Origin of the sequence: Streptomyces sp. SUK 48 (genome assembly GCF_009650765.1) — a bacterium.
Lineage (GTDB): Bacteria > Actinomycetota > Actinomycetes > Streptomycetales > Streptomycetaceae > Streptomyces.
This window is the reverse complement of sequence record NZ_CP045740.1, coordinates 5357686-5415356: the sequence shown is the minus strand read 5'-3', so window position 1 is coordinate 5415356 and position 57671 is coordinate 5357686. Positions and strand designations below refer to the sequence as shown.

The 57671-nt window shown below is 71.8% G+C and carries 48 protein-coding genes, 1 tRNA gene and 7 pseudogenes (1 of these 56 running past the window's edge); 28 read left to right on the top strand and 28 right to left on the bottom strand.

What is annotated here, in order from left to right:
- Positions 1-828, bottom strand: the 5' portion of a protein-coding gene (locus GHR20_RS23825) for an FAD-dependent monooxygenase (RefSeq protein ID WP_153814330.1). Its footprint begins 717 nt before the window's first position; 828 of the gene's 1545 nt are visible here — the first part of the coding sequence; its start codon is at positions 826-828; its stop codon lies beyond the left edge, outside the window.
- A 236-nt stretch (positions 829-1064) separates the two neighbouring features.
- Between GHR20_RS23825 and GHR20_RS23820 the strand changes: the two genes are divergently transcribed.
- On the top strand, positions 1065-1586 hold the full coding sequence (locus GHR20_RS23820) for a TetR family transcriptional regulator (RefSeq protein ID WP_241670589.1): 522 nt from the start codon (positions 1065-1067) through the stop codon (positions 1584-1586).
- 5 nt (positions 1587-1591) lie between these two features.
- A complete protein-coding gene (locus GHR20_RS23815) occupies positions 1592-1996 on the top strand; it encodes a cytidine deaminase (protein ID WP_153814329.1) in 405 nt (134 codons plus the stop codon).
- Positions 1997-2147: 151 nt separating this feature from the next.
- Here the strand turns inward: GHR20_RS23815 and GHR20_RS23810 are convergent, their stop codons facing one another.
- The 3 genes from GHR20_RS23810 to GHR20_RS23800 are packed head-to-tail and all read right to left on the bottom strand — an operon-like array spanning position 2148 to position 4887.
- Positions 2148-2429, bottom strand: a complete 282-nt coding sequence (locus GHR20_RS23810) for a hypothetical protein (protein ID WP_148023763.1) — start codon at positions 2427-2429, stop codon at positions 2148-2150.
- A 58-nt stretch (positions 2430-2487) separates the two neighbouring features.
- Entirely contained in the window at positions 2488-4581 is a 2094-nt protein-coding gene (malQ, locus tag GHR20_RS23805) for a 4-alpha-glucanotransferase (RefSeq protein WP_153814328.1), read from the bottom strand.
- On the bottom strand, positions 4582-4887 hold the full coding sequence (locus GHR20_RS23800; protein WP_153814327.1) for a hypothetical protein: 306 nt from the start codon (positions 4885-4887) through the stop codon (positions 4582-4584).
- A 109-nt stretch (positions 4888-4996) separates the two neighbouring features.
- On the opposite strand from GHR20_RS23800, the gene GHR20_RS23795 reads away from it, so the two are divergent.
- The 3 genes and pseudogenes from GHR20_RS23795 (at position 4997) to GHR20_RS23785 (ending at position 7574) form a co-directional block, all read left to right on the top strand.
- Positions 4997-5530 (top strand): PadR family transcriptional regulator, encoded by a 534-nt coding sequence (locus GHR20_RS23795; RefSeq protein WP_153814326.1) that lies wholly within the window; start codon positions 4997-4999, stop codon positions 5528-5530.
- A 25-nt stretch (positions 5531-5555) separates the two neighbouring features.
- Complete coding sequence (locus GHR20_RS23790; protein WP_153814325.1) at positions 5556-6263, top strand: ABC transporter ATP-binding protein; 708 nt, start codon at positions 5556-5558, stop codon at positions 6261-6263.
- A 2-nt stretch (positions 6264-6265) separates the two neighbouring features.
- A pseudogene (locus tag GHR20_RS23785) lies at positions 6266-7574 on the top strand (ABC transporter permease).
- 46 nt (positions 7575-7620) lie between these two features.
- Here the strand turns inward: GHR20_RS23785 and GHR20_RS23780 are convergent.
- Both GHR20_RS23780 and GHR20_RS23775 read right to left on the bottom strand, forming a co-directional pair.
- Positions 7621-7794 carry a DUF397 domain-containing protein gene (locus tag GHR20_RS23780; RefSeq protein ID WP_086806028.1) on the bottom strand — a complete coding sequence of 58 codons (174 nt, stop codon included), beginning with the start codon at positions 7792-7794 and terminating at the stop codon, positions 7621-7623.
- Positions 7795-7798: 4 nt separating this feature from the next.
- Positions 7799-8683, bottom strand: coding sequence for a helix-turn-helix transcriptional regulator (locus GHR20_RS23775; RefSeq protein ID WP_233534468.1), 885 nt, complete (start codon positions 8681-8683; stop codon positions 7799-7801).
- A 135-nt stretch (positions 8684-8818) separates the two neighbouring features.
- Here GHR20_RS23775 and GHR20_RS23770 point away from each other — a divergent pair, with 135 nt between their 5' ends.
- Entirely contained in the window at positions 8819-9292 is a 474-nt protein-coding gene (locus GHR20_RS23770; RefSeq protein WP_148023758.1) for an ATP-binding protein, read from the top strand.
- Here GHR20_RS23770 and GHR20_RS23765 read toward each other — a convergent pair.
- Complete coding sequence (locus tag GHR20_RS23765; protein WP_148023757.1) at positions 9246-9848, bottom strand: hypothetical protein; 603 nt, start codon at positions 9846-9848, stop codon at positions 9246-9248. The genes GHR20_RS23770 and GHR20_RS23765 overlap by 47 nt on opposite strands.
- A gap of 274 nt (positions 9849-10122) precedes the next feature.
- Positions 10123-10659 (bottom strand): HNH endonuclease, encoded by a 537-nt coding sequence (locus tag GHR20_RS23760; protein ID WP_046425202.1) that lies wholly within the window; start codon positions 10657-10659, stop codon positions 10123-10125.
- 349 nt (positions 10660-11008) lie between these two features.
- On the opposite strand from GHR20_RS23760, the gene GHR20_RS23755 reads away from it, so the two are divergent.
- The 14 genes and pseudogenes from GHR20_RS23755 (at position 11009) to GHR20_RS37685 (ending at position 30347) form a co-directional block, all read left to right on the top strand.
- Complete coding sequence (locus tag GHR20_RS23755; RefSeq protein ID WP_111586260.1) at positions 11009-12088, top strand: mechanosensitive ion channel family protein; 1080 nt, start codon at positions 11009-11011, stop codon at positions 12086-12088.
- Positions 12089-12245: 157 nt separating this feature from the next.
- Positions 12246-13460, top strand: a complete 1215-nt coding sequence (locus GHR20_RS23750; protein ID WP_153814324.1) for an ROK family transcriptional regulator — start codon at positions 12246-12248, stop codon at positions 13458-13460.
- Positions 13461-13607: 147 nt separating this feature from the next.
- The gene (locus tag GHR20_RS23745; protein ID WP_194858972.1) at positions 13608-14960 is read left to right on the top strand and encodes an ABC transporter substrate-binding protein; all 1353 of its coding nucleotides are present in this window, start codon (positions 13608-13610) and stop codon (positions 14958-14960) included.
- Positions 14961-14963: 3 nt separating this feature from the next.
- Positions 14964-15911, top strand: coding sequence for a sugar ABC transporter permease (locus tag GHR20_RS23740; RefSeq protein ID WP_153814323.1), 948 nt, complete (start codon positions 14964-14966; stop codon positions 15909-15911).
- Positions 15908-16801, top strand: coding sequence for a carbohydrate ABC transporter permease (locus GHR20_RS23735; RefSeq protein WP_153814322.1), 894 nt, complete (start codon positions 15908-15910; stop codon positions 16799-16801). Before GHR20_RS23740 ends, GHR20_RS23735 begins: the two co-directional genes overlap by 4 nt.
- Positions 16802-16808: 7 nt before the next feature.
- Positions 16809-18074, top strand: coding sequence for a 6-phospho-beta-glucosidase (locus GHR20_RS23730; RefSeq protein WP_153814321.1), 1266 nt, complete (start codon positions 16809-16811; stop codon positions 18072-18074).
- Entirely contained in the window at positions 18065-19051 is a 987-nt protein-coding gene (locus tag GHR20_RS23725; RefSeq protein WP_153814320.1) for a BadF/BadG/BcrA/BcrD ATPase family protein, read from the top strand. The genes GHR20_RS23730 and GHR20_RS23725 overlap by 10 nt, the downstream gene beginning before the upstream one ends.
- Positions 19052-19252: 201 nt before the next feature.
- Positions 19253-20722 carry a hypothetical protein gene (locus GHR20_RS23720; RefSeq protein ID WP_194858971.1) on the top strand — a complete coding sequence of 490 codons (1470 nt, stop codon included), beginning with the start codon at positions 19253-19255 and terminating at the stop codon, positions 20720-20722.
- A 14-nt stretch (positions 20723-20736) separates the two neighbouring features.
- On the top strand, positions 20737-21765 hold the full coding sequence (locus GHR20_RS23715) for a glutamate ABC transporter substrate-binding protein (RefSeq protein WP_153814319.1): 1029 nt from the start codon (positions 20737-20739) through the stop codon (positions 21763-21765).
- 41 nt (positions 21766-21806) lie between these two features.
- A complete protein-coding gene (locus GHR20_RS23710; protein ID WP_153814318.1) occupies positions 21807-23078 on the top strand; it encodes a hypothetical protein in 1272 nt (423 codons plus the stop codon).
- Positions 23078-25564 (top strand): serine/threonine-protein kinase, encoded by a 2487-nt coding sequence (locus GHR20_RS23705; RefSeq protein ID WP_148023750.1) that lies wholly within the window; start codon positions 23078-23080, stop codon positions 25562-25564. Before GHR20_RS23710 ends, GHR20_RS23705 begins: the two co-directional genes overlap by 1 nt.
- 3 nt (positions 25565-25567) lie before the next feature.
- A pseudogene (locus tag GHR20_RS23700) lies at positions 25568-26930 on the top strand (protein phosphatase 2C domain-containing protein); the annotation flags it as partial.
- A 102-nt stretch (positions 26931-27032) separates the two neighbouring features.
- Positions 27033-28370 carry a VWA domain-containing protein gene (locus tag GHR20_RS23695; RefSeq protein ID WP_148023748.1) on the top strand — a complete coding sequence of 446 codons (1338 nt, stop codon included), beginning with the start codon at positions 27033-27035 and terminating at the stop codon, positions 28368-28370.
- Between the two features lie 59 nt (positions 28371-28429).
- A pseudogene (locus GHR20_RS37685) lies at positions 28430-30347 on the top strand (FHA domain-containing protein).
- An 18-nt stretch (positions 30348-30365) separates the two neighbouring features.
- Here GHR20_RS37685 and GHR20_RS23685 read toward each other — a convergent pair.
- The gene (locus GHR20_RS23685) at positions 30366-31337 is read right to left on the bottom strand and encodes a methyltransferase domain-containing protein (protein WP_153814317.1); all 972 of its coding nucleotides are present in this window, start codon (positions 31335-31337) and stop codon (positions 30366-30368) included.
- A 79-nt stretch (positions 31338-31416) separates the two neighbouring features.
- Here GHR20_RS23685 and GHR20_RS23680 point away from each other — a divergent pair, with 79 nt between their 5' ends.
- Complete coding sequence (locus GHR20_RS23680; protein WP_111586217.1) at positions 31417-31821, top strand: globin; 405 nt, start codon at positions 31417-31419, stop codon at positions 31819-31821.
- 24 nt (positions 31822-31845) lie between these two features.
- On the opposite strand, the gene GHR20_RS23675 is transcribed toward GHR20_RS23680, so the two are convergent.
- Genes GHR20_RS23675 through ettA form a run of 3 tightly spaced genes read right to left on the bottom strand, consistent with a single transcriptional unit; the run spans position 31846 to position 34628 of the window.
- A complete protein-coding gene (locus GHR20_RS23675; RefSeq protein WP_153814316.1) occupies positions 31846-32538 on the bottom strand; it encodes a hypothetical protein in 693 nt (230 codons plus the stop codon).
- Positions 32535-32957, bottom strand: a complete 423-nt coding sequence (locus tag GHR20_RS23670; protein WP_111586219.1) for a thioesterase family protein — start codon at positions 32955-32957, stop codon at positions 32535-32537. Before GHR20_RS23670 ends, GHR20_RS23675 begins: the two co-directional genes overlap by 4 nt.
- A 6-nt stretch (positions 32958-32963) precedes the next feature.
- Entirely contained in the window at positions 32964-34628 is a 1665-nt protein-coding gene (ettA, locus tag GHR20_RS23665; protein WP_148023744.1) for an energy-dependent translational throttle protein EttA, read from the bottom strand.
- Between the two features lie 195 nt (positions 34629-34823).
- Here ettA and GHR20_RS23660 point away from each other — a divergent pair, with 195 nt between their 5' ends.
- On the top strand, positions 34824-35234 hold the full coding sequence (locus GHR20_RS23660) for a hypothetical protein (protein WP_241670575.1): 411 nt from the start codon (positions 34824-34826) through the stop codon (positions 35232-35234).
- Between the two features lie 21 nt (positions 35235-35255).
- Here GHR20_RS23660 and GHR20_RS23655 read toward each other — a convergent pair whose 3' ends face one another.
- From GHR20_RS23655 to GHR20_RS23640, 4 genes are all read right to left on the bottom strand, one after another.
- Positions 35256-36605, bottom strand: coding sequence for a TQXA domain-containing protein (locus tag GHR20_RS23655; RefSeq protein WP_153816108.1), 1350 nt, complete (start codon positions 36603-36605; stop codon positions 35256-35258).
- A gap of 263 nt (positions 36606-36868) precedes the next feature.
- A complete protein-coding gene (locus GHR20_RS23650) occupies positions 36869-37354 on the bottom strand; it encodes a single-stranded DNA-binding protein (RefSeq protein WP_148023718.1) in 486 nt (161 codons plus the stop codon).
- Between the two features lie 298 nt (positions 37355-37652).
- Positions 37653-39995 (bottom strand): GTPase, encoded by a 2343-nt coding sequence (locus GHR20_RS23645; RefSeq protein WP_153814315.1) that lies wholly within the window; start codon positions 39993-39995, stop codon positions 37653-37655.
- A gap of 3 nt (positions 39996-39998) precedes the next feature.
- Positions 39999-41621 carry a dynamin family protein gene (locus tag GHR20_RS23640; RefSeq protein ID WP_148023716.1) on the bottom strand — a complete coding sequence of 541 codons (1623 nt, stop codon included), beginning with the start codon at positions 41619-41621 and terminating at the stop codon, positions 39999-40001.
- Positions 41622-41895: 274 nt separating this feature from the next.
- On the opposite strand from GHR20_RS23640, the gene GHR20_RS23635 reads away from it, so the two are divergent.
- Positions 41896-41971: transfer RNA gene (locus tag GHR20_RS23635), tRNA-Arg, on the top strand.
- 396 nt (positions 41972-42367) lie between these two features.
- Here the strand turns inward: GHR20_RS23635 and GHR20_RS36875 are convergent.
- Positions 42368-42835: a hypothetical protein gene (locus tag GHR20_RS36875; protein WP_194858970.1), complete on the bottom strand. Its 468-nt coding sequence runs from the start codon at positions 42833-42835 to the stop codon at positions 42368-42370.
- Here GHR20_RS36875 and GHR20_RS37680 point away from each other — a divergent pair.
- A pseudogene (locus tag GHR20_RS37680) lies at positions 42818-43206 on the top strand (NUDIX domain-containing protein). The gene GHR20_RS36875 and the pseudogene GHR20_RS37680 overlap by 18 nt on opposite strands.
- Before the next feature lie 423 nt (positions 43207-43629).
- A complete protein-coding gene (locus GHR20_RS23625; RefSeq protein ID WP_148023715.1) occupies positions 43630-44706 on the top strand; it encodes a pentapeptide repeat-containing protein in 1077 nt (358 codons plus the stop codon).
- A 435-nt stretch (positions 44707-45141) separates the two neighbouring features.
- On the opposite strand, the gene GHR20_RS23620 is transcribed toward GHR20_RS23625, so the two are convergent.
- Positions 45142-45984: a hypothetical protein gene (locus tag GHR20_RS23620; RefSeq protein ID WP_148023714.1), complete on the bottom strand. Its 843-nt coding sequence runs from the start codon at positions 45982-45984 to the stop codon at positions 45142-45144.
- 434 nt (positions 45985-46418) lie between these two features.
- Here GHR20_RS23620 and GHR20_RS23615 point away from each other — a divergent pair, with 434 nt between their 5' ends.
- Positions 46419-47168 (top strand): hypothetical protein, encoded by a 750-nt coding sequence (locus GHR20_RS23615; protein ID WP_148023713.1) that lies wholly within the window; start codon positions 46419-46421, stop codon positions 47166-47168.
- Positions 47169-47376: 208 nt separating this feature from the next.
- Here GHR20_RS23615 and GHR20_RS23610 read toward each other — a convergent pair whose 3' ends face one another.
- The 5 genes and pseudogenes from GHR20_RS23610 to GHR20_RS37675 form a co-directional block, all read right to left on the bottom strand.
- The gene (locus GHR20_RS23610; RefSeq protein WP_153814314.1) at positions 47377-47724 is read right to left on the bottom strand and encodes a hypothetical protein; all 348 of its coding nucleotides are present in this window, start codon (positions 47722-47724) and stop codon (positions 47377-47379) included.
- A 261-nt stretch (positions 47725-47985) separates the two neighbouring features.
- Entirely contained in the window at positions 47986-48456 is a 471-nt protein-coding gene (locus tag GHR20_RS23605; protein WP_148023711.1) for an SMI1/KNR4 family protein, read from the bottom strand.
- 308 nt (positions 48457-48764) lie between these two features.
- A pseudogene (locus GHR20_RS23600) lies at positions 48765-49066 on the bottom strand (hypothetical protein).
- Positions 49063-49806, bottom strand: a pseudogene (locus tag GHR20_RS23595) (GntR family transcriptional regulator). The pseudogenes GHR20_RS23600 and GHR20_RS23595 overlap by 4 nt, the downstream one beginning before the upstream one ends.
- Positions 49803-50000 carry a hypothetical protein gene (locus GHR20_RS37675; RefSeq protein ID WP_243878398.1) on the bottom strand — a complete coding sequence of 66 codons (198 nt, stop codon included), beginning with the start codon at positions 49998-50000 and terminating at the stop codon, positions 49803-49805. The pseudogene GHR20_RS23595 and the gene GHR20_RS37675 overlap by 4 nt, the downstream one beginning before the upstream one ends.
- An 831-nt stretch (positions 50001-50831) precedes the next feature.
- On the opposite strand from GHR20_RS37675, the gene GHR20_RS23585 reads away from it, so the two are divergent.
- On the top strand, positions 50832-51842 hold the full coding sequence (locus GHR20_RS23585; RefSeq protein WP_153814313.1) for an aldo/keto reductase: 1011 nt from the start codon (positions 50832-50834) through the stop codon (positions 51840-51842).
- Between the two features lie 624 nt (positions 51843-52466).
- Here GHR20_RS23585 and GHR20_RS23580 read toward each other — a convergent pair.
- Positions 52467-52844: an STAS domain-containing protein gene (locus GHR20_RS23580; protein ID WP_241670573.1), complete on the bottom strand. Its 378-nt coding sequence runs from the start codon at positions 52842-52844 to the stop codon at positions 52467-52469.
- Between the two features lie 148 nt (positions 52845-52992).
- Between GHR20_RS23580 and GHR20_RS23575 the strand changes: the two genes are divergently transcribed.
- Positions 52993-53457, top strand: a complete 465-nt coding sequence (locus GHR20_RS23575; protein ID WP_148023707.1) for an ATP-binding protein — start codon at positions 52993-52995, stop codon at positions 53455-53457.
- An 885-nt stretch (positions 53458-54342) separates the two neighbouring features.
- On the opposite strand, the gene GHR20_RS23570 is transcribed toward GHR20_RS23575, so the two are convergent.
- The 4 genes and pseudogenes from GHR20_RS23570 to GHR20_RS23560 form a co-directional block, all read right to left on the bottom strand.
- A complete protein-coding gene (locus GHR20_RS23570; protein ID WP_243878396.1) occupies positions 54343-54987 on the bottom strand; it encodes an HAD family phosphatase in 645 nt (214 codons plus the stop codon).
- Positions 54988-55080: 93 nt separating this feature from the next.
- Positions 55081-55506, bottom strand: a pseudogene (locus GHR20_RS37670) (CYTH domain-containing protein); the annotation flags it as partial.
- Positions 55506-56822, bottom strand: coding sequence for an aminotransferase class III-fold pyridoxal phosphate-dependent enzyme (locus GHR20_RS23565; RefSeq protein ID WP_153814311.1), 1317 nt, complete (start codon positions 56820-56822; stop codon positions 55506-55508). The gene GHR20_RS23565 and the pseudogene GHR20_RS37670, both read right to left, overlap by 1 nt.
- On the bottom strand, positions 56819-57661 hold the full coding sequence (locus GHR20_RS23560) for a formyltransferase family protein (protein WP_208446854.1): 843 nt from the start codon (positions 57659-57661) through the stop codon (positions 56819-56821). The genes GHR20_RS23565 and GHR20_RS23560 overlap by 4 nt, the downstream gene beginning before the upstream one ends.
- Positions 57662-57671: the final 10 nt, after the last annotated feature.

The following is a 57671-nucleotide window of genomic DNA, read 5'->3' as shown; positions in this document are numbered from 1 at the left end:
GTCGCTGTGGAAGCGGGACATCCAGCGGGCGTCGTGCATCCCGTAGTCATGGCCGAGCGCGAGCCGGGTGATCTCCTTGATCTCGGCCAGGTCCAGCGGCTCGCTGTCGGGCACGTCATGGCCGCGGTGCCAGCCGATCACCCGGTGGTACCCGTCCCCGAACGGCGCGAGGAACGCGAACGCGTCGCCCACCGCGTTGACCGTGAGCAGCCCCTCGGGCTGCTCGGCGAGCCGCACATCGGCCAGTACGACGGACCGGATCACCGACTTCCCGGGGAACGGCAGCCCGATCGCCTCGCGCACCGCGCTGCGCATGCCGTCCGCGCCGACCACGTACGCGGCGCGCAGCGTCCGGGTACGGCCTTCCGGGCCCCGGGTCTCGACGGTCACCCCGTCGGCGTCCTGGACGAGCCCGGTCATCTCGGTGTCGTACCGGAACTCGGCCCCCGCCTCTTCGGCGCGGCGCGCCAGCACCTTCTCGACCTCGTACTGCGGGAGGACGAGGACGTGGTTGAAGCGGGAGGGGAGTTCGGTGAGGTCGACGGAGAGGCGGTCGAAGAAGCGCAGCCGGCCGAGGGGGCGGCCGAGGGCTTCCAGTTCGTCGGCGAGGCCGCGGGCGTCGAGCTGTTCGAGGCTGCGGGCGTGCAGGGCGAAGGCGCGGGAGAGGTTGCTGATCTTCCGGGGGCGCTTCTCCAGCACGGTGACCGGGACGCCGGCGGCGGCGAGATCACCGGCGAGGAGGAGGCCGGTGGGGCCGGAGCCGACGACGATGACGCGCGCGAGGGCGAGGGCGAGGGGGGCGGCGGGGGTGTCCGTGGTGCCGGTCATGGTGGCCTCCTGTGGGTGCCAACGCTCGTTGGTCAACGTTTGTTGGCCAACGTCCGTTGACCACGGTAGTGCGGGGCCCGGAGGCAGGTCAACACTTGTTGGCCTACGCGTGTTGGCCTACGCTCGTCGGCGTGACCGAAAACCACCCGCCCCCACCCGCGTCCCCCACACCCGCGTCCCCTCCCCCACCCGCGTCCGCCCCCGCGCCCCGCCGCTCCGACACCACCCGCTCCGCCATCCTCACCGCCGCCCGCGAACGCTTCGCCGCCGACGGCTACGACCGCGCCACCATCCGCGCCATCGCCAAGGACGCCGGGATCGACCCGTCGATGGTGATGCGCTATTTCGGCAGCAAGGAGGGGCTGTTCGCCTCGGCCATCGACGTCGATCTGCGGCTGCCCGACCTGACGTCGGTGCCGCGGGAGGAGGCCGGCCGCGCCCTGGTGGGCCACTTCCTCGATCTGTGGGAGGGGAACGAGCGGCTGCGGGCCATGATGCGGGTCGGCGCCACCAGCCAGGCCGGTGCCGAGCGGATGCAGGGAGTCTTCCGCGATCAGCTGCTCCCGGTGGCCCGGCAGGTGTGCCCCGACCCCGAGCAGGTCCCCGCCCGCGCCGCCCTGTGCGCCGCCCAGCTCCTCGGCCTCGCGCTCACCCGCTTCGTCCTGCGCATGCCCGCGTCGCAGGCGCTGACCAGGGAGGAACTGGTGGCCTGGATGGGCCCGACGGTGCAGCGGTACCTGACCGCGCCGAACCCGTGACGGCCGTGGGCGCGACCCCTGACGACCTCGCCCTCGTCGCCGCCGCCCGCCACGTCGCCGAGGAGTACGCGCGCCCCGACCTGCACACCGTCGCCGCGGCCGCGCGCACCGGCGACGGCGGGATCGTCACGGGCGTGAACGTCTACCACTTCACCGGCGGCCCGTGCGCCGAGCTGGTCGTGATCGGCGCCGCCGCGGGGCAGGGGGCGTACGAGCTGACCGCGATGGTCGCCGTCCGCTCGCGCGACATGGCGGTGGTCCCGCCCTGCGGCCGCTGCCGGCAGGTGCTGATCGACTACTTCCCCGGCATCGGCGTCCTGGTCCGGCCGGACGGGGAGCGGCTGACCCGGCTGCCCGTCGCCGAGCTGCTCCCGGGCGCCTTCAGCCGGTCGGCACCGCGACGGCCGTAGAAAGGCCGCAGCGGTCGCGGAACGGCCGCAGCCGTCGCGGCAGAGCCGGGCACGCGGAAACGCCGACGGCGCCGACCTCACCCGGGTACGCGACAGGCGCGTACCGACGGGAGGACAGGCGCCCCCGGCGTAGGAACCGATGAACCGGCGATCAGACCTCGGCCTGGGCGTCGGGCTTGACGGTGATGTTGGACGAGGGGGTCTTGCCCTTGCCGCGGGACTTGTCCAGCACCATCACCAGACCGGCGATGATCCCGAAGAGGACCAGCGGGAGCAGCACGTACAGACCCAGCGTCTGGACGACGCTCAGGCCCGGACCGGGGTCGTCGCCGTCGTCGCGGATCAGCGCGAGCGCAGGGGACGACATGAGCAGCATCATCAGCGTCGTACCGGCGCCCAGGGTGCCGGCGCGCAGGGCGTTCTTCTTGTCCACGATCTCAAGTTAGCGAATCACCCGGAAGGACGCGCGCCCGGGGTCCCATAGCGGCTCCTCACCCCTCCCTGAGCTGGGCGAACACCGCCAGGAGCGCGCGCAGCCGCGGAGCGGCCGTCAGTTCCTCCAGCGGCACCGTCCAGCCCGTGCGATCCGCGATCGGCAGCCGCCAGTTGGGGTAGTCGGCCCAGGTGCCCGGCAGATTCTGCGGGCGGCGGTCGCCCACGCCGTCCGGCAGCCAGACCCCGATCAGCCGGGCCGGGGTGCGCAGCAGGAACCGGTGGACGGCGCGGACCTCCGCCTCCTCGTCGGTGCCGGGCGGCCCGGTCGCCGCGCTGTCCACCAGGTCGAGGCTGCCCAGCAGGGCGAGCCACTCGGCGGCGTCCGCGACGGCCTCGGCGCGTTCCTCGGCGGCGGGGCGGGTGAGCAGGCCGAGCCGGTCGCGCAGGGCGACGTGGTCGCCGGTGAGGCGGGCGGCGGTGGGCGGCAGGTCGTGGGTGGTGGCGGTGGCGAGGCAGTCGGCGCGCCAGCGTTCGGGGGGCAGCGGGCGGCCGTCGCCGGTCCAGTCGCGTTCGAACCAGAGCACGGAGGTGCCGAGGACACCGCGCCGTTGCAGGGTCTCGCGGACGCCGGGCGCCACCGTGCCGAGGTCCTCGCCGATGACGACGGACCCGGCGCGCCCGGCCTCCAGGGCGAGGACGGCGAGCATGGCCTCGGCGTCGTAATGGACGTACGTGCCCTCGGTGGGCGGGCTGCCCTGGGGGATCCACCAGAGCCGGAACAGGCCCATGACGTGGTCGATGCGCAGGGCGCCCGCGTAGCGGAACAGGGCGCGCAGGAGGTCGCGGTAGGGGGCGTAGCCGCAGGCGGCGAGGCGGTCGGGGCGCCAGGGCGGCAGGCCCCAGTCCTGGCCGCGCGCGTTGAAGGCGTCCGGGGGCGCGCCGACGGACATGCCGGCGGCGAAGACGTCCTGCTGGGCCCAGGCGTCGGCGCCCGCGGGGTGCACGCCGACGGCGAGGTCGTGCACGATCCCGACCGGCATCCCGGCCTCCCGGGCGGTGCGCTGCGCGGCCCGCAGCTGGCCGTCGGTGAGCCAGGCGAGGCGGGTGTGGAAGGCGACGCGGTCGGCGAGTCCGGCGCGCGCGCGGGCGGTCTCCGCGGAGCGGGGGTCGCGCAGGCCGTCGGGCCAGGCGGTCCAGTCGGGGCCGTGGGCCTCGGCGAGGGCGTAGTACGTGGCGTGGTCGTCGAGGGCCTGGCCGTGGGCGGCGCGGAAGGCGTCGTAGGCGGCGCGGCGGCCGGGGCCGAGGGGTACGGCGAGGACCGTCTCCAGCGCCTCGCGCTTGAGCTCCCACACCGCGTCCCGGTCGATGAGGGCGCCCTGGTCGAGGACGGCGGCCCGTAGCCGCGCGGCCCGTTCCAGGAGCCCGGCGAGCCGCTCGCGGTCCTCGGCGTACGCGTACTCGGGGACGTCCTCGACCCGCAGGTGCACGGGGTCGGGGAAGCGCCGGGAGGAGGGCCGGTACGGCGAGGGGTCGGTGGGCGTGCCGGGCACGGCCGAATGCAGCGGGTTGACCTGCACGAACCCGGCTCCGGCGACGTGACCGGCCCAGCCGGCCAGCTCGGCGAGGTCGCCGAGGTCGCCCATTCCCCAGGAGCGGCGGGAGAGCAGCGAGTACAGCTGGACGAGGAGTCCGTAGGAGCGTCCGGGCGGTGCGGGCAGCCGGTCGGGGGCGACGACGAGGTGGGCGTGTCCGGTGCGGCCGTCGGGGGCGGTGGCGGTGATCCGGTGGACGCCGAGGGGCAGCCCGGCGACGAGGTGCGCGCTCGCGCGGTACGACTCCTCGCCCTCCTCCGTCTCGACGCGCACCCGGGTGCCGGGCGGCAGGGCGGTGAGGGCGGCGGGGTCGTGGGTGTCGCCGGCCCAGTGCACGACGGTCGGCGGCAGCAGGCGTTCGCCCAGCGCGCGTTCCCGGTCGGCGAGCGCGGCGCGGACCGCTTCGGGGGTGGTGGCGTCGACGCCGAGGGCATGCAGCGCGGCGACGACGGCGGTGGTGGGGACGGTGACCGTGAGGTCCGGGGCGGGGCTGTAGGAGACGGCGACCCCGTGCAGCTCGGCGAGCCGTGACAGCTCGTCCGTGCGCGTCCCCGTCATCTACGACCTCGCCGCGTAGGCGTCCGACTCGCTGGTGAGGGTGCTGGTGTCCGCGAGCGGCGGCTCACTGGTCAGGGGCTCGGCGGCGGGCAGCGGCGGTTCGCTGGTGAGCGGCGCCGTGGTGGCGGCGGCCTCCGCGTTGAACGCGTACAGCCTGATCTCTCCGGTCTCGGTCGACTCGATCGACTCGATGGTCTCGGCGGACGTCTCCGCCAGGGGTTTGCGCGCGCTGTGGGCGCGGCCGTGTTTCCACTGGGCCGGGATCGGGGTGCGGGACTGGCTCGGGGTGCGGGTCGGTGCGGGCACGGGGGCCTCCTCGTCGTGGGGTCTTCGGGGGTCATCGCAGCCCTACCCCGTGAACGCCGCCCCACTCACTATTCACTCAGTACATGTATCTGGTGCATACTGATCCGCCATGAGCACCCGGCACATCCTCCTGGGCCTGCTGGAGGCGGGGCCGAGCCATGGCTACGACCTCAAACGGCGCCACGACGAACGCTTCCCGCAGGCGCGCCCCCTGGCCTACGGGCAGGTCTACACGACGCTGCAACGCCTGGTCAGGGACGGTCTCGCGGAGATCGAGGGGACGGACGCGGACGGCGGTCCCGAGCGCACGCTGTACCGCTCGACGGCCGCCGGCGCGCGCGAGCTGGCCCACTGGGCCGGCGACATCGCCCCGCCCGCGCCGTTCGTGACGAACGAGATCTTCGCCAAGGTCGTCGTCTCCATCCTGGCCGGCGGCGATCCGGCCGCCTATCTGCGCGCCCAGCAGGCCGCGCACAAGGCGCGGATGCGGGAGCTGACGGCGGTGAAGACGGGCCCGGGCGCCGATCTGGCGTCCGTGCTCTCGGCGGACTACGCCCTGAACCACCTCGACGCCGACCTCCGCTGGATGACCACCACGGGGGCCCGGCTGACCACGCTGACCTCGGAGGTCGAGACGACATGAAACACAGGGGGACCTGATGAGCGGCATGAAACCCAGGGGGGACCTGATGAGCGGCGAGGCGCCATTGCTGGCGGGCCTGGATCTGGTCAAGGCGCACGGCAGGACACCGGCACTGCGCGGCGCCTCGATCACGCTGGCCGCGGGCGAGATCCTGGCCGTGACGGGGGCCAGCGGCAGCGGGAAGTCCACGCTGCTGCACCTGCTGGCGGGGATCGTACGACCGGACGAGGGCTCGGTGTCGTACGCCGGGCAGCGGCTCGACCGGCTGCCGGAGCAGCGGCTGACCGAGCTGCGCCGCACCGAGTTCGGGGTGGTCTTCCAGTTCGGGCAGCTGATCCCGGAGCTGACGGCCGTGGACAACGTGGGGCTGCCGCTGCTGCTGGCCGGAACTTCCCGCGCCGAGGCCCGGCGGCGGGCGGGCGAGTGGCTGGAGCGGTTCGGGGTGCGGGGGCAGGAGCAACTGCGGCCCGGTGAGCTCAGCGGCGGGCAGGCGCAGCGGGTGGCACTGGCGCGGGCCCTGGTGACCGGTCCGAAGGTGGTCTTCGCGGACGAGCCGACGGGGGCCCTGGACTCGCTGGCGGGCGAGCAGGTGATGACGGCGCTGGTGCGCACGGCCCGCGCGGCGGGTACGGCGGTCCTGCTGATCACGCACGACGCGCAGGTCGCGGCGTACGCGGACCGCGAGGTGCGGCTGAGCGACGGTCTCGTGCTGCCGGCGGGGGTGGCGGCGTGAGCGTGTGGACGGAGGCGCGGCTGGCCTGGCGGCTCGGCCGGGGCGCGGACCGGCGGGAGTGGTGGCGGGCCGGGCTGACCGCGGCCGGGGCCGCGCTGGCGACGGGGTTCGCCCAGGCCGCGGTGGCGCTGGCCGCGCTGCGGGGCCAGTACCGCGTCTCCGTCGGCGGCGGCCTGCTGGACCAGCAGGGCGAGCGCTCGGGGGTGGTCCTGGCCCTTCTCCTCCTGCTGGTGCCGGTGCTGGGCTTCCTCGGCCAGTGTGCCCGGATCGGTGCCGTGCACCGGGATCGGCGGCTGGCCGGGCTGCGGCTGGCCGGTGCCACCCCGGCCCAGGTCCGCCGGATCGCCGCGCTGGAGACCGGCCCGGCCTGTCTGCTGGGCTCGCTGCTCGCCACTGTCGCCGCCGTCACGGCCGTACTGCGTCTGTGGAGCAGCCCGGAACCGGCAGCCTGGGCCGGCCTCGCGCTGATCGCGCTCGGGGTGCCGGTGGTGGGCACCGCGGTGGCCGTGCTGGCGCTGCGCCGGCTGGTGGCCTCGCCGCTCGGCCGGGTGCGCCGGGTGCGGCCGCGCGGCGGGCGGGGGCCGCTGCTCGTGAGCGGTCTCCTGTTCTTCGTCCTTCTCGGAGCACTGGCCGCCTTCGGCGGTGCGCGCGGGTGGCTGCCGCTGACCGTGTTCGCGCTGGTCGTGCTGGTCGGCGCGGGAACGGTGGGGCTGGCCGGGGCCATGGCGCGGCTGGCCGGGCGGCTGGTGGCGCGCCGGGCCCGGACCGCGGCGGCGCTGATCGCGGCGGAACGGCTGCGCGACGACCCGTGGGCCGCGGCCCGCACCCACGCGGCGGTCCTGCTCGTCACGGTGGTCGGCACCGGCTTCGCGGGCGAGCGGCAGGCGCTCCTCGCCGACCTGCGCCGGATGCGCCAGGACCATGGGCTCGGCATGCCGATGTCCTTCTACACCACGGGCATCGATCTGACGGGCGCCGCGATCCTGGTCGCCCTCGCGATCACCCTGTGCGGGCTCGCCGTGGCGACCGCCGAGTCCCTGGCGAGCCGCCGCCGGGGTGCCGCGGGCGGTGCTCGGCCGGGCCCTGCTCCTGGAGACCGCCCTGCCGCTGCTGCCCGCGCTGGTCCTGGCGGGCGCCGGAGGCATGGCGATCGGCACCTGGTACGCCACGGTGACCGGCGGCACGGTCACCGTCCCGTACGCCGCCCTGCTGGTGCCGGTCCTCGTCTACGCCTGCTGCCTGCTCTCTGCGGCCACCGCCCTGCCCCTGCTGCACCGCTCGGCACGGCCGGGGGAGCTGCGGTACGCGTGACGCCGTGCGGTCCCGGGGGCGCGGGGGGGCTCCCGGGACCGGGCCGTCAGCCGAGCGAAACAGTGAACTCCGTCCAGGCACGGGGGTCGAGACGGAGCAGCGGCCCGTCGGGGGTCTTGGAGTCGCGGACGGCGACGACGTCGGGGACGTTGCGGGCGACTTCGACGCACTCGCCCCCGGTGTTGCTGTAGCTGGACTTCACGAAGTCGAACTCGGGCATGAGGTCAGATCTCCTGGCGAATGGTGTCGATCAGCTGGGCCGAATCACGCTGGGCGCGGCTGAGCCGGGCCGTGCGCTCGAAGAAGGCGTCGTACGCCGTACTGTCGGACTTGTTCTCCGCCCACACCGTGGACGTGTTGGTGTCCGCGTGAACGACGTCCACCGCCTCACTCTCAGCGAACGAGATGATGGTAAACGAAGCGGTGAGACAGGGGTGCCCGCCCGCGTGGAACGGCAGTACCTGCAAACGGACGTTGGGCAGTTCGGCCACCTTCAGCAGGTGCTCCAGCTGGGCGCGCATGACGCCGGGACCGCCGATCAACTGCCGCAGTGCCGCCTCCCAGACGATGGCGTACACCTCAAGTGGGCGCTCGTCGTACAGCCGTTGCTGACGGCGCATGCGGATCTCCACCAGGCGCTCGATCTCGTCCGGGTCCTCCCAGACACCCGCGCCTTCGCTGACCGCGAGCGCACGGGCGTACTCGGCGGTCTGGAACAGACCGGGGACCAGGGAGAGTTGCCATGTGCGCACTCGACTGGCGGCAGCCTCCAGTGCGATGTACTCCGTGAGCGCGCCGGGGTGGGGCGAGTCCTGCCACCAGCCCTTGGCCTTACGGCGTTCGCGGTCCAGCCTGGCCAGGTCCAGCAGCCGGCCCACCGCCTCGGGATCGTCGAGCCCGTAGCACTCGCAGAGCACGCGGATGTCCGGGTCCCGCATCGGGACCCAGCCCTGTTCCATCTTCACGATCTTCGAGTTCGTCGCGTTGATCGCCTCGGCGGCCTGCCGTTGGGTCTTGCCCGCCGCGTCCCGCAGCCGCAGCAGTTCTCCACCGAGCCTGCGGCCCAGGACAGTTGACGTTCGGTTACCCAGGGATGAGGTACGAGTCACGGCCTCAGTCTGTCGCATCCTGACGGCACGTCACTCGTTGGAGACAATTATCTCCGCAGACATTGCATCTATAACTCAAGCGTCGCTACCGTCAGCCTTCGGTCGCTCACTCAGCGAATTCACCGGAGGCTCCCCATGCCCGACGCCATCCCCTCCCCCATCGCCCTCGTCCACGAGGACCAGCTCGACTACACCCCCCTCCCCCGCAGCGTCACCCTGGCCCGGCACCGCACCTCGCGTCTGGTCGGCGAGTGGGGGTACACGGCGCTCACCGAAGACGTCGCCCTCGTCGTCAGCGAGCTGATGACCAACGCCCTGCTGCACGGCAGCCTGCGCGGCCGGTTCATCCGGCTGCGGGTCCTCACCACGGCCGCCGCCCTCCGCGTCGAGGTCAGCGACCCCCGTGGCGAACTCCGGCCGAGCCTCCGTGCGGTGACCGGCGACCAGCAGTTCGGGCGGGGTCTGCTGCTGGTCCAGGCACTGGCGGACGACTGGGGCGTGGCGCCACGGGTCGGCGTCGGCAAGACGGTCTGGGCTCAGTGGAGCCTCGGGCCCGCGCCGGTCACTGCTCCGGGTGACGGAGTTCCAGTGGGGCACCGAGTCGAGTGAGCGATGAATTCCCTCTTCGCACGGCCTGAACGCGCGCGCGTTCGCCAGGCAGGAGGACGAGGAGGACCAAGGGGCCGGTCAGCTCCCGCCTGGAGAGCGCCGGGGCCTCGGGGAGGGCCGGTGAAGAGCGCTGGATCTCGATGAGGTCCGCCGCACCGCTCACCAGGAGCTCCCACACGTGTACGAACGCCTCACCGTCGCTCTTGGGGCCGGGTCTCGTGTACACCAGGGACTCGGATTCAGCGACCACAGACATCGGCGCCCCGGCGAGCGCGCACTCGACGGCGGAGGGGTCCGCCGTCTCCACGCCCACGATGCCCCCGCTGAGATGTTCCGGGCACTCCCAGACGCCGTCTTCTCCACGCGAGGAGTAGTACAGCTCTTCGGCCACGAGGCCGTCGCCCCTGCGGTGCAGAAGGAGGACGAACCCGAGGTCGCCGCCGATCCAGACGTCAGCGACGAGGGGGGTACCGGCGTCCAGCGGCAGGCGCTTCACGGCGGTGCGGGCACCCAGCGGCACCCCCGACCGGAGGGCGGCCCCGGCGATGTCAGCCATCGGCTCTCTCACTGACTTCTTTCACTTTCTCGCCCGCATCACAGCCGTGATACCGCCGCAAAGGCACTGAACGTAAGGGTTCAGTAAGAGCGACAGATGGTCACAAGGAGCGCACACCGGACCGTGATCGTCAAGTGATGAGCGTGACGTTACGCAGCGCAACGCGACAGGGGCAGCGCCGGCCGATACGGCCGAAGGGCGGGCACGCCTCCGCGCCCCGCGTCCCCGGCCGAGGAGGCCGGCACGCGGGGGAGACGCGCGAAGGCCCGGATCGTCAGGCTGAGATGCCGTCGATCCGGGCCATGGCGTCGTCCGCGCCGTACGGCTGTAGGTAGGGCAGCCAGCGCGGGTCCCTGTGGCCGGTGCCGATGATGCGCCAGGCCAGACCGGTGGGCGGGGCGGGTTTGTGGTGCAGGCGCCAGCCCAGTTCGACGAGGTGGCGGTCGGCCTTCACGTGGTTGCAGCGGCGGCAGGAGGCCACCACGTTGTCCCAGACGTGCTTGCCCCCGCGGCTGCGCGGGATGACGTGGTCGACGCTGGTTGCGACGCCACCGCAGTACATGCACCGGCCCCCGTCGCGTGCGAAGAGCGCACGGCGGGTGAGCGGAACGGGCCCGCGGTAGGGAACCCGGACGAATCGCTTGAGCCGGACCACGCTGGGTGCGGGGACTGTGACGGTCGCGCTGTGCATGAAGGCGCCGGATTCCTCCAGGGAGACGGCCTTGTTCTCCAGGACGAGGATGAGCGCGCGGCGGAGCGGTACGACGCCGAGCGGCTCGTACGACGCGTTGAGGACCAGGACATGCGGCACGGGTGCCTCCTTGGGCGTCGGCGGCGCGTGGCTCGCGCCGGGACGATCTGCAGCCAGTCTCCCCTCATGCCTGGTGGCGGCGCCACCATGTCCCGGTAACGGGCTGGGAGTGTTTTCGACCACAGGGGATACATCCCCCGGATCACGGCCTGTTCAAGCCGGGGTGAGCCGTGTCTCTCCTGCGCTCCTCCTCGGCGGATCCGCGCGGGACACCCACAATGCCCCGTTAGTGTGGTGGTGCTCGCCGTCCGGTGATCTTTTCGTGACCTCGCAGACCCTGCCCGCCCCACCGGTACGGACCGTGCAGCACCTGGAGGTACCTGCCGTGTCGTCCTTGCCCGTGGTCCTGATGGCCGCCGGTGCGTCGCCGTCCCCGTCGCCGTCGGGTACGGCGCCCGCGGTGCCGACGCTCCAGGACGCCCAGGACAGCGCGACGAACGCGGCGAGCTGGGTCGAGCAGAACTGGTCGACGTGGCTCGCCATGGGGCTTCAGATCCTGCTGGTCATCGTCGTGGCGGTGGCGCTGCGCTCGGTGGTGCGGCGGGCGATCACCAAGCTGATAGAGCGGATGGCCCGGACCGCGCAGGCCGTGGACGGCACCGCGCTGGGCGGACTGCTGGTCAACGCGGAGCGGCGGCGGCAGCGGTCGGCGGCGATCGGGTCCGTGCTGCGCTCGGTGGCGAGCTTCCTGATCCTCGGTACGGCGGCGCTGATGGTGCTGTCCACCTTCAAGATCAACCTGGCGCCGCTGCTGGCGTCCGCCGGTGTCGCCGGTGTCGCGATCGGTTTCGGCGCGCGCAACCTCGTCACGGACTTCCTGTCCGGCGTGTTCATGATCCTGGAGGACCAGTACGGCGTCGGCGACGTGATCGACGCGGGCGTGGCCACCGGCGAGGTGATCGAGGTCGGGCTGCGCGTGACGAAGCTGCGCGGCGCCGAGGGCGAGATCTGGTACGTCCGCAACGGCGAGGTCAAGCGGATCGGCAACCTGTCCCAGGGCTGGGCGACGGCCGGGGTCGACGTGACCGTGCGCGCGAGCGAGGACCTGGACAGGGTCAGGGCGACGCTGGACGAGGTCGCCGAGAAGACCAGCAAGGAAGAGCCCTGGAACGAGCTGCTGTGGGGCCCGATCGAGGTCCTCGGCCTGGACTCCGTGCTCATCGACTCCATGGTGGTCCGCGTCTCCGCCAAGACCATGCCCGGCAAGTCCGTCGCCGTCGAACGCGAGCTGCGCTGGCGCATCAAGCGCGCCTTCGACGCGGCGCACATCCGCATCGTGGGCGGCGCGACGGCCGTCGAGGACGTCCAGGACCTCCCCGACCCCACCGCCGCGGTCGCCGCCCCCTCCGCCTTCTCCAACGCCGACTCCCCGCAGTCGATGGCGACCACCCCGATCACGACCCAGCGGACGGTTCCGCCGAGGAAGTAGCGCTCGCGCGACCGGCCCCCGAGGCCCCGCGCACCCGGCCCCCGAGATAACGACTCTGTTGCCTCGGGGGTCTCGCGTATTGACGCCCCCTCCGCCCCGGGCTTACGTTCGGGCGCAATAGGAAAGTTTCCTAACAGTGAGGCAGGTGGCGGAATCCATGGCAGGAACGGCCGGTACGCCGGGGACCCCGCGTGTGCTGCGTGCGATGAACGATCGTGCCGCGCTGGATCTGCTGCTGGAGCACGGGCCGCTGTCCCGGACCAGGATCGGGAATCTGACGGGGCTGTCCAAGCCCACCGCCTCCCAGCTGCTGGCCCGGCTGGAGGCCGCGGGGCTGGTCCGGGTCACCGGGACCAGCGAGGGCCGGCCGGGGCCCAGCGCCCAGCTGTACGCGGTGAACCCGGGCGCCGCCTACGCCGCCGGGCTCGACGTCGCCCCGGACCGCATCCGCGCCGCCGTCGCCGACATCACCGGCCGCACGGTCGGCGAGTACGAGCTGCCCACCCCCGGCAGAAGGCCCGCGCGGTCCGTCGTACGACAGGTCGCCGACGCCCTCGACGGCGCCGTGAAGGCGGCCGGGCTGGCGCGCGGCGAGCTGCACCGGGTCGTCATCGGCACGCCCGGCGCGTTCGACCCGAACACCGGCCGGCTGCGCTACGCCTCGCACCTGCCCGGCTGGCACTCCCCCGCGCTGCTCGACGAACTCGCCGCCGCGCTGCCGATGCCGGTCGAGTACGAGAACGACGTCAACCTCGTCGCCGTCGCCGAACAGCGCCTCGGCGCCGCCCGCGGCCACGGGGACTTCGTGCTGCTGTGGAACGAGGAGGGCCTCGGCGCCGCCCTCGTCCTCGGCGGCCGGCTGCACCGCGGCTGGACCGGCGGCGCGGGCGAGGTCGGCTTCCTGCCGGTGCCCGGCACGCCGCTGGTGCGCCAGGTGACCCGGGCCAACAGCGGCGGCTACCAGGAGCTGGCCGGCGCCCAGGAGCTGCCGAAGCTGGCCCGTGAGCTCGGCGTCCCCGACGTGCCGCCCGGGCCGTACACCGAGGCGGCGCGGGAGCTGCTGGCCCGGGCCGCCGAGCACGCGGACGGCGGCCCGCACCGGGAGCTGCTGACGGCGTACGCGACCCGCCTCGCCACCGGTCTCGCCGCGCTGGTCTCGGTCCTCGATCCCGAACTCGTCGTCCTCAGCGGCTCCGCCCTGACCGCCGGCGGCGAGGTGCTGCGCGCCCTGATCCAGGCCGAGCTGGAGGAGCTGGCGGCGGCCCGGCCCCGGCTCGTCCTCGGTGACATCCGCGAACACCCCGTGCTGCGCGGCGCGTTGGAGTCCGCGCTCGCCACCACCCGGGACGAGGTCTTCGACACCTCCCGCTGACCGGACCCGGCACCCCGAAAAAAGCCCAGGTCCCGAAAAAGCCCGACCCCCGAAAAAGCCCGGCCCCACCCGAGAAGGCCCGGGTCCCGACATACCCCCGCACCGCGCCCTCCCCACCCCGACCCGACCGTCCTGGGAGATCTCGCCATGCCCACAGCAGCACCCGGAGTCACCAGAGCCACCCGCGCAGCCGCCCTCGCCCTCGCCGCCTCCGCCGTGCTGCTGACCGCCGCCTGCACCGGGCAGTCCGGCGCGGGCGCCACGGACGACCCCACCAAGGACACGACGATCAACTTCTGGCACGCCTGGAGCGCGCCGAACGAGGTCGCGGCGGTCAGGAAGCTGGTCGCCGGGTTCGAGAAGGCACACCCGGCCATCCATGTGCACATCGTCGGCAACATGACCGACGACAAGATCAACCAGGCGCTGCGCGCGGGCGGCGGCGACGCCCCGGACGTGATCTCCTCCTTCACCACCAACAACGTGGGCAAGTTCTGCTCCTCGGGCGCACTGATCGACCTCGACCCCTTCCTGAAGAAGGCGGGCATCGACCCCGCGACGACCTTCCCGAAGGCGATGAACGAGTACACCCGCTTCGACGGCGACCGCTGCACCGTGCCGCTGCTCGGCGACGCGTACGGGCTGTACTACAACAAGACGGCGTTCGCGAAGGCGGGGATCGAGCGACCTCCCAGGACCTGGAGCGAGTTCGAGGCCGACGCCGAGCGGCTGACCGTGCCCGACGGGGACTCGTACAAGCAGCTCGGATTCATGCCCGACTACCACGGCTGGGAGACCACCACCGAGCACTACCTCGGCCAGTTCTCGCCGACGTACTTCACCGAGGACGGGAAGTCGAACGTCGCCAACGACCCGGCGTTCGCAGAAGGGTTCGCGCTCCAGAAGCGGCTCGTGGACGAACTCGGCGGATTCCGGAAGCTGGAGAGGTTCCGCTCCACCCTCGGCGACGAGTGGGGCGCCAGGCACCCCTTCCACACCGGCCAGGTGGCCATGCAGCTGGACGGCGAGTGGCGGCTCGGGATGGCCGAGCAGGCCAAGCCGAAGTTCCAGACAGGCGTCGCCCCGCTGCCCGTACCGGACGATCAGAGGGACCAGTACGGCAAGGGCTACATCACCGGCACCATCACCGGCATCGCCGCCACCAGCCACAAGCAGAACGCGGCCTGGGAGTTCGTGAAGTACATCAGCACGGACACGGACGCCGTGGTCGGCTTCGCCAACGACATCCACAACGTGCCGTCCACCCTCGCGGCCCTCAAGTCCCCGAAGCTGACGTACGATCCGCGCTTCAAGATCTTCCTGGACATCGCCGCCGACCCCGACTCCACCACCACCCCGGCCTCCCTCAACGGCGGCCAGTACCTGGTGACGCTCCAGCAGCTGGGCTACGACTACGAGAGCGGCAGGGTCACGGATCTGGCGGCCGGGCTGAAGAAGGCCGCCGCGCAGATCGACACGGACATCGCGCAGGCGAGGTAGCCGATGAGCACGCTCACCCTGACCGCCAAGCGCCGCCGCTCGGCGCTGCGCACGCTCGCCTTCCTGTCGCCGTGGCTGACCGGCTTCGCGGTGTTCTTCGCGTACCCGCTGATCTCGACCGTCTACTTCTCCTTCATGCACTACGACGGCTTCCGGCCGCCCGCCTGGAGCGGCGGAAAGAACTGGGCCTACGTCTTCGAGCACTACCCGCTGTTCTGGCCCGCGCTGCGCAACACGCTGTGGCTGGTCGTGGTGATGGTGACCCTGCGCGTGGCCTTCGGGCTCGGCATCGGGATGCTCGTCACGAGGATCAAGACGGGTACGGGTGTCTTCCGCACCCTCTTCTACCTGCCCTACCTCGCCCCGCCGGTCGCCGCCACCATGGCCTTCGCCTTCCTCCTCAACCCCGGTACCGGGCCGGTCGATTCGCTCCTGGAGAAGGCCGGGATACCGGCGCCGGGCTGGTTCAGCGACCCGGACTGGTCCAAGCCGGCGCTGACCCTGCTCGCGCTGTGGGGCATCGGCGATCTGATGGTGATCTTCATGGCCGCGCTGCTCGACGTGCCCAGGGAGCAGTACGAGGCGGCCGAGCTGGACGGCGCCTCCGCCTGGCAGCGGTTCCGGTACGTGACACTGCCCAACATCTCCCCCATCGTGATGTTCGCCGTCGTCACCGGCGTGATCCAGGCCATGCAGTACTACACGGAGCCGCTGGTCGCGGGGAAGGTCGCCTCCGGGGTGATCCAAGGCGCGGGCGCCCAGTTCGAGCCCGGCTACCCGGACAAGTCCACGCTCACCCTGCCCCAGCTGGTCTACAACCTCGGCTTCCAGCGCTTCGACTACGGCTCCGCGTGCGTCGTCGCCCTCGTACTCTTCGCCCTCTCCATGGCGTTCACCGCGCTGCTGATGCGGCGCCGGGGCGGCCTGATCCAGGCAGGTGACCGACCATGACCCAAGTGCTCGCCACACCGGCCGAGTCGACGCCGTCCTGCGCACCCGCCAGACGCACCGCCCGCCGCAAGGAGCTGCTCCGGTGGATCGCGGTGCACTCCCTGGGCGTCGCCGCCGCGCTCTTCTTCGTGCTGCCCTTCGTGTTCGTGCTGCTGACCTCGCTGATGAGCGACAGCCAGGCACTGAGCCGGGACCTGGTCCCGGGCACCTGGGAGTGGGCCAACTACCGCAAGGTCTTCGACACGCCCGGCTTCCTCACCTGGTGGCGCAACACCCTGCTCTACGCCGGCCTCGGCACCGTACTGACCGTGGTGTCCTCGGTCCCGGTGGCCTACGCGCTCGCCAAGTTCCGCTTCCGGGGCCGCAGTCTGGCCCTGATGCTGGTGATCTCGATGATGATGCTGCCCCCGCAGGTCGTCGTCATCCCGATGTACCTCTTCTGGGCGAAACAGCTGGGCCTGTCCGGGACGCTGTGGCCGCTGATCGTCCCGATGGCGTTCGGCGACGCGTTCTCCATCTTCCTGCTGCGCCAGTTCCTGACGACGATCCCGGACGAGTACGTCGACGCCGCCCGGGTGGACGGCTGCGGCGAACTGCGCACCCTCGTCCGGGTCGTGCTGCCGATGGCGAAGCCCGGCATCGCCGCCGTGGCCCTCTTCCAGTTCTTCAACGCCTGGAACGACTACTTCGGCCCCCAGATCTACGCCTCCGAGAACCCCGGCGCCTGGACGCTGAGTTACGGCCTGGAGTCCTTCAAGGGCGCGCACCACACCGACTGGAACCTCACCATGGCCGCGACGGTGCTGGTCATGGCCCCCGTGATCGTCGTGTTCTTCTTCGCCCAGAAGGCATTCGTCGAAGGCGTCACGCTCACCGGAGTAAAGGGTTGATCTCTGTATGAAACTCACCGTGGTCGGCGGCGGCTCGACCTACACCCCCGAACTCGTCGACGGCTTCGCCCGGCTCAGGGACACCCTGCCCGTCGAGGAACTGGTCCTGGTGGACCCGGACGCCGAACGCCTGGAACTGGTGGGCGGACTGGCCCGGCGGATCTTCGCCAGGCAGGGGCACGGCGGCCGGGTCGTGACCACCGCCGACCTGGACGCGGGCATCGACGGCGCCGACGCGGTGCTGCTCCAGCTGCGCGTCGGCGGCCAGGCGGCCCGGCGGCAGGACGAGACCTGGCCGCTGGAGTGCGGCTGCGTCGGCCAGGAGACCACCGGCGCGGGCGGCCTCGCCAAGGCGCTGCGCACCGTACCGGTGGTGCTGGACATCGCCGAGCGGGTGCGCCGTACCAATCCGCGCGCCTGGATCATCGACTTCACCAACCCGGTCGGCATCGTCACCCGCGCCCTGCTGCACGCGGGCCACCGCGCGGTCGGCCTGTGCAACGTGGCGATCGGCCTCCAGCGCAAGTTCGCCGACCGCCTCGGGGTGAGCGCGCGGGACGTGCACCTCGCGCACGTGGGGCTCAACCACCTCACCTGGGAGACCGCGGTACGGCTCGGCGGGCCCGAGGGCGAGAACGTGCTGCCGAAACTGCTCGCCGAGCACGGCGACGCCATCGCCGACGACCTGCGCCTGCCGCGCCCCCTCCTGGACCGGCTCGGCGTCGTCCCCTCGTACTACCTGCGCTACTTCTACGCCCACGACGAGGTCGTCCGGGAACTGCGCACCAAACCCTCGCGGGCCGAGGAGGTGGCGCGGATGGAGCGGGAGCTGCTGGCGATGTACGGCGATCCGGCCCTGGACGAGAAGCCGGCGCTGCTCGCCCAGCGCGGCGGGGCCTACTACTCGGAGGCCGCGGTGGACCTGGCGGCCGCGCTGCTCACCGGAGCGGGCAGCCCGTACCAGGTGGTGAACACGCTCAACCAGGGCACGCTGCCCTTCCTCGCCGACGACGCCGTGATCGAGGTGCAGGCGGCGGTCGGCCCGGCCGGTCCCGCGCCCCTGCCGGTGCCCGAGGTGGACCCGCTGTACGCGGGCCTGATCGCGAACGTGACGGCGTACGAGGAGCTGGCCCTGGAGGCCGCCCTGCGCGGCGGCCGGGACCGGGTCTTCCGCGCCCTGCTCGCACACCCGCTGATCGGCCAGTTCGAGTACGCCGAGACCCTGACCGACCGACTGATCGCACACAACCGGGAGCATCTCGCGTGGGCCTGACCTCGACCGACAGAGCGAGCGTGCTCGCCATCGACGCGGGCAACAGCAAGACCGACGTGGCCGTGGTCGGCGCCGACGGCGAGGTGCTGGCCACGGCGCGCGGCGGCGGCTTCCGGCCGCCGACGACCGGCGTTACGGCGGCCTTCGACGCGCTCGCCGAGCCGGTGCGGCGGGCACTGGCGCAGGCGGGCCTGGACCGGGTCACCCAGGTCTCCGCGTGCCTGGCCAACGCCGATCTGCCGGTGGAGGAGGAGCGGTTGGCGGCCGCGATGCACGCGCGCGGCTGGGGCGGCGCGGTGGAGGTGCGCAACGACACCTTCGCGATCCTGCGCGCGGGCGTCGCCGAACCCCGGGGCGTGGCGGTGGTCTGCGGCGCCGGCATCAACTGCGTGGGGATGCGGCCCGACGGCCGTACCGCGCGCTTCCCGGCGATCGGCCGGATCTCCGGCGACTGGGGCGGCGGCTGGGGCCTCGCGGAGGAGGCGCTGTGGTGCGCCGCGCGGGCCGAGGACGGCCGGGGCGAGGCGACGGCCCTCGCGCACACCCTGCCCGCGCACTTCGGGCTGCCCTCCATGTACGCGCTGATCGAGGCGCTGCACCTGGAACACCTGGCGCCGGAGCGGCGGGGCGAGCTGGCCCCGGTGCTGTTCGCCACGGCGGCCGGCGGCGACCCGGTGGCCCGGGCGCTCGTGGACCGGCTCGCGGACGAGGTGACGGTGCTGGCCACGGTCGCGCTGACCCGCCTCGGGCTGCTGGACGAACCGGTGCCGGTGCTGCTCGGCGGGAGCGTGCTGACCGCCGGGCACGCCCGGCTGGACGACGGCATCCGGGCCCGGCTCGCGGCCCGCGCCCCCGAGGCCGCCGTACACGTCGTCAACGCGCGTCCGGTGCTCGGCGCCGTCCTGCTCGGACTGGACCGGCTCGGGGTGCCCGAGCGGGCGCGGGAGCGGGCGCGAAGGTACTGGGAGGCGCCCTGAACTTGCCTTGTGGAAAGGCGGGTTCCCCGGGGCGGGCCGGGGCATGGCGCACGCCCCGGCCCGAGGAACCGAACACCTGCTCCCGGCGTGTATAGGGGCAGCGCACCCTGAGCTGCGCACAAGATCCGGTGAAGCCCGGTGCGGAATGTCGGTCCGTACGGCGATACTTGGCTGCGTACGGATGACCATGGGGGAGGTCGAGTGACACACCCGCCGCAGAGCGCAGCACCACCGGCCGCGGGCTCCGCCGTGCCCGCCGCCCCCGGCATCCCCGTCCAGCCCGGCCCGCCCGCTCCGGCGCCGGCCCACGCGCCGCACCCGGCCCACGCGCCGCACCCGCCCCGGGGGCCGCACTCCCGGCGGACCGCCTTCGCCGAGGGCGCCGAGAGGCTGCGGGCCGCCTCGACCACCGAGCCGGGCCGGCTGCGCATCATCGGTGCCGTACTCGCCCTGCTGGTCGTGGCGTTCGGCGCGGTCACCGCCTGGCAGAGCAGCGAGCGCGCGGCCGCCGCGGACGACGTGCTGCACCGCAGCCAGCCGCTCAGCTCCGGCGCCGCCGACATCTACCGCTCGCTGGCGGACGCCAACACCGCCGCCTCCAGCGGCTTCCTGGCGGGCGGCCAGGAACCCGCGGCCACCCGCGACCGGTACGAGAAGGACATCAGCGCGGCCGCCTCCGGCCTGGTCACGGCCGCCGCCAACGCCGAACCGGGCAGCGCCTCCGAGGCCACCGTCGCCCGGCTGAACCGGCTGCTGCCCGAGTACAAGGGCCTCGTGGAGCGGGCCCGCACCTACAACCGGCAGGGCTACCCGGTCGGCGGCGCGTATCTGCGCTACGCCAACGAGAAGATGCAGACGCAGATGCTCCCGGCCGCGGAGGACCTCTACACCAAGGAGAACGCGCGCCTGGACGCCGACTACGGGGACGCGACGCCGTACCCCTGGGCGGCCATCGCGCTCGGCGTGCTCACCCTGGCCGGGCTCGGCTGGGCCCAGCGCCGCGACTACCTGCGCACCCACCGCGTCCTCAACCACGGCCTGGTCGCGGCCGGCGGCGCCACCGTCGTCGCCCTGCTGTGGCTCACCATCGGACACACCGTCGCGCGCTCCGAGCTGACCGGCTCCTACGACCACGGCATCCGCTCCCTGACCGTCCTGCACGACGCCCGCATCGCCTCCCTGAAGGCGCGGGGCAACGAGAACCTGAGCCTGGTGGCGCGCGGCGCCGAGACCGTCACGGTCGACGGCAAGCAGTACGACACGTACTCCTACGACTTCGACAAGGACATGACCGTGCTCGGCAAGGGCCTCGGCCGGGCGGAGCGGCTCGCCGACGACTCCGGCGGCACCGCGCCCGTGAAGTCCGCCGAGGCCGGCGCCGCGCTGTGGAAGCAGCGGCACGGCGCGGCCCGCACCGAGGACGACAACGGCGACTACCAGCAGGCGCTGGACAAGGTGATCGGTGCCCAGGGCACCACCGGCGAATGCTTCGACGGTGTCGACAGCGACCTCGCCCGCGCGATAGGCCATGAGCAGGCCGAGTTCCAGCGGGCCGCCGCGAACGGACGGGACGCCATGACCGGGCTGCCCGTGGGCGCCGCCGCCCTCGCGGTGCTCGGCGCGGCGGGCGCGCTCGCCGGGATCGGCCGCAGGCTTTCGGAGTACCGGTGAGAAGGGGCGGGGCGATGGACGCGAGCCGGCTGCGCGGCTGGGGCGGGGTCGGCACGATGGCGGTCCTGTGCGCCCTGGCGCTGGCCTTCGTCCTGCTGCTGCCGTGCACGCAGATCGCGCACCACCACCACACCGCCCCGGACCGGGCCGGGCAGCAGCTCGCCGAGGGCAGCCAGGTGCGCGCCGGGTCCTGCCAGGACTCCGAGGCGCAGGCGCAGACCCTCGCCCCGTCCGGCGCGGACGGTCCGGCCGTCGACGCCATCAAGGCCCGCGCGGGCGCCCGGCGCAAGCTGATCGTCGGCGTCGACCAGAACAGCTACCGCTGGGGCTACCGCAACCCCAACACCGAGGGCGCCCAGCTGGAGGGCTTCGACATCGACCTGGTGCACCGCATCGCCAAGGACATCCTCGGCGACCCGGACGCGGTCCAGTTCAAGGCGATACCGACCAACCAGCGCATCGCGGCGATCCAGGACGGCCGGGTGGACATGGTGGTGCGCACGATGACGATCACCTGCGAGCGGCTCGGGCAAGTCGCCTTCTCGGCGCCGTACTTCAAGACCGGGCAGCAGGTCCTCGCCCCCAAGTCGTCCCCGATCACCGGGTACGACGACACCCTGGCGCACAAGGAGGTGTGCACGGCCACCGGTTCGACCGGGTACGCGAAGCTGGCCGCCGACAAGAAGGCCGGGACGCTGCCCGCCTCCACCGACCTCTCCACCACCGTGCCCAACCAGCTGGACTGCCTGGTGCGGCTCCAGCTCGGCGAGGTGGACGCGGTGGTCACCGACGGCGCCCTCGCCGCGAGCCAGGCCGCGCAGGACCCGACCGTGGAACTCAAGGGCGCGCCGTTCACGACCGAGTACTACGGAGTGGCGATGAAGAAGGACGCCTCCGATCTGGTGCGCCGGGTCAACCGGGTCCTGGTCGCCTACCGCACGAGCGGCTGGCAGGCGTCGTACGACACATGGCTGTCGGCCACACTGGGCAAGGACTCCTCGGCGTCCAGGCCGCCGGCACCGCGGTATCTGCGCACCAGCTGAACCACGGCCGACCGGAACACACAGCAAGCGAGAGGTGATCGATGGGCGTCACGGACCCCGCCGGGCCGGTGATGGACCGGGACGAGGTGGACCGTGCGCTGGCGCGGCTCGGCCAGGAGCACGAGGCCATCGAGACCTCGCTGCTCGCCCTCCAGGACCACGCGGGCCGCAGACTCCTGGAGGGCGCCGAACTGTCCGGCGTCACCCAGGAGCGCTGGCAGGCCACGGAGGCGCGGATCACCCTGCTGTGGTCGTACTTCGACGCCTATACGGCCGCGCTGCGCGGCGCCCGTGAGATCCGCGCCCGGCGCCGCTGGTCCAGCCGGGAGGACCTGGCCGAGCTGACCGAACTGCTGCGCGGCACCTCCGTGGCGGTCGCCGGGCCCGGCACCGGCAGGCTCAGCGAGAGCTTCTCGCTGGCCGAGCTGGTGGACCGGATGAACGAGCTGTACGCGACCAGCCTGGACCTGGTCGTCACCGCCGACACGGTCTGGTCGGCGCTGCCGGCCCGGATCGACCTGCTCGCCGCCGAGCTCCAGCGCACCCGGCAGCTCGCGCACTCCGTCGGCGTGCGCCCCGGCGAGCACCCGGCCGGGGACGACCTGGAGCGGATCACCCGCACCCTGACCCGGCTGCGCGAGGACGTGATCCGCGACCCGCTCGCCTTCTGGGTGCCCGCCCAGGGCAGTTCGGCGCCCGGCGGAGGCCGCCCGGACACCACGGTGTACGACCGCGAGGCGCGCGCCCTGGAGGACGTGCGCCGGGAGATCGACGCGGTGCTGACGGTGCGCCAGGACGCCGAGGCCCGGCTGATCCGCCTCCGGGACATCCTCTCGCGCGCCGACCGCACCCTCGCCGAGGCCCGTACCGCGCGCGGCGAGGTGCTGGCGAAGATCGCCGCCACCGAGGTGCCGGTGGTCAATGGCCCGCCGACCGTGCTCCAGGAGCAGCTGGCGGCGGCGGCCGAGTACCGGCGGGGCGCCCAGTGGCACCGCCTGTCCCCGCTGCTGGAGTCCCTCGAACACAAGGCCGAGGACGAACTGCTGCGGGCCCGCGAGCAGTTGACCGCGGTCACCGCGCCGCTCGCGGTCCGCGCCGAACTGCGCGGCCGGCTCGACGCCTACAAGGCGAAGGTGGCCCGGCACGGCCTGGCCGAGGACCCGTTCCTGGTGGAGCGGTACGACGCCGCGCGGCGGATGCTGTGGAGCGCGCCCTGCGATCTGCGGGTGGCCGAGGGCGCGGTACTGCGCTACCAGCGGGCGGTGGCCGAACTGCTGGACGGCGCGCCCGAGGACCGTAAGGGGGACCAGTGATGAGCGGGGCCGGGCGGGCCTGTCAGCGGCCGGGCTGCGAGGGGTCGTACGAGGACGTCGGCGGCGGCGAGCTGTACTGCGACACCTGTGGCCTGGCGCCCGTGGTGTCGGCGACCGGACTGGTCGGCTCGCCGCCCACCGGGCTGACCCGGGGCGCCGCCGAGAGCCGGGGGTCCGGCAGCGCCCGCAGCGCGCGCACCTCCTCGCAGTCGTCCAGGTCGCGGCGCTCGGTGTCCGGGCGGCTCTCCCGGTCCCTGTCGGGCGGCGCCGCCACCGCCCGCTCGGTGTCGGTGCGCAGCTCCGGCTCCGCCTCGGCACCCTCGGCACGCGGCCGGCTCGGCGCGGGCCTGGTGGACGTGCCGCAGGTGCCGCGGCCCGACCCGCACAGCATGGTCCTCGACAACCCCGAGGTGCCCGAACGCAAACGGTTCTGCTCCCGCTCGGACTGCGGGGCGCCGGTCGGCCGGGCCCGGGGCGAACGGCCGGGGCGCACCGAGGGGTTCTGCACCAAGTGCGGCCACCCGTACTCCTTCGTGCCCAAGCTGAAGGCCGGGGACATCGTGCACGGCCAGTACGAGGTCGCGGGCTGCCTCGCGCACGGCGGTCTGGGCTGGGTCTACCTCGCCGTGGACCGGGCCGTCTCCGACCGCTGGGTGGTGCTCAAGGGCCTGCTGGACACCGGCGACCAGGACGCGATGGCCGCCGCGATCTCCGAGCGGCGCTTCCTCGCGGAGATCGAGCACGCCAACATCGTGCGGATCTACAACTTCGTGGAGCACCTGGACCAGCGCACCGGCTCCCTCGACGGCTACATCGTCATGGAGTACGTCGGCGGCAAGTCCCTCAAGGAGATCGCCAACGCCCGCCGCACCCCGGAGGGCAGACGCGATCCGCTGCCGGTGGAGCAGGCGTGCGCCTACGGCATCGAGGCGCTGGAGGCGCTCGGCCATCTGCACAGCCGCAATCTGCTGTACTGCGACTTCAAGGTCGACAACGCCATCCAGACCGAGGACCAGCTCAAGCTGATCGACATGGGCGCGGTGCGCCGCATGGACGACGACGAGTCCGCGATCTACGGCACGGTCGGCTACCAGGCCCCCGAGGTCGCCGAGGTCGGCCCCTCGGTGGCGAGCGACCTGTACACCGTGGGCCGCACCCTCGCCGTGCTGACCTTCGACTTCCAGGGCTACACCCACGTCTACGCCGACGCGCTGCCGGACCCGGAGACCATAGAGGTCTTCCGCCGCTACGAGTCCTTCTACCGCCTCCTGGTGCGCGCCACCGACCCCGACCCGGCCCGCCGCTTCGGCTCCGCGCAGGAGATGGCGGAGCAGCTGACGGGGGTGCTGCGGGAGGTCGTGGCCCTCCAGAGCGGGCAGGCGCGGCCGGCCCTGTCGACCCTGTTCGGGCCCGAAGTGCGGGTCACCGACACGGAGTTGTTCCCCCTGCTGGCCGGGCACGTGTCGCGGCTGGGGGCGCGGGAGCTCCCGGCGCGCGGCCGGCGGACCGCCGCCCCCGCGCCGGCCCCCTCGGCGTCCGCCCTGGTCCGGCCGCTCGACTTCCCCGCCGCCGCCCTCGCGCTGCCCGTGCCCCTGGTGGACGCGGGCGACCCCAACGCCGGGTTCCTCGCGGGCCTCGTGACCTCCGCGCCCGGGGAGCTGCTCGGGGCGCTGGCGGCGGTGCCCGCGCAGAGCGTGGAGACACGGCTGCGGCAGGTGCGGGCGCGGCTGGAGACCGGGGACCACTACAGCGCCCTGTCCGTGCTCGCCGCGCTGGACGAGGAGCGGCCCGAGGACTGGCGGGTGGTCTGGTACCGGGGCCTGGCCGCGCTGGTCACCGGCGACTTCGAGGGCGCCGCGCTCGCCTTCGACGCGATCTACGACGCCTTCCCCGGCGAGGCCGCGCCCAAGCTGGCGCTCGGCGCCTGCGCCGAGGTGCTGGGCCAGCTGGACAACGCGGCCGACTACTACCACCTGGTGTGGACGACCGATCCCAGTCATGTGAGCGCGGCGTTCGGGCTCGCCCGGGTGCGGCTCGCCGCCGGGGACCGGCAGGGCGCGGTGCGCACGCTGGAGTCGGTGCCGGAGTCGTCCATCCACTACACGGCCGCCCGGGTCGCCGCCGTCCGGGCGCGGCTCAGGGGGCGCACCGCGGTCGCGGGTGACGTACCGTTCCTGGAGGATCTGACCGCCGCCGCCGGGCAGGTCGAGGCGCTTAAGGCGTACGGGCTCGATCCGGCGCGGCGCGAGGTGCTGTCGGCGGAAGTGCTCGGCTGTGCGCTGGACTGGATACTCTCCGGGGACCGGAACACCGTCCGGACGGCTTTCGGCGGGCGGGTGCTGCTGGGCAGCGGACTGGACGAGCGCGGCCTGCGCTTCGGCCTGGAACGCGCCTACCGCACGCTGGCCCGGCTGGCCCCCGGCGGCCAGGAGAGGAACGAACTGGTGGAACGGGCCAACCGTTACCGCCCCCGGACGTGGGTGTAGTTGATGTCGCAGATGCCCCAGCAGGCCGCACCGGCCACGTGCCCGAGCTGTGCGGAGCCCGTCGAACCCGACGACCTCTTCTGTGGTGCGTGCGGTCACGACCTCTCGGTGCTGCCCGCCCCGCCCCAGGACCACCCCACGCTGCCCATGACCGGTCCCCGCGCGCCCGGCCCCGGGACTCCGGTGTCCCGGCGCCCAGGGACGGCGTGGAGTGGCCCGCCGCCGAGCCCCCGGCTCCGGCTCCACCTCCCCCACGACGCATCTGCCGACCGATCTGCCCGGCACCGACTCGGGCGGCCACCCGCTGCACCCCGGCGCACCGGGTGCGCCCGCGGGAGCGCCCGGGTCCGGCGTCCGCCTCGACCGGCCGGCGGAACCCGAGGAGTACCCCTTGCAGGCCCCCGAACCCCGCGCCGCGAACGAGACCCCCGGACCGGAACAGCGGCCCGAGGAGCCCGCGCGGCCCGCCACGACCTGTGTCGCCTGCCGCGCCGGGCGCGTGGACAGCGACGGCTACTGCGAGAACTGCGGGCACGCCCAGCCCCGCGAACGCGACCACATGGAGCGGGAGTCGGGCCCGGTGGCCGCCGTCAGCGACCGCGGACTGCGCCATCACCGCAACGAGGACTCCTTCGCCCTCGGCCACACCACGCTGCCCGACGGCGGCCCCGCCACGCTCGCCGTCGTCTGCGACGGCGTCTCCTCGGCGACCCGCCCCGACGAGGCGTCGGCCGCCGCCGCGCGCGCGGCCGGTGACGTGCTGCTCGCCGCCCTGCCGCGCGGCACGCACCCGCAGGCGGCCATGCACGAGGCGATCGTCGCCGCCGCCGGGGCCGTCAACGCGCTGGCCGGGGAGCCGGACGCGGCCCGCGAGCACGACCCGCACCAGAACGCCCCGGCCTGCACCATCGTCTCCGCCGTGGTCGCCGCCGGGCTCCTGGTGGTCGGCTGGGTCGGCGACAGCCGCGCCTACTGGGTGCCGGACGACCGCGACGCGCCGCCCGCCCGGCTGACCGAGGACGACTCCTGGGCCGCGCAGATGGTCGCCGCCGGACTGATGAGCGAGGCCGAGGCGTACGCCGACGAGCGCGCCCACGCGATCACCGGCTGGCTCGGCGCGGACGCCTACGAACTCGAGCCGCACACCGCGTCGTTCAAGCCGGACCGGCCCGGTGTGGTGGTGGTGTGCACCGACGGACTGTGGAACTACGCCGAGACGGCGCGGGAGATGGCCGAGACGATCCCGGCGGACGCCGCCGTACGGCCGCTGCACAGCGCCCGCGTCCTGGTCGGCCACGCCCTGGACGGCGGGGGCCACGACAACGTAACAGTGGCCGTCCTGCCGTTCCCGGCACCACCGCGGGGGCAGGATCGGCCTGAGGCCACGGGGGCCACGGGCCGGAGGGGACCGGCCCGTACACAGCACCGCCGCGCGTGAGCGGGCCGGTGGAGGGGGATTTGAGTTCGTATGGCCAATTTCGCGAAACCGAGCGTGCCACGGTTCTCGGTGGACGTGTACCAGAACGAGTACCTGCCCGAGGGCGGCCGCGAGGTCAACGCCATCGTCACGGTGACGGCGACGGGCGGCGGCACGCTGGGCGCGGGCCTGGGCCCCGGCACCGCGGACGGCCGTCCCTCCGCCGCCGTGGCGATCATGGTCGACTGCTCGGGCTCCATGGACTACCCGCCGGCCAAGATGCGCAACGCCCGGGACGCCACGGCCGCCGCGATCGACACCCTGCGCGACGGCACCCGCTTCGCGGTGATCGCCGGCACCCACGTGGCCACCGAGGTCTACCCCGGCGACGGCGGTCTCGCCGTCGCGAGCCCGACCACCCGGCACCGGGCCAAGCAGGCGCTGCGCCGCCTCGCCGCGGGCGGCGGTACGGCCATCGGCACCTGGCTGCGCCTCGCCGACCGGCTGCTGTCCTCGGCGGACGTCACCCTGCGCCACGGCATCCTGCTCACCGACGGGCGCAACGAGCACGAGACGCCCGAGGACCTCCGCGCCGCCCTCGACGCCTGCGCCGGCCGGTTCACCTGTGACGCGCGGGGCGTGGGCACCGACTGGGAAGTGAAAGAAGTCACAGGGATCGCCTCGGCGCTCCTCGGCACGGCCGACATCGTCGCCGATCCGGCGGGCCTCGCCGCCGACTTCACCCGGATGATGGAGACGGCGATGGACAAGGAGGTCGCCGACGTCGCCCTGCGGGTGTGGACGCCGGTCGGCACCGCCATCCGTTATGTCAAACAAGTCGCTCCCGCCGTCGAGGACTTGACCGCCCGCCGCACCGAGGCCGGGCCGCGCGCCGGGGACTATCCGACCGGGTCCTGGGGCGACGAGTCCCGCGACTACCACCTGTGCGTGGAGGTGCCACCGGCCGGCCTCGGCCGCGAAATGCTGGCCGCGCGGGTCTCGTTGGTCATCCCGCAGGCGGAGGGCCCGGCGCAGAACCTCGGCGCGCAGGGCCTCGTACGGGCCGTATGGACCGACGACATGGCGGCCTCCACCGCGATCAGCCCCCAGGTCGCCCACTACACGGGTCAGGCCGAACTCGCACATGTCATCAGACAGGGGCTCGATCTGCGCAAAGTGGGCGATTTCGATGGAGCAACCGCCAAACTGGGACGGGCCGTTCAGCTGGCGAGCGCCTCGGGGAACGCGGATACTGCGAAACTGCTTTCGAAGGTGGTGGACGTGGTCGACGCCGCGACAGGTACTGTGCGGTTGAAGACGAGGGTCGCGGAGGCCGACGAGATGACTCTGGAGACCCGGTCCACCAAGACTGTTCGTGTCAAGAAGTGATCTGGAAGCGACCCTAGCGATCCAGCCGGACCCTTAACGGAAGAAGGGGAAGCACCGACATGCCGACCTGCCCGAACGGACACCAGTCGGGTTCCGACGACTGGTGCGAGGTGTGCGGTCACCGCATGGCCGGTGCCGTACCTCCGCCTCCGCCGCCCCCGCCGACCGGCGGTTACGGCTTCCCGCCCCCGGGGCCGGCCACCAGGGCGCCCGTCCGCCGGCCGCCGCCGGCGAGGCCGAGCTGTGCCCGCAGTGCCGTACGCCCCGCGAGGGCGGCGCGCCCTTCTGCGAGGAGTGCCGGTGGAACTTCCTCACCAACACCGCGACCTCGTACACCCCGGCGGCCCCGCGCCCCACGGGCGGCCCGCACTTCCCGTCGCCGAACACGCCGTTCGGCGGCGGTGACGGGTACGAGTACCAGGGCTCGCGGCCCTCGCGGGTGAACCGTCCGGCCGAGCCGATCCCGTCCTTCGGCAGCGAGCCCTCGGGGCCGACCCCGTTCGACCGCACCCCGCCGAGCCCGCCGGCCTCCCCCGGTCCCCCGGCCCCGCCCGCCTTCGGCCGGGTCCCGGGCCAGGGCGCGCCCGGTGCTCCGTCCGGCCCCGGCCAGGGCCAGGGCCCCGGCGGCCAGGGCGGCTACGGCTTCCCGCAGCCCGGCAACCAGCAGTCCCCGCCCCCGCCGCCGGGCTTCGGCGGCGACCGGGGCCCCGGCGCGGGTCCCGGTGGCCAGGGCGGCGGCGCCCCCGCCGGTCCCGGCCAGGGTCCCGGCGGCCAGGGCGGTGGGTACGGCTACCCGCAGCCCGGCAACCCCCAGTCCCCTCCGCCACCGCCGGGCTTCGGCGGCGACCGCGCTCCGGCCGGCCGCCCCTCGCCCTTCGGCAACGCCCCGGGTCAGGGTCCGGGTGCCGGTGGCCCATCGGGTCCCGGTGGTCCCGGTACCGGCGGTCCGGGTGCCGGTGGCCCCTCCGGTCCCGGCCAGGGTCCCGGCGGTCAGGGTCGGAACGGTGGCTACGGCTACCCCCAGCCCGGCAACCAGCAGTCCCCGCCCCGAGCTTCGGCGGCGACCGGGGCCCCGGCGCGGGCCCCGGTGGCCAGACCGGCAGCTCCTCGCTCTTCGGGAGCCGTCCCGGCCAGGGCCCCTTCGGCGACCCCTCCCGGCCCACGGGCCCCGGCGGCCCGGGTGGCCCTGCCGGACCCGGTGGTCCCGGTGGTCCCGGTCAGGGTCCCGGTGGTCCCGGTCAGGGTCCCGGTGGCGCCCCGCAGGCGTTCCCATCGGCGGCCGGTGGGCCGCCCGCGCCCCCCGCGTTCCCGCAGGAGACCGGCCGCCCCCCGGCCGGCGGCCCCTTCGGCGGCCCCGGCTCCGGCGGTCCCTCCTTCGGCGGCGGTGACGACGACTGGGTGATCTCCCCGCCGTCGTCCACCGACCCCTCGGGCCCCGGCCAGGGCCAGGGTCCCGGCGGACACGGCCAGGGCGGCTACGGCTATCCCCAGCCCGGTGGTACCCAGGCCCCCTCGGGCCCCGGCTTCCAGAAGGCCCCCGCGGGCCCGGGCTTCCCGGACGCGCCGGGGCAGTCCACCTGGACCGCCACCGTCGGCCCGGACCGCGCGTACTTCATGGCGATGATGCAGCGCTCGGGCCCCGAGGCCACGGGCCTGAACCTGCCCGCGTACTCCCCCGAGCAGCAGCGCACCCTCACCGGCGACCAGGTGACGATCGGCCGCCGCCGGCACTCCACCGGCGACACCCCGGACATCGACCTGGCCGTGCCGCCGGAGGACCCGGGCGTCTCGCACCAGCACGCGATGCTGGTGCAGCAGCCGGACGGCAGCTGGGCGGTGGTCGACCAGAACTCGACCAACGGCACCACGGTCAACATGTCCGAGGAGCCGATTCAGCCGTTCGTGCCGGTTCCGCTGCGCGACGGCGACCGGGTGCACGTGGGCGCCTGGACGACGATCACCGTCCGCCGGGGCTGAGCACCGGCGGCCGGACGGTCACGGGAGGGGCCAGGTGTACGGCCCCTCCGGGTCGTCCAGCCAGGCCCAGCCGTGCGCGCCGGCGAGCGTGACGCCGTACCGTTCGCGTCCCGGCGCCCGCTCGCGCTCCCACAGCGCGTACGCCTCCCGCGGGTCGAGCGCGCCCCGGCCCAGCGCCAGCAGGAAGCGGAAGGTGTCCTGCTCACAGGCCCCGCGCGGCAGCCCCGCGCGGCGGACGCCCTCGGGTTCCGCCCGGCCCTGTCCGCGCAGCGGCACGAAGTAGGCGGCCGTGGCGAGGAAACGGCCCTCGGCGTGCGCCGCGTCCCGCACGGCGAGCGCGAGCAGTCCGGTCGCCAGCGGGAGCAGCACCCGCGCGCCGGGGCGGCACTGGGCGAGCCAGGCGCGCGGCACCGTGTCCAGCGCGCAGGTCGCGATGATCCGGTCGAAGGGGGCGCGTTCGGGCACCCCGCGCGCCCCGTCCCCGGTGACGACCACCGGCCGGTACCCGGCGGCGGCCAGATGCGTCCGCGCGGACTCGGTGATCTCCGGCTCCAGTTCGACGCTGGTGACGAGATCGTCGTCGCCGAGCCGCCGGGCCAGCAGGGCCGCGTTGTATCCGGTGCCCGCGCCCACCTCCAGGACCCGCTCGCCGTCCGTGACGCGCAGCGCGGCCAGCATCCGGGCCATCAGGGAGGGCTGGCTGCTGGAGGACAGCAGCTCGCCGTCGCGCAGCCGGGTGGCCAGCGGCTCGTCCGCGTAGGCGCCGCGCACCCAGCGCTCGCGGTCCCGGGGGTCGGGGCTCTCGCCCCAGCGCCGCTCGTAGCCGCGCGGCCCGGCGACGAAGTAGTACGGCACGAACAGGTGCCGGGGCACCCGCGCGAACGGCTCCCGCCACCCGGGGTCCGCCGCGAAGGCGCCCCCCGCCGCGATCTCCCGCACCATCTCGGCCCGCGCGGCGGCGGCGAGTTCCTCGGTGTCGTAGGCACCCATACGACCACCCTAGGACCGGGATCTCCCCGGTGGTCCTAAGGCTTGAGACCTGGGCCGTTCCGTCTGAGACCATGGACGGGTGAATGAGATTCGGCGCGGCACGCTTCAGGAGCAGACCTTCTACGAGCAGGTCGGCGGTGAGGACACCTTCCGCCGGCTCGTCCACCGTTTCTACGAGGGGGTCGCCGAGGACCCCGAGCTGCGGGCGATGTACCCGGAGGAGGATCTGGGCCCGGCGGAGGAGCGGCTGCGGCTCTTCCTGATGCAGTACTGGGGCGGCCCCACCACCTACAGCGAGAACCGCGGCCACCCCCGGCTGCGGATGCGGCACGCGCCCTTCACGGTCGACCGCGCGGCGCACGACGCCTGGCTGCGGCACATGCGGGCGGCCGTGGACGATCTGGGCCTGTCCGAGGAGCACGAGCGGACGCTGTGGAACTACCTGACGTACGCCGCCGCCTCGATGATCAACACCCCGGACTGATCCGGCGGCCTGACCGGCGGCGGTTCAGCCGCCGACGCTGACGCCCAGCAGCCCGAGGGAGCCGGGCGCCCCGGCCCGCCGTACCGCGATCGAGCCGTACGGCGTGCGCAGCCGCAGCCACGCGCCGCTGGCCAGCAGCCCGGTGTCGGCCGCCTCGGTGCCCGGCCGCAGGAAGCCCAGGGACTGCGCCGCGTGCACGGCCCGTACGGGCAGCCCGGTGTGCCCGATCTCGCGCGACCAGATGTCCCGCCCGATCCGGTCCAGCTCCGCCCGGGTACGCCCCTCGGGCGCCAACTCCTCGCTGCGCGCCCGGAATTCACCGACCGCCGCGGCGACCATCGCCCGCAGCGCGTCCGGCGCGGGCAGCCCCGGCTCGGTCCGCCAGCCGCCGCGCGGCGGCAGCACACCGGCCCACGGCGGCCCGGTGACCGCGCCGGGCACGGCCGCGGTGGCCGCCCGCTCGGACACCGACTCCAGCAGCTCGCCCGCGGAGACGGTGACGTCGAGGGAGACATCGAGACCGTGCTCGTACGGCTTCGCGAGCCGTACGGCGCGGACCGCGAGCACCTCGAAGGACGGCGGCCGGCCGAAGACGGCGAGCGCGGTGCCGGCCGCCTGGAGGCGCACCGCGGCACCGCGGTCGTAGTGGAGCAGCCGGGCGAGGAAGGCGGCGAGGTCCGCCGTCTCCGTCTCGTCCACGAGGTGCAGCACCGTCATGCCGCGACGGCCTCGCCCTCTTCGGCGCCGGCCTGCTCCAGGTACTCCTGGAGGAACTCACGCTCCGGCGCGGTGATCCGGCGCGGCCGCTGGGCCTCGAAGTCGAACGGTACGACGACGGTCGAGGCCCGCACATAGACCACGTCCGCGTCCTTCACCTCGTAGGCGATGGTGAAGGACGCGGCCCGGATCTCGGCGACCCACAGCTCGATGTCCACCGGGTGGTGCCGGTGGACGAGCTGGCGCTTGTAGTCGATCTCGTGGCGCGCCACCACGGAGCCCTGCTGGAACTCCTTGTCCGGACGGAACAGGAAGTTGATCCGGGCTTCTTCCAGATAGCGGATGAAGACCACGTTGTTGACATGGCCGTAGGCGTCCATGTCGGACCAGCGCAGCGGGCACGCGTAGGTGTGGCGCAAGACCGATCAGCCCCGGGTCAGCTTCTTGTAGGTCGCCCGGTGCGGACGCGCGGCGTCCGCGCCGAGACGCTCGACCTTGTTCTTCTCGTACGACTCGAAGTTGCCCTCGAACCAGAACCACTTGGAGTCACCCTCGTAGGCGAGGATGTGGGTGGCGACCCGGTCGAGGAACCAGCGGTCGTGGGAGACGACGACGGCGCAGCCGGGGAACTCCAGCAGCGCGTTCTCCAGGCTGGAGAGGGTCTCGACGTCGAGGTCGTTGGTGGGCTCGTCGAGGAGCAGCAGGTTGCCGCCCTGCTTCAGGGTGAGCGCGAGGTTGAGGCGGTTGCGCTCACCGCCGGACAGGATGCCGGCCGGCTTCTGCTGGTCCGGGCCCTTGAAGCCGAAGGCGGAGACGTAGGCGCGGCTGGGCATCTCGACCTGGCCGACGTTGATGTAGTCGAGGCCGTCGGAGACGACCTCCCACAGCGTCTTCTTCGGGTCGATGTTGGCGCGGCCCTGGTCGACGTAGGAGACCTTGACGGTGTCGCCGACCTTGATGTTGCCGGAGTCGGGGGTCTCCAGGCCCTGGATCATCTTGAAGAGCGTGGTCTTGCCGGCGCCGTTCGGGCCGATGACGCCGACGATGCCGTTGCGCGGCAGCGTGAAGGACAGGTCGTCGACCAGGATCTTCTCGCCGAACGCCTTGTTCAGCTTGTCGACCTCGACCACGACGTTGCCCAGGCGCGGGCCCGGCGGGATCTGGATCTCCTCGAAGTCCAGCTTCCGCATCTTGTCGGCCTCGGCGGCCATCTCCTCGTACCGGGCGAGGCGGGCCTTGGACTTGGCCTGACGCCCCTTGGCGTTCGACCGCACCCAGTCCAGCTCGTCCTTGAGGCGCTTCTGCCGCTTGGCGTCCTTCTGGCCCTCGACCTTGAGGCGGGCGGCCTTGGTCTCCAGGTACTTGGAGTAGTTGCCCTCGTAGCCGTGCAGGCGGCCGCGGTCGACCTCGCAGATCCAGCCGGCGACGTTGTCCAGGAAGTACCGGTCGTGGGTGACGGCCACGACGGTGCCCGGGTACTTGGCCAGGTGCTGCTCCAGCCAGTTCACCGACTCGGCGTCGAGGTGGTTGGTGGGCTCGTCGAGGAGCAGCAGGTCGGGCTGCTCCAGGAGCAGCTTGCAGAGCGCGACGCGGCGCTTCTCACCACCGGAGAGGTTGACGACCGGCCAGTCGCCCGGGGGGCACCCGAGGGCGTCCATGGCCTGCTCCAGCTGGGCGTCGAGGTCCCAGGCGTTGGCGTGGTCCAGCTCCTCCTGGAGCTTGCCCATCTCCTCGAGCAGCGCGTCCGAGTAGTCGGTCGCCATCTGCTCGGCGATCTCGTTGAACCGGTCGAGCTTGCCCTTGACCTCGCGGACGCCGTCCTGGACGTTCTCCAGGACCGTCTTGTCCTCGTCGAGCGGGGGCTCCTGGAGCAGGATGCCGACGGTGTAGCCGGGCGACAGGTACGCGTCACCGTTGGACGGCTGCTCCAGCCCGGCCATGATCTTCAGCACGGTCGACTTGCCGGCACCGTTCGGACCGACGACGCCGATCTTGGCACCCGGCAGGAAGTTCAGGGTGACGTCGTCGAGGATCACCTTGTCGCCGTGCGCTTTGCGCGCCTTGCGCATGGTGTAAATGAACTCAGCCAAGAGAAACCGTCCGGCAGCTTGAAATCTGGCAGTGGGCAGATACACCCCATCTTGCCGTATCGCCACCCCTGCGCGGAAACCCGTTGGGGTGGCGGGCTGTGACCTGGGGGTTCCCGGCGGGGTGAGTAGGAGTGCGGGGGCGGGGTGAGTACGCGCGCTCTGGGCGGGGCCGGGGCCGGGGGCGACGCTTGGGGCATGCGTTCAGGAGTGTGGTGGAAGAAGCCGGCCGGGCAGGCCGTATGGGCCCTCGGGCTGGGCGTCGTCGCGGCCGGCCTGTGGGCCGCTTGGCTGGGATGGGATCAGCACAAGGATGTGGGGCCCGACGGCACGGTGAGCGGGCCGTACGAGGTGTGGCAGGTGGCCGGTCTGGTGCTGAGCCTGCTGGTGGTGGTCTGCTGGGCGGCCCTCCGGCGGCACACCGTGGCGACGGTGGCCGGGACGACGATCGGGCTGACCCTCGCCGCCTGGTACGACTGGTCCGACGACTCCAGCGGTCTCTTCGCGGTCGGGGTGGCCATGGTCATGTTCGGGAGTGTGGGCGCCACCGGCCTCGTCTGCGCGCTGGTCAGGGCGGTGAAGCCGGAGGCCGGGCGGGCGGGGCGCTGATCCGTCCGCCCCGCGGCGGGCTCATTCGCCGGGCTGTTCCGGCTTGCGCAGGAGCACCAGGACCGCCCCGCCGATGACGACCAGGCCGATCGCGGCGCCGGCGATCACGGGGGTGACGGCGGAACCACCCGTGGCGGCGAGGTCGGTGCCGCCGGAGGCGGGGGTGGCGAGCGGGGTCGGTTCGCCGACGGTCTGGGCGGCGGCCTTGGAGACGATCGTGCCCTGGACCCGGCAGTCCAGGACGCCGGTGAAGCGGCGGGTGAAGCCGTTCGGGCCGGTGATCGTGAAGTCGTAGCCCTGGTCCTCCTGGAGGGGGACCGGGACGGTGCGCGTGGCGCCGGCCGGGACGGTGTGCTCGGTGCCCATCAGGCTGAAGGTGAAGGGCTGGTCGCCCTTGTCGGCGGCCGTGATGTCCACCGTGCCCTTGGCGCAGTCCTTGTGCGCCGACACCGCCGGTATCGCGCCCCGCGCGGCCCAGTCGGCCGTCACGCTCGCGGAGACCGCGGACTCGCTGGAGCCGGCCAGGATCTGGGTCTGGCTGCGGCTGTCGGAGGCGAGGGCGCGCCCCACCGGCACGGTCGTCGACGCCTGCACGCTCAGCTGGGCGGAGCCGTCCGCCGCGTCCTTCGGGATGTCGAAGTAGATCCGGCTGCCGTCCGTCGCCGTGGTCAGCGCCTTGCCGGTCTTGTCGGTGATCCGCACCCCGCTGGTCGCCGCGTCCGCGGGCGGTATCACCGCGACCGCGCCCGCGTCGGTGTGCACGGTCACCGGTCCGACCAGGCCCGGGCGGCCGGAGACCGCGGCCGGGTCCAGGGACAGCGAGGCCCCCGGTTCGCCGGCGGCGCGGGCGCTGCGCTGGAGGTAGTCGGCGAGCTTCTCCGCGCCGGGGGCCACGGCGTCGACCTTGGCGTGGTCCGAGTACCGCCAGATGGCCACCTGGGTGCCGGTCGCCGCGTCCTGCTCGCTGAGGCTCCCCACGCCGGCCCGGTGGGCGAGCGCCGCGAGGTCGTTGACCTGGGGGTAGGAGTGCTGCACGATCCAGTCGATCCGGCCCGCGTCCCGGTTGGTGCCCAGCGAGGTGCCGCTCCAGGACGTCTCCTGGTAGCGGGCGTCGCGCTGGACCGGATTGTGCAGGTCGACGCCGTACGTCTGCAGGGTGCCGCCGCCGTCCACGGACATCTCGAACAGCCCCGCCGACACCGGCTGGTCGCCGCCCGCCTCATGGACCACGGCCGCGCCGAAGATCTTCAGGCCGTCCAGCGTGGCGCTCGCCCCGCCCTCGGTCTGCGGGGCCACGTCGGCCGCGGCCGTACCCGCGCCGGACAGCACACCGGCCGCCACGAGACCGGACACCGTGGCGGTGGCGGCCAGGCGGGCCACGGTGGTGGACCGGCAGAACCCAGAGAGCGAAGCAAGCACAGAATTCCCCTTCGAGCAGGACCCGTTGGACGTGGGGGACGGGTCCCACCAGCAGAATCGGCGGCCCCGAGGGGCACGCCCGGCATCCTATGGACTCGGGCTGTGCCTCTCTGGCCGGTCGGATGATCCGATGGCGTTTCCGATCCGGAATCGTTATCGCCGGACCGCCGTTGAGCAGCCCTTATCGATAAATCCACCCGACTGGACTGCTGACTTCACGTCACTGTGGCTGGTTCCGGCGCCTGTTGAACGGCGGTGTCCTCCCCGGTGTCCGGCGGCCGCGGGGTCGCCCAGTCGGGCTCGGGCCGGGCGGCCCCGGCCGGGGGTTCCGGTTTGCCCGCGCGCCGGAAGACCGCCGTACCCCGTGAGAGGTCATGGCCGATCGCCGTGGCGTCGATGTCCGCCGACGCCCACTGCTGCTGCCCCTCGCGCCCGTCGCGCCCTTCCGTGCGCACCTTCAGCCGGCCCTGCACGACCAGCGGCTGCCCCACCTCCACCGACGCCATCGCGTTGGCGGCGAGCTGGCGGTTGGCCCACACCGTGAAGAAGTTGGTGTGCCCGTCCGTCCAGGCGCTCTTCTCCCGGTCCCAGTAGCGCGCGGTCGCCGCGAGCCGGAACCGCAGCGACGGCCCCGCCGCCAGCTCCCGGTACACCGGCGCGGTCGCCACATTGCCCACCACACAGACCACGGTCTCGTTCATCCTCGCGCTCCCCTCCCCCGTCCGGCGCCCTCGCCGGACGGGCGGACGTACGTACGGGCCCGTCCCGTACGGCGGCGTCTGCCACGACCCCAGACTGCCTCCGCCGGGCCGAGCCCGCTGAGCCCTGTGGACGGCCCCCGCGCCTGTGGAAAACTCCGCCACCCGCGCGAGTGACCGCCCCCCGCGAACCGCGCCGGCTCACCCCGCACGGCACCGATTCGCCCTGTCCGGCGCCGGCTCATCCGGATGCCGCAGGCTCGTCCGGCACGCCGCAGACTCCTCCGGTACGAGGCCGAACTCACCCCACCCCGGCCCCCGCCCGCACCACCCTCCCGTACTGCTCCCGCACCTCTCCGTACCGCAGCAGCTCCGACGCCACCGGGTCCAGCACCCGCGCCCGGCCACAGCTCGCGGCCGACTCGCACAATCGCCGTTCCGCGTCCTGGCCGTACCGCCGCGCCGGCCCCCGCGCCGCCATCCGGCAGCCCCACTCCACCAGCGGGCCGCCGATGATCCCGCACATCATCAGCAGCACCGGGACGCCCAGGTTGGGTGCCATCACCCCGGCGATCTGCCCGGCCAGCCACAGCCCGCCCGCGATCTGGAGCAGCGTCATCGCCGCCTGCACCAGCACCGCCGCCGGCCACCAGCCGGGCCGCGGCGGCCGCCCGGAGGGGCCCCCGGCCCGCTCCGCCAGCTCGTCCAGCGCCTCCGGCAGCCCCTGCGCACCGCGTACGGCCGCCTCCCGCACCGCCTGCGCCCAGGGCACCGGCAGCCCGGCCGAGGCCCGGTCGGCGACCGTACGGACCGCCTGTTCCACGCGCTGCCGCGCCGTCGCCTCCTCGTCGGCCTGGGCGCCCACCTGATGGCGGCCGGTCGCCGCCGTACCGCGCTTCTGGTACCAGCGCCACAGCCGCAGCCAGGGCGTGCCGCAGGCCCGGTTGGCGTTGCGCAGCCAGGCCCGTTCGGCGGCCTCGCCCGCCGCGGTGGCGCCCACCGCGTCCGCGAGCCGCGCGGCGAAGTCCTCGCGCGCCTCCTCGCTGAGCCCGACCCGGCGCCCGGCGGCGTAGACCGGCCGCAGCTCGGCCGCGGCGGCGTCCACGTCGGCGGCGACCCGGCGGGCCGCCGCGCCCCGTTCGGCCACGAACTCGCCGAGCGACTCGCGCAGGTCGCCGACGCCCTCGCCGGTGAGCGCGGACAGCGCGAGCACGGTGGCGCCGGGCTCCCCGTGCTCGCCGAGCGCCACGCCGTCCTCGTCCAGCAGCCGCCGCAGATCGTCCAGGACCTGGTCGGCGGCCTCTCCGGGCAGCCGGTCGACCTGGTTGAGCACGACGAACATGACCTCGGCGTGCCCGGCCATGGGCCGCAGATAGCGCTCGTGCAGCACGGCGTCGGCGTACTTCTCCGGGTCGACCACCCAGATCACCGCGTCCACCAGCTTGAGAATCCGGTCGACCTGCTCGCGGTGCTGTACGGCGGCGGAGTCGTGGTCGGGCAGGTCGACCAGGACCAGCCCGCGCAACTGCTCCTCCGACTCCGGGTTGTTCAGCGGACGGCGGCGCAGCCGGCCCGGGATGCCGAGCCGGTCGATGAGTCCGGCGGCGCCGTCGCTCCAGCTGCACGCGATCGGCGAGGAGGTGGTCGGGCGCCGTACGCCGGTCTCCGAGATGGCCACCCCGGCGAGGGAGTTGAACAGCTGCGACTTGCCGCTGCCGGTGGCGCCCGCGATCGCGACGACCGTGTGCCGCCCGGACAGCTTGCGCCGGTCCGCCGCCTCGTCCAGCACCCGGCCCGCCTCGGCGAGGGTCTGGCTGTCCAGCCGCGTCCGGGAGAGCCCGACGAGTTCCCGCAGGGCGTCGAGGCGGGAGCGGAGGGGGCCGTCGTAGGCGAGCGGTACGACCGTACGGGCGGCCCCGCCACGCGCCGGGACCGGCGCCACGGGGGCGACGAGCGCGGCGGCGTCGTTGATACGGCGGGCGATGAGGCCGTCGTCCCAGGAGTCGGAGGAGCCAGAGGGGTCGGAGGGGCCAGGGGGGCCGGAGGGGGTGGAGGAAGTCGAGGGAGTGGAGGGGGTGGAGGGGGTGGAGGGGGCCGAACCGCCGGACGTGCCGCGCGGGTTGGCGGGGACGGCCGGGGCCCTCTCGGCACCGGAGGTACGGGGGGCGCGCGCGGCGCGAGAGGAGCCGCCGGGCTCACTTTGCGGCGCACCGGCGCCGGTTGTCTTCCCCCGCGCACCCGGGGCCGCCTTCTTCTCCCCGTCCTGGCCGCGCCTGCCGGCCTCGTCCGCTACGATCCCGCCCGCGTCCGGCATCGGCGTACCTTCCTCGCCCCGTTCCCCCGCGGCGGGAGCAGCGGTGGCCGTCGTACCGTCTCCGTCTCCCCCGCCGTCCCCTGCTCTCCCCCGGTCCCCGCGGGCACCCTCCCCCTGCTTCCCGATGTCGACGCCCCTCGGTCGCGCGATGTGATCGATGGAGCTGCCCGGGCCCGCAGGACCCACAGGACCCGCAGGATTGACGGGTTTGATGGGATTGCCGGGGTCGGTGGGGTCCGTGGGGCCGGCGGGATCGACGGGGCTCATGTGGTCCCTGGGCTCGACGCGATCGGTGTGGTCCATGTGCTCCTGGTCAGTGACGGCGGACACCGGTCACCTCTCCTTCTGCAGTACGGACAGGGCGGCGATGAGTTCGGCCTGGGGCTCGGGATGGATGTCGAGCGCGTCGAGCGGGGCGAGGCGGCGTTCGCGTTCGCGGTGGACGACGCGGTCCACGTGGTCGATGAGCAGCCGTTCGGCGCGGTCGCGCAGGCGCAGCGCGCCGTGGGCGCCGACCCGGTCGGCGAGCCGTTCACCCGCGTGGCGTCCCCGGCGGCCGCCCAGCAGGGCGGTGGCCGCGAGGGCGGCGACGGCCTCGGAGTCGGGCGCGACGCTGCGGTCCAGCTCGCGCACCTCGTCCTCGGCGTACTCCTCCAGCTCGCGCCGCCAGCGCCGTACCGCGAGGCCGATACGGTGCTCCGCGCTCTCCGGCGAGGGATCGCACCCGGCGAGTCCCGGGGCGGCCGCGGCGGGCTCGCGGCGCCATGCCTCGGCCACCCGCTCGTCGGCGGCGGTGACGGCGCACAGCAGCAGCGCGCCGAGGCTCTCCACGAGGGCGTCGAGGAGTTCGCCCGCGGTGCAGTCCAGGGGGAAGGCGCGCCAGCGTTTGAGGGCGCCCCCGGCGAGTACGGCGCCGGACTGGAGGCGGTCGCGCAGACGCGCGTGCTCCCTGTCGTACGCCCCCTCCACCGCGGTGGTGAGCCGGAGCGCGGCCGCGTACTGGGCGGCTGCGGCGCCGGCCAGTTCGGGCATCCGGGTTCTCAGCGAGTCGAGGAGGCCGTGGGCGGTACGGGCCATGACGTACTGCCGGGCGCCGGGGTCCTGGGCGTGCTGGATGAGCCAGGTGCGCAGGGCCGCGACGGCGGTGGCGGGCAGCAGTCCGGCGCTCCAGACGGACTCGGGCAGCTCGGGCACGGTGAAGCGGGGCACGTCGCCGAGGCCGGCCTTGGTGAGCAGGGCGGCGTACTGCCGCGAGACCTCGGAGACCACCTGGTGGGGCACGCGGTCGAGGACAGTGACGAGCGTGGCGTCGTACTCCTTGGCGGTGCGCAGCAGATGCCAGGGGACGGCGTCGGCGTAGCGGGCGGCGCTGGTGACCATGACCCAGATGTCGGCGGCGCAGAGCAGTTCGGCGGCGAGGACGCGGTTCTCGGCGACCAGGGAGTCGACGTCGGGGGCGTCCAGGAGGGCGAGTCCGCGCGGGAGGGTGTCGGCGGTCTCGACACGCAGGGCGCGGACGGGCTGGTCGCCGGGGAGTTCGCCCGGGAGCAACAGGTCGTCGTCGCGGGCGTCCTGGTGGGGCATCCAGACGCGCGCGAGGTCGGGCAGGACACGCATGCCGCTGAACCAGTGGTGATCCGCCGGATGGCAGACCAGGACCGGAGTGCGGGTCGTCGGCCGGAGCACGCCGGCCTCGCTCACGCGGCGCCCGACGAGGGAGTTGACGAGGGTCGACTTCCCCGCGCCGGTGGACCCGCCGACCACGGCCAGCAGCGGCGCCTCGGGGGCCCGTAGTCTGGGTACGAGGTAGTCGTCCAGCTGGGCGAGGAGTTCGTCGCGGTTGGCACGCGCGCGTGGGGCCCCGGCCAGGGGCAGCGGAAAGCGTGCGGCGGCGACACGGTCGCGCAGAGCGGAGAGTGTGTCGAGCAGCTGGGGCCGTACGTCCAAGGTCACCACATGGGAAGAATGCCCAATTTTAGGGGAATTCTGAAGCATATGGACATGTCTGCGCGCCGACAGGACAGAAAGGGCGGATGGGGCGACTGGGACATGGGCGCGGGCCAGGCATAACGAGTGCACAACACCCGGTGGCGTCGGGCGCCAAAAGCGCTGCACGATTCGTACCTGCCTGCGATTATCAGGACCGCTTCACCGAACCTCCACATCGAGCCACGGAGGCGAAGCGACAGGGTCGGCGAGCAGGGAGCTTTATCCTTGAACGCGCCACCAGGCCCCCGTAGCTCAGCGGATAGAGCAGGCGCCTTCTAAGCGCTTGGCCGCAGGTTCGAGTCCTGCCGGGGGCGCCACCCGTCGCCCTCCCTTCGGGGAGGGCTTTTTGCTGGTCAGGATGGGTGCGGTCGGGCGTGCGCCGACCCCGGAAGCCCCCTGCGACGCTCAAGGTCTGCCACCGGTCCCGTCCGACTGCAACCGGGCTCTCACGGGGGACCGCGTCGAATCCGTGTCGAAGCTCCCGCCCCGACGGGCCGCCCGGCGTACGACTCCCAGGGAAGATCTTCAGCCGCTTCGTGCCGCCTCTTCAGGTGGAGCAGCTGCCGGTCGGCACAGCGGGCGTAGGCGACCAGAAGCACGGTGGCACTGTCCCCGGCCCACTCCGCCACCTGGGCAGGCGCGAGCCCTCGTTGAGCCACACGCACCGTCCGGCCGGCGAGTCGAATCCACGCGAAGGCAGTACGGCCTTCCACTCACCACGCCACGCCCGGCGGATGACGGCACCGGCGAGGACGCCGCCTGAAGTTGGCCGCTCTCGATGCGCTGCCGCAGGACACGCGCCAGGGCCGGGAGCCCGGCACCGTGCGCGCCCCACCGTCCGCACAGCGCTTCAAGTTCAGTTGCTCATGGATCTCCCCCGCGTCGGCCCCTTGCTCCCCGACCCCAGAGTCCGCCGCATGGGTCAGCAACTCGCACTCCTCCGCCCACGTGGCCACGCAGTAGTACAGCGTGGCCACGGAGGCATGGAGCCGCTTGCCGCCACGTGGCCGGCGATGGGTCCAGACGAGGAACACCCTGGCCGGCTCCGGGTTCAGCAACGAGTGCTCGTCCAAGGCATCCGCGGTCTTCACGACGGCCGCCGACTCCTCGGTCGGATCGCGTGCTTCATGACGATGTCGAGAATCCGACGATTGCGCTTCCTGGTGCGCGAGGACAGCCACCTCCTGACCCTCACCGAGCCGACAACAGCACCTGGAAACTCCCCGACGGCATCCTCGAACTCAACGAGACCCTTGAGGCCGGTGTCGCCACGAGGTCCTGGAGGAAACAGGCACCCACGTCGAGGTGGACGAACTGACCCGCGCCTACAAGAACTTGACCCGCGGCATCGTGGCCCTGGTCTTCCGCTGCAAGCCCTCCGGCGGAACCGAACGCACCTCAAGCGGAGTCGACGGCCGTCTCCTGGCTCACCCCGGAAGAGGTCAGCGAGCGCATGTCCGAGGTCTTCGCAGTCAGGCTCCTGGACGCCTTGGACGGCAACGGCCCACAGGTACGCAGCCATGATGGCCAGCGCCTCACCCCGGCGGGATAAGACTTTCTCTACTTCATCAGGGCCCGCGCGCGGCGCGGGCCCTGCCGCCTCTGCGGCGCGGCCTGCCTCCTGTCTCCGCCCCGGCTGGCCGCGCCCGGTGGCGCGCTGGCGAGCTACGGGCATGAGGTGGGAGACACCCTCTGCGGCTGGGGCGGTCGGCTCCACGGCTTTAGGCAGCCACTTTGGGGCGAGCCTCTAAGATCATGGCCCCAACGTCGTGCTTTAACGGGCAGGTCCACAGACTGCCCGACTCGCCGGAAGCTTACGGGGCCATGATCACTCGCCCCAAAGCAGCTCCAGCCCAAAGCCGCTCCGCCGACCTCGTACACCGTGCTGGCCGCCGGGGGTCTCATACCTCAATTGTTGCTCAGGGTTCGATAGTTTAGCGGTTAGATCCTTGCTCGCCGAGGCATGCTGCGGGACATGAAGGCATGGGTCAGACCTGTGGGTCTTGGGCTTGCGGCTGCTGCGGTCGTGCTGGGATACGGGCTCCTCCTTTGGAAGGGGCCCTGGTGGTTTGATAGCAGCCACCTCCGGCAGAAGGATCTCCAGCCCGCAGACGGTGTTGTCATCACAGGCTTTCGTACAACCCTCGTCGCACTGGGCGCCGGTGTTATCGCTGGACTCGGCCTTTATTACACCCACCGCAGCCATAAGCACACAGAAAGACTCTTCGAACAGTCGGAGAAGCTATTCGAACACACGCGAGAGAAGGATCGAGAGCAGGCGCAGCTCACCCGCGAGGGTCAAGTAACTGACAGGTACGTAGAGGCTATCAAGCTCCTGTCCTCGGAAAATATGACGGTTAGAATTGGCGGGATTTTCTCGCTCGAACGCATCGCGAGGGACTCAAAGGACGATAGGCCCACGGTGATAGAGCTGCTAACAGCCCATATCCGTGAGAACACCAGAGATGATCCGCGTTCCCCTAAAGATACCCATGTGACCGCAGACGTTCAGGCCGCCCTCACCGTGCTTGGAAGAAGGGCAGTCGACCTGGGCGACTCGAAGCTGGACTTCTACCACTGTGGATTGACCGATGCTCAGCTACATGGGGACTACCGGGGATCCATGTTCTACTACAGCAACTTGACGGGAGCCGGATTCTCAGGCGCGAAGATCGATGGTGCAGACCTATCTTTCTGCAAGGCAGAAAGAGCAGCTTTCACTCGCTCCACTGCCCGTGAAGCCCACTTCGTTAATGCCATTTATCGAAACTGCTGGTTCCTTGCGGCCGATCTAACGAATAGCGACTTTTACGGCTGCGATCTGAGTGGATCTGATTTCGGGCGAAGATACGCAGAAGACGGGAATCCTCCACTACCTCCCGCAATCCTGAGAAATTCAAGATTCACCCGCGCAAAACTCACCAGTACTAACCTTTGCGGCGTCGACTTGAGTACCGTTCGCGGACTGAAGCAGGATCAACTCGCTGAGGCAATTACCGACGAAAATACAGTCCTTCCGTTGCACTGGGGTGGCGGGGAGGACGAGTTCTGACGCGCAAGCTACGCACGAGCTTCTCAGGGCGAGCCGCCCCAACGACGTCTACTGCCATCCCGCAGTGACATCAACGAGCCCGGACAGCCCCACACCTCAGCGACCAGTTGCTTTCCCTGGGACCGAGCGCTCTCCGCAGCCGTGTGCGGTACAGGCGGCCTACCGCTCGTAGCTCCCGCGCAGGGAACGCCGGCAGCTGTTGGCTGGCCTTACTCGTTGAGACTCCACCGGCGTCCTGTGCCCCGTGCTACACTTCCCCCCGCAGAGGCAGGCTTCGGGCCTGGCGGCTCACAACCGCATGTCTCACAAAAAGCGCGGAGATTCGGGTGCAAATCCCGGCGTCCCTTGTGGATCGTAGCTCAAGCAGTAGAGCCCCGCTCCTTTCTTTTCATCAACTCATTCACTTTCAGTGCCACTCCATTCCGGGATGGCACTTTACTTGTGATATGCGCTATTGAAAGTCGCAATTTCCTGGTCTGTAAACTTCATAGCCGAGTAATGGAAACGAGCATACCCTCGCACTTTTCTCAGCCTCTCGCTCGGATCCTTCGGAAGTCCTGGGCCGACCTCGTCCAGATCCCTCAATAGGATCTCGCCCCACGCCGGGCGAGGAATGGCCGCTTGCAAAATCTCGTTTGCTTGCCGAGCGAGATTCTTAGTAATAGCTAGAGCGGCAACCGTTTCCCGATGTCCGAACTTTACTTCGTCATGGCCAGCGCTGAAGCTCGGCTCATACCCGGCTAGGCGCTTCCATCCAGCCCGGGCTCGTGAACTCATATTGGTGCAGTGATTCTCAAGGGCCCTGTCGGAGAGGCCGCCAGCATGGATCGTGCAGTTACGCATCTTCCTGACCAAGTGGAACTGATCCAAGCTGTCGGCAGAAAATTTCAGTGTTGACGTGTCTTCCAGCTTCCCGTGCTGATTTGCCGACCGCACGTTACTCGCACCCAGATTTACTCCGGTGGACCTCTCGACTAGCCGCAGGCAGGCTTTCATGTAGTCTTCATGGGCTCCCAAGACATATGGAACAGCCATTGCGCCGAGGTGACTTTCAGCAGCACGCAAGATGCCACTGGCAGCGGTCGTGGTTAGGTTGAACCGTTTGATGTGCGGGATTTGCGGAAAAACTTCGGCGAGCAAGTGATCGGATCCCTCGGTGAGCTTTAGCAAGTGCACTGCCATCTGAGAACCTGCCAGAAGCCCCATGATTGCCGAGTTGACCTCTTCTCGCGTCGCATCATGATCGCGAAATTCTGGAAAATAGACGTACTTATTCATGCCCACCCCTGCTAACGAGCGCTGCGATGCCCGTGGCCATAGCCCTAGCGGCTATGGCCACGATGTTGGCACAGGTTGTGAGGAAACGGCACGCGCAGAGTCCCTGTGGGACTTCGAAGCGACAGCAGTGGACGCCTCTGACGGATACGACGGCGGGTCCCCAGTGATCAGTTCTGGGCCGCCCCTGGGCCGTCCAAGGCCCCCCGCGGCCACCCAACGACGACCGACAGTGACAGACGAGCCGCAGGCGCCAGCAGCGAACGCCCAGGTCAGAGTGCCTCGACCATACGGGTTTCCCCCGAGGGGTGGCCGTCAGGCAAGAGGGGGTGTCTCTTGCCGAATCCCGTCGCTCGCTCTGACGCGGCAAGCTCCGTGCAGACCCCTGGGCTCAAAATTCCAACATTGCGCCCATCTACGGCCTCTATGGTCTGTGCATGGCCAAGGTCTGCATCTTCTGTGGAGGCACTCCTCTGACGAAGGAGCATGTTCTCCCCCGCTGGCTCAAAGTTGCGCTCGACCCAACAGTCCGGCGCCACCGATACATCCGGCTGAGCTTGGACACAGCCCGACATCACGACGCTCCCCCGCTGAATGACCAAGTCAAGGTCGTCTGCTCCAACTGCAACAGCGGCTGGATGAACCAGATGGAGGAAGACGTTAGGGACTTCCTGCCTGCCCTGATCCGGGGAACTCCATGCACCCTCGGCGCCGAAGCGCAGCGCGCTCTGTCGTCATGGTCCCTGAAGACCATGCTCATGTTTCAGTACACGCATCCCTCTGAAGTGCGCAATGTGATCCCCGAGAGTGACTTCGCAACGTTTAGTGAGGTCCACGAACCCACTGCCTCGATGCTCGGTCGCCTGGGCTTCATGAACTACCCACCTGACGACAACGTGCCTCTTGTGGACACCCTGTGCCAGGGCTACGGGACCTCCCAATTGGGTCGCGTGGCTTGGATCAGCACCCTCAAGATCGGCTGCATGGTGGTGCAGATCATCCGCGCGCCTGATGTGGCAAAAGGCTCCAGGCTGGCTCCGTACGAGGCTTTGCCCTCGTTGCGCCCGATGTGGCCGCCGGCCGAGCCGATCGAGTGGCCTCTGCCTCAGGCAATCCCGCGCGAGACGATGACGGCGCTGGCGCACCCGCAAGTGTTTGATGTGAGGGTCGTTCCCATCCAGGCTTAGGCCTTCAGCTCCGGTGACCTCCGTAGTTGGCATCAACAATGGCAAACGGAGTGGATTCTGACGATCGCCGACAGTCCCTGTGTCCAGAGCGATTAAAGCTCTTACAGCAGGTAGTTCGAACTCTTAAAGCGGTGCTCATGCACGAGCGACCACTCAGGGCCATGCTGGGCCATGGAAGGGCAGAAGCCCGCGGTGAACGGCGGCGAGGTCATTCGAACCACGTCGACAGCAAACCCGCGATAGTCGCGCAGATCAGGCCGGTGGAAGCAAGCACGGCGGGAGCTGTGACCTCTGGGGCCTGCTCAAGGCCTACGAGCTCGATGCGCTCTCGGATGTGCAGAAGGTCGCCCACCGTGCTCTCGCTAGGGACCTCCCGTTCCAACCTGGTTCGACGCTCCTCCTCCGAGAGCCCAGGATCTCCCATGATCTCTTCATACCTTCGGAGCTTGCGCCTGAGGTGATCTCGTCGGCCGTCGATGCGCTGCCACAACAACCAGACGCCAAGCGCCGGCAATACGCCGCTGGCTACAGTCAGGATGGTGATCGCCAGTTTCACCCCTGCACTATGCAGTGAGGACGGAACGGTAGGGAAGCCTTGTTCGTCGGAGACGGCGCCGCGGTGAGCGTCTAACTGCGTGACAACGCCGACGAACAACGGCGGACGAGCGCGAACGTCTGCGGACCATCAGCGCAGGTGAGAGGCACACCAGCCCAAGGCAGCGCCCCCACCCCAGTTGCTTCGGGACGAAGAGGTCCTGGGTTCAAGTCCCGTAACCGCGAAGGAGAAGTACCGGCTCAGGGCAGTGGGGAAGCTGGTCTACGAAGTGGGCTGGCTCTCCAGCAGTGCTTCCGCCGTCAGGGTTCCTGCCAGCGTGCCCATCAGCCATTCCGCGAGGTTCACGCCCTGGGACCAGCACTCGCCTTCGTGGTTGCACCACATGACGCCCGCAGGATCGCGGAAGTCGACCAGCGACCAGATAGTGCAGCCCCAGTCGTAGATCAACACCAGGCCGGCCGGGATGCGGCCGGACGGGTCCGGGCCGTCCTGGTACAGCTCGGCGATGTCCGCAAAGTTGCCCTGTGCGGCCCCGCCGCGCACCCCCAGGATGCCTTCGTTCGGGCCGAATCCGCCGTTGGCGACCTCGACGTACAAGCGCCGCAGGAGAGGAGGCAACGGGAACCCGATGACTTCTTCCGCCGCAGCGACAGCCTCCGGTGTTGCGGGCGGAGGCAAAGTCCCCGCCCGAGCTGCGATACGCAACGCCTCGACAACCTCATCATCAGTCACGGGCTCAGCCTCTCAGCCCGGACTGGTCGGACGTGCCAGATGCGTGCCAGATCCTGCGGGGAACCACGGGGAACAGCGGGGACTTGCCCCGGATGGGGCCAAGGCTCCAACACTGCTTCGCCGCAGTTCGGCCCAGCAAACCGCCGCCAAGAAACCCAAGCTGATGGCTCAGAGTCTTCCTCCCTCGATGCCCTGCGCTCCAGCGTCCGACATAAAGCAGCGGGGAGGGGAGCCAGTTGGTGCTCGGGCTCCCCTCCCCTCGTGAGGTGGAGGGACGTCACGGGTGGGTGATGCTTGCGGCCACCGTCTCAGGGATGGTGCGGTTCGCTCACGGCCAGGAGGTGGCCGCGGCTGGTTGCGACGCGGAGTACGTCCCGGAGGGCTCCGGTTAGATCCTTCGCCAAGAGGCGGAGGTCCTCCGGGTCCGCGTCAGGGTCGTTGAGGGCGTCCGAGGCGTGTTCCCGCAGCTCGGCTGCCGTTCCCAGTTGGATCGATTCGATGTTGTCCGCCAGGCGGGACATGTAGCCGGTCTTGTCGTCGGTACTCAGGTAGCAGGGCTGCCGTCCGAGCCCGACCACGGCAGGAGCTGTAGTTCGTTCGGTGCCGTCATTTTTGAGTCTGCCTCTCATTGGTCGGGTGGTGGGTGGTGAAGACGGCGTCGATGTGCTCGCCGGGGAACACCAGAAGTGCGGCCTCGGTGATCCGCCCGGACGTGTCGGTTGCGACGCGTGTGATCACGAGGACCGACGCCGACGAGCGGAGCCGGAGGACAGACGCTTCCTCCGGGGACGGTGGACGGGCGCATACCGTCTCCCGGATAGTTGCCTGTGGCGTGCTCAGGACGGCGAAGCGCGTGGCTGTCTCCCGCCAGGAAGCGTTGTCGTCCTCGACTCCGGCCGGGGTCAGGTCGGGCGGGATGTAAATACGGGCCAGTCCGCGCGGGGATCCTCCCTGACGGCTGATGCAGAAGAACTCGGTGAGTGGGGTGGCCGTCGGCACCTTGAACAAGGTCGTCAGATGTCCCTGTGCTGCAACCGTGGTGGTGCTGACCGTGATGTTCAGGGCTGCTTCTCCGGCGGTCCACGGATCCAACGTCCCCTAGCCGCCGACGTACACGGTCTTGCGAGGCCGATGGCGGACGAAGATGCCCTTGCCGTGGATCTTCTCGACCAGGCCCTCGCCTTGGAGGACCGCGAGGGCGTTCCGCAGAGTCACTGTGCTGACCTTGTAGCGGACGGCGAGGTCGGCCTCAGACGGGAGGCGTTCACCCGGCTTGATGCGGCCGGTCGTGATCTGCTGCCGGAGATCGTCGGCGATCTCGTGATGGCGTGCACGCACGGGCTGGTTCACCGCCTTCTCAGCATGCGATCGGCGACGAGTCGGGTTCGCGCGTGCATGGTCAGCAGTTCGCCGGACTTCAAGGGAAGCTGCTTGGCGCCTTGGGAGAGTTGGAAGAGGTCGGCTACCCGACAGGGCAGTCCCCCGAGTTGGATGACGTCGCCTCGTTGCACGGTCGCCGCGGTGACCTCGACGTTGGAGACCAGCGCGCCGCCGAGTGCCCGGCCGCTTACCGCTCCGCCTCCGCCTTCATGGAGCGGGGAGACACCGTGTGGCACGGGCAAGAGCACGTCTCGTACACAAGCGGCAGGTCGATCGGTGCGGAGACTGGCGAGGACTCCGCGCAAGCAAGGTGTATGCCGATGCAGCACACGGCCGACTGGTAGGGGATGGTCGACGTCTCGGTGATGTGGGGCCGTTTGGGAGGCAGCATCAGAAACCTCCCGCGAGAGACGACCACGCCTCGGCCGGCATGTGAGAGGTGACCACCACCGCGCGCCGCCGTACTCGTTGCTCCCAGGCCAGCACGTACGGGCGGACAAGCTCGTTTTCCTCCCCCACGAGCGGGAGGCAGAACGCAGGTCTTGACTCGGGCCCAAGCAAAGACGTCAGCGCGCGTGCACCGGCGCCATCGGCGAGGTCGAGGCGAGTCACGCCCTACTCGAAGGCGTCCCGGAAGCGAGGGTACGAAGGCGGCACGGCTGAGATCCGACCCTGCGCACGCACCCGTCAGCCCGCGGCGGTCCCATGCCTGGGCCGGCGTCCCTCGCGTCCCCCTACGCAGTCGATTCGATACTCACCGTCGAGTGATGATCGGTCGTGGCGACGGACCCGCGAGGGCGGTTTTCCGTCCGGGGGCTGAATAGCATCCTTCGCGCTCGGCCGCGAACTGACAGTTTGTTACCCGCTACCGCTGGGTCTCTGATACGTCTGGCCGAAACGGTCGGAACCTGACAGGGCACACATGCCCCACGCCCCCGAATTCCGGACCGGGACGTATTGCGTTAGAACGCACTCCAACTCCTAGGTTCGAAGGCATGCGGTACATCAAACTCGGGGCGACCGGGCTGGAAGTCTCCGCCATCACCCTCGGCTGCATGAGCTTCGGCGAGCCGGACCGTGGCGGTGAGCCCTGGTCGCTGGGCCCGGACGCCGGCCGGGACATCATCAAGCAGGCCCTTGAGGCCGGCGTCAACTTCCTCGACACGGCCAATGGGTACAGCGCCGGAAGCAGTGAGGAGATCGTCGGTCAGGCGGTCAAGGACTTCACCCGGCGCGAGGAGGTCGTTCTCTCCACCAAGGTCTGGATGCGGATGCGCCCCGGCCCGAACGGCGCCGGGCTGTCCCGCAAGGCGATCTTCACCGAGCTCGACGCCTCCCTGAAGCGACTGGGGACCGACTACATCGACCTGTACCAGATCCACCGCTGGGACTACGACACTCCGATCGAGGAAACCCTCGAGGCGCTGCACGACGCGGTCAGGTCCGGGAAGGTCCGCTACCTCGGCGCCTCTTCCATGTACGCCTGGCAGTTCGCCAAGGCCCTGTACCTGGCTGACCTGAACGGCTGGACCCGGTTCGTGTCGATGCAGGACCACTACAACCTCATCCACCGGGAAGCGGAGCGCGAGATGCTCCCGCTCTGCGCCGACCAGGGCATCGGCGTGATCCCGTGGAGCCCGCTGGCGCGGGGCAGGCTGACGCGGGTCCGGGACACCGCCACGGCGCGTGCCGAGACCGACCCGGGCGGCAAGATCCTCTACCGCGACGGGGACCAGGCAGTGGCCGAGCGCGTCCACGAGATCGCGGGCAAACGGGGTCTGTCCCCGGCTCAGGTCGCCCTGGCCTGGGTCATGCGCAACCCGGCGGTGACCTCTCCCATCGTCGGGGTCACCAAGCCGGCCCACCTGGCCGACGCGGTCGCCGCGGTGGACGTCGAGCTCGACGAAGACGAGGCCGCCTACCTGGAGGAGCCCTACCAGCCACACGAGGCCGCCTACCTGGAGGAGTCCTTCTACAAGCGGCAGCCGGTGACGGGCTCCCGGTAGTTGGGGCTGCCGCCGGGCCTTGCACGAGTCCTTGTCCGGCGGACGGCGGCGGCCGTCACCATCCACCGGCGCGCGCCGTGCGACGCCTGCTCGGACCGGGCACGGGAGACCTTCGCCCGGCGGCGACGCCCGATGCGGGCCTGCGCGATCGGGGCCGGCTGGTCGTCGGCCACCGCCTCCGGCTCGGAGAATGCCTCGCAGGCTCAGCGCCCGCACCGGCTGCCGCTCCACCGCCTCCGCGATCGACGGGTCCACCCAACTCGGAGGCCCGCTGGCCTGGTTCGTGACCGACGCCCGACGGCACCCGGGCCAGGCAGCCTCCCGAGTGTGCAACGGCCCGGCGGACGGCGGTAGGGCCGGGCTCGGGACAGTGGCCGCCGCGGTCGGCCGCCCGGCAGGCCGGTACCGCGTGCTCGGCTCGGGCCCGCTCGATCACCGGGGTCGATCGACGTGGCAGGCCACCGCCTCGCTGGTCATGCTCGCCGCCACGGTCACCACGGTCACCGGCCTCGCCGCACTCATCCGCGCAGAGCCGCTGCTGCGGCCGCCTCGAGCGGGACAGCCACAGCGACGTCCCCGAGACCTGAGCCAGACATCGCCGGCCCGCACAAAGGCCGGCCGGCGTCACATGTGCAGGGCCTGGTCGAGGGTGGGGTGGCAGTCGATGACCGTGTCCAGGCCGACGATCTGCACCGTGCGCAAGACGGGTGCCGACAGTGCTGCCAGGCGGAGCCAGCCGCCTGCCCCGGTGAGAGCACGGTGGGCACTGATCAGGATGTTGATGCCGCTGGAGTCCATGAACGAGACCCGGTGGAGGTCCGCCACGACCCGCGGTGGGTCGGTCGTGCAGGCTCCCAGGGCCTCGCGCAGTGTGTCACCGGTGTGGTGGTCGATCTCGCCGCTCACGCTCAGGACGCGCACGCCCCCGGTCATGGAGGAGGCCACCAGCAACGGGCCGGCTGCCGCGCCTTCTTGCGTCCCCGCCTTCGCTCCTTCAGTCACATGGACGATACTGGCACATCGAACCTGGCGTCCGGAATGGTGCCAGGGGCTGCGGGGCTGACGTGACGTCAGGGGACCGACCTGCTTTCCCGCGGGGTAAGCGCGCGAAGCCAGGCCATGGCGCGGCGCGGCGTCGTAGGGTCTGCATATGACGGGGGAGGCGGCGGTGGCCGACGGCGGGCAGCCTTTCCAGATGACGATCGAGCTGGACGGGAGCGGCGGCTGCATCGCCCAGGCGCGGCACCTGGCCCTCGCCTTCCTCGCCCGGATGCGTACCGAACACCGGCTGGACGTCTCCCAGCGCGCCGTGGACTTGTGTCAGTTGGTGGTCAGTGAGCTGGTCACCAATGCCGGCAAGTACGCGCCGGGCCCGGTGCTGATGGACCTGCGGATTGAAAGCGGCATGATCGAGATCGCGGTGTGGGACTCCGACCCGGTGCTCCCGGAGGCCAAGGCGGCCGACGCGGGCCGGGTCGGGCAGCATGGCCTGGAGATCGTCAAGGCCGTCACCCACAGCCTCGACGCCCACCCCACCCCGGTCGGCAAACGCATCACCGCCCGCCTCCCCCTCACCGACGATCACCGCATCACTCGCGCCGCGGTGAGCAGCTGACACCTCCTGGGCCGTGAGCCTCACGTTTGCCTCAGAAACCTTCATATGTCTTGACGATCACCGGACCCCAGGGCGATTGTCGTGTTCATGCGGCGGGGGTCGGGCATGAACATGAGCGCCCCCCTGCACGTGACGTGGAGCGCGACCTCCGCAAATGGAGAGTCGCCGCTCCGGCGTGACCCGGTCGGCTTTCTGGTCGGGCGTCGTTCCAATTGTCCTCGGGTCGGTCCCAAAGGTCCTGGCGATCGGCGATCCGGGCCCCGTCGCCCGTACCTCGTTGATCCCCGGATCCACCCGGGACGGCGGCGTGACCGGGCAGTGCGCCTCGATCGCGCGGCGGTACCCGTTCGGCGACGGCCGGCGTTCCACCGGAACGAGGGGCGTGGCCGGGGCCGGGGCGGCCGCCGTGGTAGTGGGGCCAGGCTGCACGGGCGCGGGCGCCTGGACGTGCAGGGTGCGGACGTTCGCCTTCTGCACCGTCCGTTGACCGCCGCGATCAGCTTCGGTGCGCTCCGGCGCGGCTTCGTGCCGACGGCGGGGCACCGGGGCGATGTCCAGGCGGCTGCGCTGCTTCGGATTCCTGGTGGTGGCGCCGTTCATCTTCGCCGTCTCCCGGGCCGCGCCAATGTCTGGCGCGGCCCGGGAGGCCGACTCCGCTCAGTTCGGTCATGCGATTACCGTCCCGGTGGGATCGTCGTCCAGCGGGCGCGCCGGTCCGTCCACCGCGCGGACCCGGCCTGCCCGGTGTCGGCGGCGGCCGCTCGCGCAACCGCTCCAGTCGCGCCGCCACGGCGCACGAGGGCCGCCCGACATCACGGGCGCCCGGCCCCCGACCAGCCGAGCAGAACGTCGCCTACGCGGCCGCGGCCGTTCGCGGGCCAGGCATCACCCGGGGATCGCGAGTCCCAACTCTGCGGCCAGTGCGGCGGTGTCGCGGACCACACGGGTCGCGCCGGACAGCCGCTCGGCCGGGGTCAGCGCCGCGTAGCCGATGCTGGCCATGCCCGCGGCCGTCGCGGCGTCGACTCCGGGCACGCTGTCCTCGACCACCACCGCGTAGGCGGGGTCGACTCCCATACGGACTGCGGCGTGCAGGAAGAGATCCGGCGCCGGTTTGCCCTGGGTGACGTCTTCCGCGCAGTACACCCGGTGCTCGAAGTAGGACGCCAGCCCCGTGACGCGCAGGCCGAGGCCGAGCCGGTCTCGGGGTGAACTCGACGCGACGCAGAACGGAGTGCCGCGCCGGGACAGGGCCTGGAGGACCTGCGCCATGCCGGTGACCGGCCGCAGGTCTCGCTCGAAGGCTTCGATCAGCCGGGCCCGGTACCGCTCGGCGAATCCCGCCGGAAGATCCCGCCCGGTCTCGGTCCTGAGCATGGCCCGGACGCGGTCCAGGGTGCCGCCCATGTAGCGGCACATGCTGTCCTCGTACGAGGTGGGGAACCCGGCCTCCGTGAGCAGCTCGGCAAGGACGCGGTTGGCGATCGGCTCGGAGTCGACGAGTACGCCGTCGTTGTCGAAGATCACCAGATCCGCGTCGGCGGGGTCCCGGAGCGGTCGGGGCGCGGGTGACGTCCCCGCGGCCCAGGTGGGGTACGGACGGCCGTGCAGGGAGGCGTTGTCGAACCTCAGGTCGGTGGTGACTTCCTCGGTGACCCACTCGGGCAGGTCGACCACGTCCGCCGCGTCCTGGGCCTCCAGCTCCGCCATCACCAGGCCGGCGTTGGAGCCGAAGAACTCGTCCACGATCCAGCCGTCGAAGCGGCCGCCCAGATGGTGCCGCTTCTTCTGCACCAACGGCTGCGGGCACAGCCGCGCGAGGATCTCCTCGGCGTCTGCGAGCGGCACCGGGTACTCGAACTCGGCCCTGCGCGCCCCCTCGCGGGGGCCTTTGACGGTGAGGACCGCCTCGGTGCCGTCGGTGATCCGCACCCGCACCGCGCGCTCGGGTTCGGCGGACATGTATCCCTGGCGGACCTCCCGGGTCCGCACCACCGTCTCGCGCCAGCCGCGGCCGACGAGGAACTTCCGCTCCGTCTCCACCCCCATCAGGCGATTCCCTTCAGCGCCGTTTCGAATGCCTCCGCGAAGAAGTCCAGTTCGGGTTCCCCGATGACGAGCGGGGGGTGCACGTTGATGACGTCCGGCGCCATGCCGGTCGTCGCGACGAGGACGCCGGCGTCCGGGTGCCCGGAGCGGAACAGGTGCCGCATCCGGCCGGCGTACGGCCCGGTCAGGACGATGCGCGCGGTGCCGCCCATCGCGTCGACGCCCCGAACGAGGTGCGGGTGCCGCGCGGCGACCTCGGTGAGCCGGTCGCGCATAGCCTCCTCCAGCCGCAGGACGTCCTGGTCCACCGTGGTCCACCGCTCCCAGCGGTCCAGCACCGTGTCCACGACGGCGAGGGCGCTCGGGATGCCGATGTACGTGGAGGAGTGGCTGCCGGGCCGGTACTGCTCCGGGCTGCCCAGGGGCTCGCGGGACCAGACCATGCTCAGCGCGGCACCGCCGTTGGCCAGGCCCTTGCTGGTGACGACGATGTCCGGGGTCACCCCGGAGCGCTGGAACCCCCAGCGCGGCCCCACCCGGTGCATGCCGGTGAAGATCTCGTCCGCGATGACCACCGCGCCCTGCTCCCTGGCGTGGTCTACCGCGGCGCGCAGCAGTTCGTGGTCGGGTTCCACCATGCCGCCCACGTTCTGGACGGACTCGAAGACGAAGGCCGACACCTTCCGGCCGAAGTCCCGCCCCCCGACGCCGCTGAGCTCGGAACCCCACCGGGTGACGGCCTCACGGCAGGCCGGCCCGCAGCCGGCTCCCGCGACGGCGTGCGGGCACCGCTGGGAGTCCGGGCTCGGGAGCCGGACCACCTCCAGCCCCCAGGCGGCCAGCAACTCCCGGTAGCGCGGACTGGAACTGAGCATGCTCGTCACGCCGGAGCGGCCGTGGAAGGCGCCCTCGAAGACGACGATCGTGCCCGGGCCGTTCGCGGCGAAGGCGATGCGCAGGGCCGTCTCCATGGCCTGGGCCCCGCCGAGGTCCAGCTCCACCCGGCCTGGCGTGCCCAGCACGTCGGATACGAGCGGTTCCAGCCGGGAGAGCACCTTGAGCCGCAGCTCGGACTCGGCGAAGGAGGGCAGTGCGGGCAGCTGCTCGCAGCGGCGCATCGCCTCGTGCAGCAGGGTGGCGTCGTAGCCGAAGGCGACGGTGCCGTTGGCGGCTTCCGCGTCGAGGTACCGGCGTCCGTCGTGCGCGGTCAGCCAGCTGCCCGAGCCGGAGACGAACTTGGGGACGTCGGGTTCGCGGTAGACCAGGTTGCCCGCCCCGGCGTAGGAGGGGATGCGCTTGTCGGCGAGGTCGGTCATGTCTGGGGCTCCCCGGTCAGTCGCCGTCCGCCGAGCTCGGTCGGCTCTCCGTCCACCACCACGACCCGGCTGCCGTCGCGGTGCTGCTGGTCCGACAGGGCGAGCCGCCCTGCCGCGAAAGCCTGCACCGACCACCGCAGGCAGGGCCGGTCGCTGAGGCTCTTCTGCCTCGTTTCCTGCGTGTGGGCGTCCTCGGCGGTCGGCCGTCGTCCCTCGACGGGCACCTCGGGTCCCATCGCGAGGATCGCTCCGCCGTCCCGGGTGCCGTCGACGAGGAAGCAGGAGGTGCGGGTCGTCGTGCGGCCCGCCGTCATCGCGAGTCGGACGGGGTCCTTGCCCGTGAACTGCCTGCGGCCCTCTTCGTCCAGGACCGAGAGGTCGGCCGGGTGCTGGTTGATCATGCGTCCCCGGTAGCGGTCGAGCAGTCGGCCGTCGATCCAGCGGTGGTAGGCGAGGACGACCAGGTCCAGCTCGCCGTTGTCCCGCTCCCAGTCGGCGATCCGTCCGTCCAGCGCGTCGTGCCACTGGCGGGCCCGGTCCTGGTAAGCGTCTTGGCCCGACCGGCCCACGGCGGCCGACGCTCTTCCGCAGACGTGGTCGAAGTCGCCCGGCCACGCCTCGACCCCGGCCTGCCGTGCCACGTCCAGGGCCTTGACCCGCTCTGCGTGCGAGGCGACGAGGCAGACCCGGAACTCCTCGGGCCGTGCCCGTTGCAGGTCCAGCAGCGTGGTGAGATTGGCGCCGGTGGCGGAGACCAGGACGCCGATGCGCAGCGGCCCGGCCGCCGAACGACGGCTCAGGGGCGTCAGGGTGGCCCCGGTCGGAGTGGGTGCGGACAAGAGCACTCCG

Bases quoted from the DNA above. Each gene is read 5' to 3' on its own strand.
- malQ (WP_153814328.1), bottom strand. From the start codon at position 4,581: ATGACGGGGACGCGCACGGACGAGCTGTCACGGCTCGCCGAGCTGCAC.
- GHR20_RS23795 (WP_153814326.1), top strand. From the start codon at position 4,997: ATGAGCACCCGGCACATCCTCCTGGGCCTGCTGGAGGCGGGGCCGAGC.
- GHR20_RS23790 (WP_153814325.1), top strand. From the start codon at position 5,556: ATGAAACCCAGGGGGGACCTGATGAGCGGCGAGGCGCCATTGCTGGCG.
- GHR20_RS23780 (WP_086806028.1), bottom strand. From the start codon at position 7,794: ATGCCCGAGTTCGACTTCGTGAAGTCCAGCTACAGCAACACCGGGGGC.
- GHR20_RS23770 (WP_148023758.1), top strand. From the start codon at position 8,819: ATGCCCGACGCCATCCCCTCCCCCATCGCCCTCGTCCACGAGGACCAG.
- GHR20_RS23765 (WP_148023757.1), bottom strand. From the start codon at position 9,848: ATGGCTGACATCGCCGGGGCCGCCCTCCGGTCGGGGGTGCCGCTGGGT.
- GHR20_RS23755 (WP_111586260.1), top strand. From the start codon at position 11,009: ATGGCCGCCGGTGCGTCGCCGTCCCCGTCGCCGTCGGGTACGGCGCCC.
- GHR20_RS23750 (WP_153814324.1), top strand. From the start codon at position 12,246: ATGGCAGGAACGGCCGGTACGCCGGGGACCCCGCGTGTGCTGCGTGCG.
- GHR20_RS23745 (WP_194858972.1), top strand. From the start codon at position 13,608: ATGCCCACAGCAGCACCCGGAGTCACCAGAGCCACCCGCGCAGCCGCC.
- GHR20_RS23740 (WP_153814323.1), top strand. From the start codon at position 14,964: ATGAGCACGCTCACCCTGACCGCCAAGCGCCGCCGCTCGGCGCTGCGC.
- GHR20_RS23735 (WP_153814322.1), top strand. From the start codon at position 15,908: ATGACCCAAGTGCTCGCCACACCGGCCGAGTCGACGCCGTCCTGCGCA.
- GHR20_RS23730 (WP_153814321.1), top strand. From the start codon at position 16,809: ATGAAACTCACCGTGGTCGGCGGCGGCTCGACCTACACCCCCGAACTC.
- GHR20_RS23715 (WP_153814319.1), top strand. From the start codon at position 20,737: ATGGACGCGAGCCGGCTGCGCGGCTGGGGCGGGGTCGGCACGATGGCG.
- GHR20_RS23710 (WP_153814318.1), top strand. From the start codon at position 21,807: ATGGGCGTCACGGACCCCGCCGGGCCGGTGATGGACCGGGACGAGGTG.
- GHR20_RS23705 (WP_148023750.1), top strand. From the start codon at position 23,078: ATGAGCGGGGCCGGGCGGGCCTGTCAGCGGCCGGGCTGCGAGGGGTCG.
- GHR20_RS23695 (WP_148023748.1), top strand. From the start codon at position 27,033: ATGGCCAATTTCGCGAAACCGAGCGTGCCACGGTTCTCGGTGGACGTG.
- GHR20_RS23685 (WP_153814317.1), bottom strand. From the start codon at position 31,337: ATGGGTGCCTACGACACCGAGGAACTCGCCGCCGCCGCGCGGGCCGAG.
- GHR20_RS23675 (WP_153814316.1), bottom strand. From the start codon at position 32,538: ATGACGGTGCTGCACCTCGTGGACGAGACGGAGACGGCGGACCTCGCC.
- GHR20_RS23660 (WP_241670575.1), top strand. From the start codon at position 34,824: ATGCGTTCAGGAGTGTGGTGGAAGAAGCCGGCCGGGCAGGCCGTATGG.
- GHR20_RS23650 (WP_148023718.1), bottom strand. From the start codon at position 37,354: ATGAACGAGACCGTGGTCTGTGTGGTGGGCAATGTGGCGACCGCGCCG.
- GHR20_RS23625 (WP_148023715.1), top strand. From the start codon at position 43,630: ATGAAGGCATGGGTCAGACCTGTGGGTCTTGGGCTTGCGGCTGCTGCG.
- GHR20_RS23620 (WP_148023714.1), bottom strand. From the start codon at position 45,984: ATGAATAAGTACGTCTATTTTCCAGAATTTCGCGATCATGATGCGACG.
- GHR20_RS23615 (WP_148023713.1), top strand. From the start codon at position 46,419: ATGGCCAAGGTCTGCATCTTCTGTGGAGGCACTCCTCTGACGAAGGAG.
- GHR20_RS23585 (WP_153814313.1), top strand. From the start codon at position 50,832: ATGCGGTACATCAAACTCGGGGCGACCGGGCTGGAAGTCTCCGCCATC.
- GHR20_RS23575 (WP_148023707.1), top strand. From the start codon at position 52,993: ATGACGGGGGAGGCGGCGGTGGCCGACGGCGGGCAGCCTTTCCAGATG.
- GHR20_RS23565 (WP_153814311.1), bottom strand. From the start codon at position 56,822: ATGACCGACCTCGCCGACAAGCGCATCCCCTCCTACGCCGGGGCGGGC.